Below are 55434 nucleotides of genomic sequence, written 5' to 3'. Positions count from 1 at the left end.
GCAAGCGTGAAGCCCCGGTCAGTAGTCGCGCTCGCGCCTGTATACGTCAGGAAGGCATTATTACCCAAAACGAGGTTCGCGGACGCTGCGCTTGACGCGCCCAGGCTGCTCGCGCCCCCGCCATTTGCGATACAGTCGAAACTCAACGATCCGAAGATGGTCGTGGCGCCGGTGTAATCGCTGGTGCAACCGCGCAACGCCTGCGTCAGGCTGCCTGCCCCGCGCGTGAACCCGCCCGTTCCGGTGATCCGGCCCGTGAAGACGGCACTCAGGCCCGCCGTGGTCAGCGTCCTGCCGCCGAGATCCACCACGCCGCCGCCGAGCAGGCCGCCCACGGTGATGTCGTAGCCGCCAAGCTCCAGCCTGGTGCCGGTGTCGACCGTCATCATGTTCGCGTTGCCGAAGGCCTGCGCCGAACCCGCGCGCAGTGTGCCGCCGCTCACGCGCGTGCCGCCGGTGTATGTATTGGCGCCCGTCAGCACCAGCGTGCCGTCGCCCTCCTTGGTCAGGCCGCCGGCGCCGATCACGGTGCCGCCGACGGTGAGCGTGGTCGCCGCGGCGGAGACATCCACCAGGCCGCCGCCCGTGTTGAGCGTGAAGCCGCGGTCGATGCTGACCGTTCCGCCGGTATAGCGCAGCCGCCCGCCGCCACCCAGGACGAGATTGGCCGAATCCGACGACGCAGCGCCTATGCCGCTGGCGACCCCGCCATTGGCCAGCGTGTTCACCGAAAGCGTCCCGCCATTGACCGTGGTGACGCCGGTATAGTCGTTCGCGGCGTTGGCCAGCGTCAGCGTGCCGTCGCCGGTCTTGGTGAAGCCCGAGCCGTCGGGGCTGGTCACCAGGCCCGAGAAGGTGACGTCGGTCGTTGCCAGCGCGACTTCGATGGTGCGCGACGGCCCGCCATTGACCAGCGTGAAGCCGCGGTCGGTAGAGGCCGTCGCGCCGACATAGCGCAGCGTCCCGCTTTCGAGCACCAGGTTGGAGGAATCGACGCCGGCCTGGCCGATGGCGCTGGCCGTGCCGGCATTGGCGACCGAATTGATCGCCAGCGTGCCGCCGCTCAGCGTTGTCGCGCCGGTATAGGTGTTGGCGCCGCTGAGCAGCGCATAGCCGGTGCCGGCCTTGGTGAAGCCGGTCGCGCCGCCATTGTCGACGATCGTCGATTCGATGGTGAAGGTGCCGCCGCCGTTGTGCTGCAGGCCGAGCACGCCGCTGGCGGCGCCGGTCAGTTGTCCGCCGGTGATGCCCTGGTTGGCGGTGCCGACGCTGCTCGCCACGATGATGGTGCCGTCGACGCCGAGCGTCTGGCCGGCTGCGACATTTACCGTCGCGCCGGCGGCCGCCGTGTATTTCAGGCCGCCGAGATGCCGGCTGCCGTTGACGGTGCCGAAGAATGCCGTGTCGGGCAACCCTCCGGTATCGCTGACGATGTCTCCGGTCAGCCAGTTCGCGGCATTGTCCTTCTCGGCATAATCGCCGGCATCCAGGGCCACGATCTTGCCCGCGTCCACCTTGGCGTAGTCGGTGCCATTGACCGTCGCCCAGCCGCCAAGGGCCGCGCTCGTGGTGGTGATGGTGGTGCCTGCATCCATGCCGAAATCGACGATGCCGCCGGTGCGGGTGACGCCGCCCAGGTTGAGCGTCAGGCTGCCGCCGGCCCCCGACAGGGCGTTGATCTTGTTGCTGCCGGCAATGACGTTCAGGCCGTTGACCGTCTGGGTGTTGGCTTCGCCGCCCGCGCCGCTGACGTTCAGCACGCCGCCCGCCAGGTTCAGCGTCGAGGTGGCCGACAGGATATTGTCCCCCGGCGCGGCGGCATTGGCGAAATCGAGCGAAATCGCGCCGCCATTGATGGTGGTGTTGCCCGTAAACGTGCTGGCGCCCGTCAGGGTCAGGCTGCCCGCGCCCTGTTTCAACAGGTCGCCGTTGCCGGTGATGGCGCCGCCGAAGGTGGAACTGGTCGTCCCCTTCACCGTCAGTTCCGCGCCGCCCAGCGCAATGCTGCCGCCGGTTCCGGCAAGCGAGATGAAGGTCTTGTCGAAGCCGCCGAGATCGAGCGTGCCGCCATTCACGGTCGCGGTCTTCGCAGTTCCGAAAGCCTCCGCGTGGCCGGCCTTGAGCGTGCCGCTGTCCACGACGATGTTGCCGGTAAATGTGTTCGCCCCGCTCACCACCCAGGTGCCGGCGCCATCGGAACGCAGTGTTCCCGCTCCGGAAACAACGCCTGACAGCGCGTTTGTGCCGGCAAAGCTGCCGCCAAGCGTCAGCCTGTCGGCGACTGCCGCAACGGAGATATTGCCACTGAGTGACAGGGCGCCGGTGCCGTCATTGGCGAGGATCGATTGGCCGCCAGCTCCGAAGTTGCGATTGCTGCTGTCGCCAGTACCCGTATAGACCAGCGTTCCGTTGCCGAGGTTGATATTGGTGCCCCGACCCAGGGTGCTGGAAACACCGATATCCTTCAGTGCGTTCGCCCGGACTGTCACGTTCTGGATCGCAACGCCGCCACCGAAGGTGTTGTCCCCGGTCACGGTGATGGTACGGCCCGCGCTGCCACCAAACACCACGCCGACGCCGGCGACGTTGCTGCTGATCGTGCCGGTAAGCTCGATATCGGCAGTGGCTGCGTTGAAGGTCATATTTCGGACTGAGATACTGGAATTCGTATGAGCGCTGACGATATTGCCGGTCAGCGTCAAGGTCCCGGTGCCCTGGTTGGCGATGGTGGAGGCCCCGTACTGCCACGAGGCAAGCCGCCAGTTTCGGTTGGAACTGCCGCCGCTGCCGGTATAGACGGCAGTGGCACCAGCGCTGCTGCCAACCCCCAGCGAGATCGTGCCGCTGGCCGCATCGACGGGTGCGCCGAGCGCGCTTGCCGTGCCGATATCGCCGATGGTTGCAAAATAGATCGCGCCGCCACTAACGATACCAGTGGCACCTGTGTAGTCGTTGGTGTCGTCGTCGAGCCTGACGGTTCCGGTCACCGCCAGTCCGCCGGCGCCCGTAAAATGCGCCGCGCCCACGCCGGCGCCGCTGATCGCGGCCTGCCCGCCTGAAAGGGTGATCGTGCGGCCGGCCAGGCTTCCGCTGCTGCTCAGTCCTGCCCCTGCGGCCAGCTTCACACCATTGCCCGCCGCACCCAGGGCCGCATCACTGTTCACCCTCAGGGTTCCGGCCAGAATGTCGATGTCGCCGACGAACGTGTTGACGCCGTTCAACGTCAGCACCCCGGCAAGGGCCTTGGTCAGGCCGGACGAGCCTGCGATCACCGAATTTATGGTGACCCCGGTGTTGCTGCCAATCGTTGAAATCGTCGGCGTTACGCCGCCCAGGGTCAAGACGCCGCCGCTCAGCGTGTAGCCACCCACATTGAATATAAGGCCATTTACGGTGATCGGCGAACCCAGCGTCACCGTGCCGGCTGTTCCACCAAAGATCGCGGTATCGAGCGTGCCGTTGTTCCATGCCGAATAGGGACCGCTGACGCCGTCGTTGCTGGGGCTCCAGAAGGCGCCGCTCAGGTTCCAGGCACCCGCGCCGCCATACCCCATGGTCGTGCCGTTGGGATCCCAGTAGCGGTCGACCGCCGCTGTCGCCGTGCCGACCGCCAGGGCCGAGGCAATCGCGAGAGGGAGCGCGCGGGTCGAGATCAAGCTGACGATCTCGGCAACGTTCGGCGCGAAACTTGCGGCCTGGCCCTTCCACTTGGTCATGCGCCCGCCGCGCATCACGCGACGCCATGCAGAAACGTCACGCGATGTTGCCGACGATACGTTCGACCGCGGTGTTGTTGTTGGAGCGTGGGCCGTCGAGACGTCCTGCATGTACCTCAATTCCCTCTTAAAGTCCGTCCCGAGCGGCGACCGTCCTGGCCGCAATATCCCTGCGTGGCGGGTGTGCGCTCGTTGCCGATGTCGGATTCCCGCGGCAGGCGCGCAAAGCCCGAGAGGGACCCGCGGCGCCGGCCGGCCAGAAAAATCCTGCTTAAATCAACGATGGAGATGCGCTCTGTTGAGGCGATTCGCCTCCGCGACGCTTGCGTCCTGCATCCGAGGCACAGCGGCGAACCGATCTGTCAGCTCACCAGTGAAATAGATCAGCGTTGAACGCTGCGACCTGACCGCACCGAGCATGGAAACCCCCTCGCAATTACAACCATCCGGGTGGGATGCCGGTGCCCAGGGTATCTCGTTGGAATTCCGCAGGTTCCAACGGCGCATCGATACCCACGCGCATTCCGCCCAGTTGATTCACGAATGAAGATAGGCGCACAGATTGGGGCGCCTGTCTTTCAAGATACTCTGATCGATTTCAGGAAACTCCTCCATTCGCACGCCGCGTGCCCGGCTGCTTGCGGATTGATGCCGCCGCGCCGTGTTGCCCGGGTCAGGAGATGACGCATCATCGATGCCCGCCTCGAATCGCAACGCTGCAAAATGGGTGGACGAATGCGCGATTGGCATGAAGTTGGCGTAAACTGAAAATGCAACGAACTGCTACATGCAGCGGATTTTCACCAACTCGATTACGCCAATGATTTGAAGGGCTTGAGTGGTGATCCCGACAGGAATCGAACCTGTGACCTACAGATTAGGAATCTGCCGCTCTATCCTACTGAGCTACGGGACCACTCGGCAGCACACATAGCGGCTTCCGGCGGATTCGCCAACGGTTTTTGCCGGGCTTTGGTCTGAGAGGCCAAACCGCGCCCGATGCGACGAAATTCGAACGGGTCCAGGGCGGCGTTGCAGCCCTGGACGCGTTTCGGAGGCGTTATGCGGCGAGGGCGGTCTCGGCCAGGCGCACCCAGTAGCTGACGCCGTGCGGGATGACCTCGTCGTTGAAGTCATAGGCCGGGTGGTGAAGGTTGGCGCTGTCGCCATTGCCGATGAAGATGAAGGCGCCGGGGCGTGCTTCCAGCATGTAGGAAAAATCCTCGCCGCCCATCAGCGGCTGGATTTCCCGGTGCACTTTGGGCTCGCCGGCGACTGCCGCTGCGACATCGCCGGCAAAGACCGTCTCGTCGGGGTGGTTGAAGGTGACCGGATAGTTGGCATCGTAGTCGAGTTCGATGGCAGTGCCGGTGGCTTCGGCGACGCCGCGGCAGATGGCGTGCATGCGCGCCTCGGCGAGCTTCGCCACCTCCTTCTTCAGCGTGCGAACGGTACCGGCAAGCACCGCGTGCTCGGGAATGACATTGTAGGCCGAGCCGGCGTTGAACTTGGTCACCGAGACGACGATGGCCTCGGCCGGGTCGGTCGAGCGCGAAGCGATGGCCTGAAGGGCGGTTACCAACTGGCTGCCGGCGACAATCGGATCGATGGCGTGGTGCGGCATGGCGGCATGGCCGCCCTTGCCGGTGACGGTGATGGTGAATTCGGCGGTGGCGGCCATGATGGCGCCCGGGCGAATGGCGAACTGGCCGACGGGCAGGCTTGGCATGTTGTGCATACCAAACACCTTTTCGATGCCGAAGCGCTCCATCATGCCGTCCTTGACCATCTCGTTGCCGCCGCCGCCGCCTTCTTCGGCGGGCTGGAAGATGACGGCGACGTCGCCGGCGAAATTGCGCGTCTCGGCGAGATATTTGGCCGCACCCAGCAGCATGGCGGTGTGGCCGTCATGGCCGCAGGCGTGCATCTTGCCCGGAACGGTCGAGGCGTAGGGCTTGCCGGTGATCTCCTCGATCGGCAGCGCGTCCATGTCGGCGCGCAGGCCCACGACGCCACCCTTGCCGAGATTGCCCTTGATGATGCCGACCACGCCGGTCTTGCCGAGCCCGGTGACGATCTCGTCGCAGCCGAACTCTTTCAGCTTTCCGGTGACGAAGTCGGCGGTTTCGAAGACGTCGAAATTGAGCTCAGGCTTCTGGTGCAGGTGGCGGCGCCAGCCAGCAATTTCTTCCTGCATTTCGGCGGCTCGGTTCAGGATCGGCATGATTTGTCTCGACTTCCTGTTTGTTGGACCAGCGGTCCGGATTCGCAATTGTGATCGTGCAAGCTCTGCCATCTTGACGTCACATAGGCTATTTAGCAGCGGCGGCGACGTCGTGGCCATGGCTTTTGACCGGCCAGCGCGTTGCCATCCCGGTTTACGGAAATCTTATGGACGGCCGGTTATGATCGGCAAGAGGCTATTTCGGATTTGATGATGAAGATGCAGTTCGTCAAAAGCACGTTCCTTGGTCTTGCAGCCGCCACGATGATCGGCGTGGGCTCGGCCGCGGCCAATCCGGCGCTGCTTTTCGATATCAATTCCGGCGCGGTGATCGAGCACCAGGAGGCCTTCATGCGCTGGCATCCGGCGTCGCTGACCAAGCTGATGACGGCCTACACGACGTTTCGCGCCGTCCAGGCAGGCGAACTGGCGCTGAACTCGCCGATCAAGATCAGCAAGCGGGCGGCGGCCTTCCCGCCGGCCAAGATGGGTTACAAGCCCGGATCCGTGCTGACGCTCGACAATGCACTGAAGATCATCATGGTCAAGTCGGCCAACGACGTCGCCGCGGCGATCGGCGAGAATGTCGGCGGCTCGACCGAGGCGTTTGCCGAACGCATGAACGCCGAAGCCCGGCGTCTCGGCATGACCGGCAGCCACTGGGTCAACGCCAACGGCCTGCACGATCCCGAGCAGTACACGACGGCCCGCGATCTCGCGATCCTGGTGCGGGCAATCCGCCTCGAGTATCCGCAATACGAATCCTATTTCGACATCGAGGGCATCATTGCCGGCAAGGCCAAGCTCAAGAACTTCAATCCGCTGGTCGGCCGGTTTCCGGGCACCGACGGCATGAAGACCGGCTTCGTCTGCGAATCGGGCTTCAACCTGATCGCCTCCGCCAGCCGCGACGGGCGAACGCTTGCAGCGATCGTGCTTGGCGCGACCTCGCCCGACGACCGCGCCGAAGACGCCGCCAAGATGCTGCAGGGCGGCTTCGGCCGCAACGGAAGCTCGATGAGCGTGATGGGGCTCGTGCCCTACGGCGACAATCGCGACATCGTCACCAACATGCGCGAGGCGGTTTGCTCGCCGAAGGCCAAGCATGCCGCCTCGGACGGGCCGGCGCCAACGGAGGCCGGATCGGCGCCGGAAAAGGTCTCGATCATCCCGGAGATGACGCGCCCGCGGAGCTGGGTGACGGTCAGCCTCGGCGGCGCGACCGGCCCGGTGCCCAAGGCGCTGGCAGGGCGCGATCTTGTCGAACAAGCTGACGTGCCGCTGCCGACATGGCGGCCGGACATGCCCGCTCCGGCCGGAGCGGCACCGCTTGCGACGAAGGCGCGGTCGTGAACCCCGGCGCAGCATTTCCAATCCCGGTTTCGGTGCTGACCGGCTTTCTCGGCGCCGGCAAGACGACGCTGCTGAACGCGCTGCTGAAGGATCCGGCGCTGGCCGACACGGCCGTCATCATCAATGAGTTCGGCGACGTCGCCATCGACCATCTGTTGGTCGAAAAGGCGTCTGACGGGGTGATCGAGCTATCCGACGGCTGCCTGTGCTGCACGGTGCGCGGTGAACTGGTCGACACGCTGGCCGACCTGGTCGACCGCCTCCAGACCGGCCGCATCCAGCGGCTGGCTCGCGTTGTGATCGAGACGACAGGCCTGGCCGACCCGGTTCCGGTGCTGCAGTCGATCATGGGGCATCCGGCACTGCTGCACGCCTTCCGGCTCGACGGCGTCATCACGGTTGTAGACGCCGTCAATGGCGCGGCGACGCTCGACGGCCATGTCGAGGCGGTCAAGCAGGTCGCTGTCGCCGACCTTATCGTGCTGACCAAGTCCGATCTGGTTGACGATCCGGCCTGGGCCGAGGCGTTGCTGGAGCGGCTGCGCCGCATCAATCCGGGCGCCGAAATCCGCCCCGCGGGCGAGTGCGCCATGACGCAGCTCATCCAGTGCGGATTGTACGATCCCGCGACCAAGACCGCCGACGTGCGCCGCTGGCTCGGCGAGGCGGCCGAGAATGATCACCGCCATCACCATCATCATGGCGACGGGCATGACCATCACGACCACGCTCACGACCATGGTCACGGACATCATCACGACGCCCGCGTCGGCTCGTTCACGCTTGTTCATGACAGCGCCTTGCCGTTCACGACGATCGAGATGTTCCTCGACCTGCTGCTGTCGACGCAGGGCGACAAGATGTTGCGCATCAAGGGTATCGTCGAACTGGCCGAGGACCGGTCGCGGCCGCTGGTGATCCATGGGGTGCAGAAGCTGCTGCATCCTCCGGCGCGCCTGCCTGCCTGGCCCGATGCGGTACGCGGGACCCGGCTCGTGCTGATCGGCATCGACCTGCCGCGCGATTATGTCGAGCGCCTGTTCGCCGCCTTCGTCAACAAGCCGGCCATCGACACGCCCGACCGCGAGGCGATGGAGAACAATCCGCTGGCAATCGCCGGGCGGTAGGGGCGTCGCTGCGTCCTTCGAGGCTCGCCGGATGAGGACCCGCGGTGCATGGCCGGTACCATGATTTTGGACGTCGGCGCAGCCCCTTACCCTGCCTCTCGCCGCAAGAACGAGGAGAGGGGCGCAGGCGCACCGCTCTAACCCAATCTCATCCCAGGGCCTGCTCGATGTCTGACTCTTCTCAAGATGCCTGGACGCGGAAGCTGCGATCCTCACCCCGTTCTTGCGGGGAGAGGATGCCGGCAGGCAGGTGAGGGGCGGCGCTATGTTGCGTGCTTGTGGCGCGAACGTTCCGCAGTTGCCCGGCGCAAGCGGTCCTCATCCTGAGGTGCGAGCCCGCAACGCGAGGCAGAACCAGCGATTCAGTTGACGGGCGAGCCTCGAAGGACGCACCACTTCCCGAGATTTGAAAATCAGCTTCCGCGCTCGATCAGAAACCGATGACCGCCAGCGACGGCGGTGGTCTCGACCAGCCTGTGGCCGGCATCCTGGCAGAAGGCAGGAATGTCGATCACCGCAAGAGGGTCGGTGGTTTCAAGCCACAGCTGGCTGCCCGGGGCCAGATCGGCAAGGCGGCGCTTGGCCTTGAGCACGGGCAGGGGGCAGTTCAGCCCCCTGAGATCGTAGATATCAGTGGTTGCGCTCACCGCGATCAACTGCCGAACAGGTTGAGCAGTTTCTTCTTGAGCTTGGCGGTGGCGCCGTCGCCTTCGGTCGGGGCGACCTGCGCCGCCTGGGCGGGCGCCTCCTCGGCGACAACAGGGGTCGGTGACGGCACGCCGGCGGTGGCCACCGGCTGCTGGGCGGCGAGCTTGGCTGCCTTGGCAGCTTCAGCGGCAGCGATCTTGGCGGCCTTCGCTGCCTCGGCTGCTGCAAGCTTTTGCTCGGCGGCCTTCGTCTTGGCGGCTTGCTCTGCCTCAAGCGCCGCCATGCGGCGACCCTCGGCGGAATCGATGCGGCCCATCCTTGCTGTCGTCTGGACGACGGAGCCATCCGATGCCATGGCCGGCGGTTCCATGGTCACGCGCTCGCCGCGGGCGCGGCGCTTGGTCCAGTCGGACACCAGATTGGCTTCCTTGATGCCTGCGATGGTCGGCTTCGGGGCTTCGCCGCCTGCTGCGCCGGCAAAGGCGCTGTCATACTGGGTCTTATACGACTGGTAGGCCGTCTGCAGAGACTGCGGCTGCGTGTAGGCGGGGCAGGCGCCGGTCGGATTGAAGCTGGCACCGGCCTCGGGGATACGGTTGAAGACGTAGCGCTTCTCGCAGACGTCGACTTTCGGCGGCATCTTGGTGATCTCGAAGTGGTCGTAGCCTTCCTTCAGCATGGTCCAGAACTGATAGTTCGGGTCGCTCCGGTAACGCGCCATGTTGGCGGCGGTCATCCGGAATGGATAGGACTGCACCTGAAACTCGGTCTGGCCGCCCTTGAACGCGTCGCGGGCAAAGGCATAGATCTCCTCGATCTGCGCATCGGTCATCGAGAAGCAGCCAGATGACGAGCAGGCGCCGTGAACCATCAGGTTCGAGCCGGTGCGGCCGTTGGCGCGGTCATAGGTGTTGGGATAGCCGATGTTGAACGCCAGGTGGTAGCTGGAGTTCGGGTTCATCTGTCCCGGACGCACCGTGTAGAACCCCTCCGGCGACTGGCGGTCGCCCTCGGTGAATTTCGGGCCAAGCTTGCCGGACATCTTGCAGATGTCGTAGCTGGCGACGATGTCGTAGCGGCCGTTGGTCTTCTGTTTCCAGACTTCCAGCTTGCCCTCTTCCTTGAAGACGCGCGCCAGTACGGGCGAGCTCTTGTTCATGCCCTTGGCCTTCATCTCGGCCATGATCCTGGGCGAGAGCTGCCGGTTGGCATGCTGGGGCACGAAATCGTTCACGGAAGATTCCGAACAGCCGGCCACCGCAAGGGCAGCGAGGACAAATCCGGCACGTGCGATATTGGCGATCATTGGTCTAAAGTCGTCTCGTTTGCAGCGATGGCGCGTCCGCGCCCGTGGCTGGCCCGTCCTGATACTGCTTCGACCTTAGGGTCGTTAACCTTGAAAATTCCTTACCGCAAGTTCCAGGCCCGTCCCACGCGCGCAAAATTCACGGCAAGTTCATTGAACTTGGCGAGGCGGCAATTTTGTGGCGAAAAATGGGCTGCGGCCCGATCAGGCCGCAGTTTGCACAATCAGAGGCTGCGGCCGATGGCCAGATACTTTTCGCGGCGCTGCTCGCGGAAATCGATGCCGGAACCGGCGAATTCCTTGAATGTCTTGGCGATCAGGTCGCCGGTCGCCGAAATCACCGCCTCGGCGTTGCGATGCGCGCCGCCGAGCGGCTCGTCGATGATCTGGTCGATGATCTTGAGGTTGAGAAGGTCCTGCGCAGTGATCTTCATGTTGGTCGCGGCGTCCTTAGAGCGCGTCGTGTCGCGCCAAAGGATCGACGCCGCGCCTTCAGGCGAAATCACCGAATAGATCGCATGCTCGAGCATGAACACGCGGTTGGCAGTGGCAATGGCGATAGCGCCGCCCGAGCCGCCCTCGCCGATCACGACTGCGATCGACGGCACCTTGAGGCCGAGGCATGCAGAGGTGGAGCGAGCGATTGCTTCGGCCTGGCCGCGCTCTTCGGCGCCGACGCCGGGATATGCGCCGGCGGTATCGACCAGCATCACGACCGGAATCTGGAAGCGGTCGGCCATCTCCATCAGGCGAACCGCCTTGCGGTAGCCTTCGGGACGGACCGAGCCGAAATTGTGCTTGAGGCGGCTCTTGGTGTCGGAGCCCTTTTCCTGGCCAAGCACCAGCACCGGTTCGCCGCGGAATCGTGCGAAGCCGCTGACCATGGCATTGTCTTCGCCGAAGTTGCGGTCGCCAGCCAGAAGCGTGAAATCGCTGAACAGGCCGTTGATGTAGTCGAGGCAATGCGGACGATCGGGGTGGCGCGCCACCTGGACTTTCTGCCAGGGTGTCAGCGCCTTGTAGGCGTCGCGCAGGGCATCGCGCGAACGCTTTTCCAGCCGCTGGATCTCATCGCCGACATCGACCGCCTCGCCATTCTCGGCGAGCTTCTTGAGCTCGAGGATCTTGCCTTCGAGGTCGGCGACGGGCTTTTCGAAATCGAGGTAATTGTACATTGGCGAGCGGACTACCACGCTGAAAATTTGAGGCGCCGGGAGACCGACAAAAGCGGTGCCGCGCCAATGGAATGAGGCACTCACATAGCGATATGGGCCTTAATCGGCAAGCGGGTGATGCTCGTTGACCAGTTTGAGCAGCCGTTCTTCGAGCACATGGGTGTAGATTTGGGTGGTCGAAATGTCGGAATGGCCAAGCAATTGCTGTACGGCCCGCAGGTCAGCGCCGTTTTGAAGCAGGTGGCTGGCGAAGGCATGGCGCAGTACGTGCGGCGATATTTTCGCCGTGGCAATGCCGGCGCGAGCGGCGAGGCCCTTGAGGTCGCGGGCAAAGACCTGGCGTGGCAGATGTCCGCTTTCTGATGCTGCGGGAAACAGATACGGGCTCTCCGCCAGTTTCGGGTTGCGGTTGCGTTCCGCAAGCCAGCGGCGCATGGCATCCCTGGCCTTGGTTGACAGCGGCACCATGCGGTCCTTGTCGCCCTTGCCGCGGACCACAAAGAAGCGTTCGTCGCGCATTGCCACGGTCAGCGGCAGGCTGACCAGTTCGGACACGCGCAGGCCGGTGGCGTAGAGCACCTCGACAAGCGCATGCATCCTTGCAGCGGAAAGGATGTCCCCGCTGTCGGGAGCCGCCGCCTCGACCGCAGCACGGTCGAGCAGCCGGCCGGTCTCGGCTTCACTCATCGTCTTGGGCAGCGGCCGGTCTTTTTTCGGGCTGTCGAGCGTTCCCGTCGGATCGTCGCCGCGCAAACCCTCGGCATAGAGGAAGCGGAAGAACTGCCTGATGGCCGACAGCTTGCGCGCCTGCGAGGTCGCGGCGAAGCCACGGCCGGCGATGTCGTCGAGATAGCTGCGGATGCCCTCGGCATCGGCGGTGGCCAACCGGCCGCCGAGATGTTCGGAAGCGTCTTCGAGGTCGCGGCGGTAGCTTGACAGGGTGTTGTCGGCGGCGCCGCGCTCGGCGCTCATCATTTCAAGGAACGCTTCGATGCGCGCGCCGCTGTTCATTTTTTCGGCGCGAGTTTTTCAGGCGGAATGCGGACGGTGATTTCGGCCTTCTTCGGCTCCACGAACATCACCAGCGCAAACATGGCGCCGTAGGCGATGCCCGCCAGGACCGCGAGCGTGACAAGGAACCGGAATAGCGTCGGCATCGATGTGTTCGCCCGTCTGCCCTGGATCGCGGTGTCGTTGAGTCGTGTGCCCTTATGGGACGCCGTTTGCGCCATTTCAAGGGCACAAGGGGGCGATGCGCTTGACGCAACCGGGCTTTTCATGTCGATACGCCGACGAAAGGGAAGCCATGACACCCGACGCCCAAAATCAATCGCCTGAAGCCTCGGTCGCCGCGTTGCTCGAGCGGCTTGGCTCGCGTTCGGTCGTCTTTGTCGGCCTGATGGGGGCGGGCAAGACAGCGATCGGCCGCAAGGTCGCGCAGGCGCTGGGGCTGGGCTTCATCGACAGCGATCACGAGATCGAGGCGGTGTCGCGGATGACGATACCGGAACTGTTCGAACGCTACGGCGAAACGGAATTCCGTGCGCTGGAACAGCGCGTCATCGGACGGGTTCTGGAAAACGGCCCGCAGGTGCTGTCGACAGGCGGCGGCGCCTTCATGAACGCGCAGACCCGCGCGGCGATCGGCAGTCACGGCGTGTCGGTCTGGCTCAAGGCCGAGCTCGACCTGCTGATGGAGCGCGTCTCCAAGAAGCAGAACCGGCCGCTGTTGCAGAATGCCGATCCGCGGGCGGTGCTGGCCAGGCTGATGGACGAACGCTACCCGGTCTATGCGCTGGCCGACATCACTGTGCCGACGCGCGACGACCGTAAGGAAGCGATCGCCAGCGAGGTCATAGAAGCGCTTTGCGAGCACCTCGGCTCGCCGTGCAGGCCCTGCAGCATACACGTCTCGGAGGATCACGAATGAGCGAAAGCGATGTCGTCACTGTCGAAGTCGGGCTTGGCGACCGTGCCTACGACATTCTGATCGGTCCGGGCCTGATCGCGCGGGGCGGCGAGCTCATCAAGCAGCGCCTGCCCAAGGCGCGCACCGCCATCGTCACCGACGAAAACGTCGCTGCCGCGCATCTCCAGCCGCTGGTCGAAAGCCTCACCGCCGCCGGGGCGGCGCCAGCGGTGGTCACCCTGCCGGCCGGCGAAAAGACGAAAAGCTTCGAGCATCTGCAGGCCGTCGTTGATGACATCATCGCTGCCCGGCTCGAGCGGGGCGATGCGGTCGTAGCCCTCGGTGGCGGGGTCATCGGCGACCTCACCGGATTTGCCGCTGGCATCGTGCGGCGAGGCATGAATTTCGTGCAGATGCCGACCTCGCTTTTGGCGCAGGTCGATTCTTCGGTCGGCGGCAAGACCGGGATCAACAGCCCGCGCGGCAAGAACCTTATCGGTGTCTTCCACCAGCCCAAGCTGGTGCTGGCCGACACGTCGGCGCTGGACACGCTGCCGCTGCGCGAATTCCGCGCCGGTTATGCCGAGGTCGCCAAGTACGGCCTGATCGACCGTCCTGACTTCTTCGCCTGGCTGGAGAAGAACTGGCGGGAGGTCTTCTCCGGCGGTTCGGCGCGCATCGAAGCGATCGCCCAGTCCTGCCGCGCCAAGGCGGAAGTGGTCGCCCGCGACGAATTCGAGACCGGGGATCGGGCGCTGCTCAATCTCGGCCATACCTTTGGACACGCTCTGGAAGCAGCGACCGCCTATGACAGCAAGCGCCTGGTGCACGGCGAAGGCGTCGCCATCGGCATGGCCCTGGCGCATCGCTTCTCGGCCCGGCTCAACCTGGCCAGCCCCGACGATGCGGCACGCGTCGAGGCGCACCTGCGCGATGTTGGCCTGCCCTGGCGCATGGCGGACATCCCCGGCAGCCTGCCCGACGCGGAAGCGCTGTTCGACTATATCGCCCAGGACAAGAAGGTGTCGCGCGGCGCGCTGACCTTCATCCTGACGCGCGGCATTGGCCAGTCCCTCATCGCCAGGGACGTGCCGGCCTCGGAAGTGCTCTCGTTCCTCAAGGAAAACCACGGCGGATGAGCGAAGCTGGCTGGATCGTCGCGGGCATTCTTGCGGGGCTGATCCTGGCCTTCCTGGTATTCCGCGACCGCATTCTGGCCGCGCTCGGCTACGAGTTGTTTGCGCTGACGCCGCAGCGTTCCGGCCACGACGAGTTGCGCGGGGCCGTCGACGAGCTTCACCGCGACGGCCAGGTGGTCAAGCAGGACCGCGACCAGGTCGGTGGCCTGCTCGACCTGCATGAGCTTGAAGTTTCCGACGTCATGGTCCACCGCACCAATATGCGTTCGGTCAATGCTGACATGGCATCCGAGGCGCTGGTCCGCGAGATCCTGCAGAGCCCCTATACGCGCATGCCGCTGTGGCGCGGCTCCATCGACAACATCGTCGGCGTGGTCCACGCAAAGGATCTGTTGCGCGCGCTGAATGACGTCGAGGGCGATTATTCAAAGGTCGATGTGCCGAAAGTGGCGTCCAAGCCGTGGTTCGTGCCCGATACGACCACGCTTCAGGAACAGCTCAACGCCTTCCTGCGGCGCAAGCAGCATTTCGCCGTCGTTGTCGACGAATATGGCGAGGTCGAAGGCCTGGTGACCCTCGAAGACATCATCGAGGAGATTGTCGGCGAGATTGCCGACGAGCACGATATCGACGTCCAGGGCGTCAAGCAGGAGGCCGATGGCTCGGTGGTCGTCGACGGCACGGTGCCGATCCGCGATCTCAACCGGGCGCTCGACTGGCACCTGCCCGACGACGAGGCGACGACGATTGCCGGGCTGGTGATTCACGAGACCCAGTCGATTCCCGAGGAAAAGCAGGCGTTCACCTTCCACGGCAAGCGCTTCATCGTCATGAAGCGCGACAAGAACCGCCTGGCGCGGATCAGAATCAGGCCGGCTGTGGTGGAGCCGCAGCCGACACAGCGCTGACGATGGTCATCGCCGGCAGATGATACTCAGCACTCGCTCCGCGAATCGTTGAGCATCCGCACGGCGCGAAGATGACCTGGTGGCTACCAGCGCGTCGCTTCGCCGGGCGCGGCAGGCTCGATGGCCAGCGCGTGCAGCCCTGCCTTGAGCTCGGCCGAGAGCGCTTCGTTGACCGCGCGGTGGCGGTCGATGCGGCTCATCCCGGCAAAAGCCGGAGCCACGATGCGGATACGGAAGTGCGTCTCGCCAGAGCCGTCGAAGACTGCCTCGTGGCCGCCGTCGACGTGGTGATGGCCGGCGTGAAGGTGGCTTTCGTTGAGCACGACAAGGCGTTCCGGCGAAAATGCCTGGTTCAGCTTCGTTTCGATCGTCGCCTGTATGGACATCGGGTCTGCCTTTCACCACATGTGTCTTCGTCGCCACCAATCGCTGCCGTCAGCTTAATTGGGCCGCAAATCAGGCGTTAGGGCGATCATCCTGGAAATGTCAATTCTTGTTTCGCCGCAGCAAGAGGCGGTAAATAACATCACATGAAGCCGAACTCGAAATTATTCGACAAGATTCGCGTGCGCCCGGACCCGGAAGCCGAATTGAAGTCGCGCGCGCCGACCTGCCAGTGGGACGGCTGCAAGGAGCCCGGTACGCATCGCGCGCCGGTCGGCCGCATGGCGGAGGGGCAGTATTTCAAATTCTGCTTCGATCATGTCCGCGAGTACAACAAGGGCTTCAATTATTTCTCCGGCCTCGCCGACGGCGATATCGCGCGTTTCCAGAAGGAGGCGCTGACCGGGCACCGGCCGACCTGGACCATCGGCTCCAACGCTTCGGCACGCTCGGCGCCCGATTTCGCCCAGCAGCGCTCCGGCCGCGCCGGCTACACCAATCGCATGCGCGACCCGCACGGTATGTTCGGCACCCAGGGTGCGCCGCGCCAGCGCAAGGCAAAGCCGCTGGAAGCCAAGGCGCTGGAGACGCTCGGCCTCGACACCAAAGCCACGGGCGCCGACATCAAGGCGCGCTACAAGGAACTGGTCAAACGCCATCATCCCGACGCCAATGGAGGCGACCGGGGTTCCGAAGACCGTTTCCGGGATGTGCTCCAGGCCTATCGCGTGCTCAAGCAGGCGGGATTGTGTTGAGCCAGCCGCGGGCGCGGCCTTTTTCCAACTTTCCTCTGACCGGAAAAGGCTTTAAGACCGCCCCCGAAGAATTTTCGATTGCCGGCGTAGCTGAGGCTTCGCGCGTGGAGACGCTATGAACAAGGTCGATCGCGACATCACCAACCTGCCAGACACCACGGTGTCGGTGAAAGACACCTTCGGTTTCGATTCGAAGATGGTTGTGCCGGCCTATTCGGCGGCAAGCGAACACGTGCCCGACGTCGATCCGGACTACCTGTTCGACAAGGCCACCACGATGGCCATCCTCGCCGGCTTCGCCTACAACCGCCGCGTCATGGTTTCGGGCTATCACGGCACCGGCAAGTCGACCCACATCGAGCAGGTCGCGGCCCGCCTCAACTGGCCGATGGTCCGCGTCAACCTCGACAGCCATGTCAGCCGTATCGACCTCGTCGGCAAGGACGCCATCGTCGTCAAGGAAGGCATGCAGGTCACCGAGTTCCGCGACGGCATCCTGCCCTGGGCCTACCAGCACAATGTCGCGCTGTGCTTCGACGAATACGATGCCGGCCGTCCCGACGTGATGTTCGTGATCCAGCGCGTGCTTGAGGCCTCGGGCCGCCTGACCCTGCTCGACCAGAGCCGGGTCATTCGTCCGCACCCGGCCTTCCGCCTGTTTGCCACCGCCAACACGGTCGGCCTCGGCGACACCACCGGCCTCTATCACGGCACCCAGCAGATCAACCAGGCGCAGATGGACCGCTGGTCGATCGTGACCACGCTGAACTACCTGCCGCACGACAACGAAGTGGCGATCGTCATTGCCAAGGCCAAGCACTACCGCGACGCCAAGGGCAAGGAGATCGTCAACAAGATGGTCCGTGTCGCCGACATGACGCGCTCGGCCTTCATCAACGGCGACCTGTCGACGGTCATGAGCCCGCGCACGGTCATCACCTGGGCCGAGAACGCCGAGATATTCAACGATGTCGGCATGGCCTTCCGCCTGACCTTCCTGAACAAGTGCGACGAGCTGGAGCGCTCGGTCGTGGCCGAGTTCTATCAGCGCGCCTTCGGCGAGGATTTGCCGGAATCCGCGGCCAACGTCGTGCTGGGATAAGAACGGGCTCAGATGGCAGGCCCGGGCGACAACACGCGCAACAAATCCAAGACGGGCTCGGAAGCCGACGGCTTCAAGCGCGCCGTAACGGTGTGCATGCGCGCCATCTCGGGCGACAACGAGTTCGAGATCGCCTTCGCCAAGGAGCGTCCCGCACTTTCCGGCAACCGCGCCCGGCTGCCGGAACTGCCGAAGAAGGCCACTGCCAACGACATCGCGGTGACGCGCGGCCTTGGCGATTCGATGGCGCTCAAGCGCGCCTGCCATGACAGCCGCATCCACGCCCGCCTCGCGCCCGAGGGCAAGCAGGCGCGCGCCGTCTACGACGCCGTCGAGCAAGCCCGTGTCGAATCGATCGGCAGCCGCGCCATGGCGGGCGTCGCCGAAAACATCTCGTCGATGCTCGAGGACAAGTACACCAAGGCCAATCTCGCCGAAGTGACCGAGCAGTCCGAAGCGCCGCTCGAGGAAGCGCTGGCGCTGATCGTGCGCGAAAAGCTGACCGGCCGCCCCGTGCCCAGGAGCGGCCAGCGCATGGTCGAGCTCTGGCGCAAGTGGGTCGAAGACAAGGCCGGCGCCGACCTCGACCATCTGGCCGGCAATCTTGGCGACCAGCAGGCCTTCGCCCGCGTCGTGCGTGAGATGCTGGCCTCGCTCGAAATGGCCGAGGAACTGGGCGACGACCAGGAAACCGAGGAAAACGAGGACCAGGACGACGATCAGCCGGAAGGCGAGGAGCAGAGCGAAGACGGCGGCGAGGACGATTCCGGTGCCGACCAGTCGCGGTCCGATGAGGCCGAATCCTCCGCCGAGGAAGAGCCCTCGGGCGAAATGGAAGCGTCCGACGCCACCTCCGACGACATGTCCGATGACGACGATGTCGATTCGGAGACGCCAGGCGAGGCACGTCGGCAGGACAATCCATTCGCCAACCTGCCCAAGGAAATCGACTACAAGGTCTTCACGACCGCCTTCGACGAGACCGTGGGTGCCGAGGAGCTGTGCGACGAAGACGAGCTCGACCGTCTGCGCGCCTTTCTCGACAAGCAGCTTGCCAACCTGCAGGGCGTGGTCGGACGCCTTGCAAACCGCCTGCAGCGCCGCCTGATGGCACAGCAGAACCGGTCCTGGGACTTCGACCTGGAAGAGGGTTACCTCGACCCGGCGCGCCTCGTGCGCGTCGTCATCGACCCGATGCAGCCATTGTCGTTCAAGCAGGAGCGCGACACCAAGTTCCGCGACACTGTCGTCACGCTGGTGCTCGACAATTCGGGCTCGATGCGCGGCCGTCCGATCACGGTTGCAGCCACCTGCGCCGACATCCTGGCGCGCACGCTGGAGCGCTGCGGCGTTTCGGTCGAGATCCTCGGCTTCACCACGCGCGCGTGGAAGGGCGGGCAGGCGCGCGAGAAGTGGCTGAAGGACGGCAAGCCGGCGAATCCCGGCCGCCTCAACGACCTCAGGCACATCATCTACAAGAGCGCCGACGCGCCGTGGCGGCGCTCGCGCCGCAACCTCGGCCTGATGATGCGCGAAGGCCTGCTCAAGGAAAACATCGACGGCGAAGCGCTGCTTTGGGCGCACCAGCGCCTGATCGCGCGACCCGAGCAGCGCAAGATCCTGATGATGATCTCGGACGGTGCGCCGGTCGACGATTCGACGCTGTCGGTGAACCCGGGCAACTATCTCGAGCGCCACCTGCGCGCCGTCATCGACCTGATCGAGACGCGCTCGCCGGTCGAGCTTCTGGCGATCGGCATCGGCCATGACGTGACGCGCTACTATCGCCGCGCCGTCACCATCGTCGACGCCGAGGAACTGGCCGGTGCGATGACCGAGCAGCTTGCCTCGCTGTTCGGCGAAGAGAGCACGCGCGACACCCGCCGCGGCGGCTTCCGGCGCGCCGGATGATCTTGTCGTTGGCCCGATTGCGGCAACTGGCGGTCGCTGCGATGGCAGCTCTGGCACTGTCGGCGTCGCTGACGGCGTCATCCATCGCCGAAAGCCCGGCGGTCGAGAGCATCGCGATTTCGGCGCGGCCGATCTCGAAATTCCAGATTGGCCTCGATGAAAAAATGTTCGGTCCGCTGGAATTCGTCGGCGGGCTCGAACTCACGTCGTCGTCGCGCAATCTCGGTGCGTTGTCGGCGTTCCGGTTCCTCAAGCCAGGCGGCGACTTCATCGGAGTTGCCGACACCGGATTCTGGTTTTTCGGCACGGTCGTCCGCGATGTGGCGCTGAAGCCGGTCGGAATCGAGAATTTCCGCATGGAGCAGATGGTCGACGCCTCGGGCAACACCATCGAAAAGAAATGGCTGGCCGACGCGGAAGGCCTCGCCGTCAAGGACGGCGTCGCCACCGTCGGCTTCGAGCGCGCGCATCGTGTCGCCCAGTTCCGCATCGAACCGCAGGGCATGAAGGCGGCGTTCCGCGACCTCGATTTCCTGGTGCCGCGCAACGAACTGCGCCAGAACCGCGGCTTCGAGACGGTCGCCTATTCGCCGATGAAGCGCAGCCTCGTTGTCGTATCCGAAAAAAGCCTCGATCCGGCCGGCAACATCTTCGCCGCGATGCTCGAAGGGCCGCAAAAGGGCATCTTCACCGTCAAGCGCGACGGCGAGTTCGACATCACTGATGGCGCTTTCTTGCCCGACGGCGATCTGTTGCTGCTCGAGCGCAGCTTCTCGATGGCTTCCGGCGTGAAGATGCGGCTGCGCCGCATCGCATCCGATAGCATTGCCAAGGGGCAAGTCGCTGACGGGCCTGTCTTGCTGGAAGCCAACATGGGCTACCAGATCGACAACATGGAAGGCATGGACGTGTGGTGGCGCGGCGACGGCGCGCTGATGGTGTCGCTGATCTCCGACGACAACCATTCGATCCTGCAGCGCAATCTCTACCTGGAATTCATCCTGCACGACGATTGACCGGCGATTTTCAGCTATGGTCGGGGCATCGCGATGCGGGAGCCGGCACATGTCGTCCGATGTCACCGACCTGATCGACCGCTATTGCGCGGTCTGGAACGAACCCGATCCCGTCCGGCGCAAGTCGTTGCTCGATGCTGTCTGGGCCGACGGCGCGAGATACACCGATCCCCGCGCCGACACGCACGGCAGCGACGAACTGTTGGCGCATATCGCAAGGATACGGGCGAGCCGCCCCGGGGCGAGCATCGCGCGGACAACTGAAGTCGACCTTCACCATGGCATGGCGCGCTTCGGCTGGCGCGTCGTCGAGGCCGATGGAACGCCGCTGCCCGAAGGGGTCGATTTCGTAGTGCTTGCGCCTGACAATGCGCGTATCGAACGCATCATCGGCTTCTTCGGACCGATGATGCCGGTCTGATGCGGTGGGCGAATACTCTTCCGGCTCGGCGGGGAGGCAGCGAAGTCTTTCGTCCCGGTTCGCACCAACGAAAAAAGCGAGGGGTCCCCCAACCCCTCGCTGCCCGAGCTTGTGACTTCAAGGGCGTTTGCCCTTGAGTGGATGTCGATCAGGCGGCCAGGTGGGCGGCGCCTGCCTGTGCGTAGTTGCGGCCGAAGCGGTTGGCGAGGAAGGCGTCGAGCGCGATGTCTTCCTGGCGAACGAAGCCCTTCTGCGGCAAGGCGCCGGAGGCCAGCATGTCGAGCACCGCGCAGATGCCGGAGGCCGTGGTGATCTGGATGGCGCTGCGCACGAGCTTGCCCATGCTGCGGCTGTAGATCTTGTTGGCGTAGCTTTCCTGGAGCAGGCGTCCGCCCTTGCGGCCGCTGACCGTGACGAAGATCACCACCACGTCCTGCATGGTCGCCGGCAGTGAGTTCTCCATGATGTCCTTCAGCACTTCGCGGCGGTGGCGAAGGCCGAGGTCGTTGAGCAGCGCCTTCATGATCGCGGCGTGGCCGGGATAACGGATGGTGCGGTAGTTGAGCGTGCGCACCTGGCCCTTGTAGGTCTCGCACAGCGTGCCGAGGCCACCCGACGTGTTGAACGCCTCGTAGGTGATGCCGTCGAGCGAGAATTCCTCGCGCTCCTCAAGCGGCGGCACTTCGATCAGTTCGCCTTCGACGATGGCCTCGCAGGGCTCGCAATACTCGTTGATGACGCCGTCGGTGCTCCAGGTCAGGTTGTAGTTGAGCGCATTCGACGGATACTGGGGCAGGGCGCCGACGCGCATGCGCACGCTCTCCAGCGAATCGAAGCGCTTGGCGAGATCGTTGGCGACGATCGAGATGAAGCCAGGAGCAAGGCCGCACTGCGGGATGAAAGTGCTGTTGGCGGTTGCCGCCAGCTCCCTGACGATGCGGGTCGAGGCGACATCCTCGGTCAGGTCGAGATAGTGCACGCCGGCCTTGGCGGCAGCCTGGGCGATTTTCGTGGTCAGGTGGAATGGCGCTGCCGAAAGCACGGCGAACTTGCCGGCCAGCACGGCGTCGAGCGCGCCGGCTTCCGATATCTCGACCTTAAGCGTTTCGACGGCGTTGCCGGTTTCGAGCGAATCGAGGGCCGCCTGCGAGCGATCGACCACGGTTACCTTGTAGTCGCCCGTTTCGGAAAGCATGTCGGCGATGGTCGAGCCGATCTTGCCTGCGCCTACGACAACGATCTGTTTCATGGTCATGTCCCCTTCGACTGGAATTTCGCGCGGATTCTATGGCCACGCCTCGTCGAAAGGCAGTATCGATATTGCCGAAAAGCCGATATGTTTTGAGCGAAACGACGAATGGTATCGACGAAATGACGACTGACCCGGACCGGGCCCTGCTTGCCTTGCTACGCGAGAACGCGCGCGCCTCCACCGCCGAGCTGGCACGCAAGCTCGGCGTGTCCCGGACGACCGTGCAGAGCCGCATAGAACGGCTGGAACAGCGCGGGGTGATCTCGGGCTACAGCGTCAGGCTGTCGCCTGACTACGAGAAGAACCTGGTCAGGGCGCATATCCTGGTCACTGCGCTGCCCAAGGTGTCGGCTGCTGTCGAGGCGGTGCTGAAGCGAATTCCGGAGGTTCGCACGCTGCATTCGGTCAGCGGCAACTTCGACATGATCGTGGTGGTGGAAGCGCCATCGGTGCGCGATCTCGATGCGCTGATCGACAGGATAGGTGCGCTCGATGGTGTCGAGCGCACCTTGTCGTCGATCATCCTGTCGACGCGGATAGAACGCTAGGCGAGGCTAGTTCGCGGCCATGGCCGGCTGAGACCAGCGCGCGGCGATCAGCCGGTAGGGGATAAGCGCAAAGACGGCGATCAGCAGCTTCAAGATCAGGTCGCCCAGCGCCCAGGAAACCCAGCGCGGGGCTTCGGTGGCGATGATGCCGAACAGCGGCGCCGGTTCGATCGCGAAGGCGTCTTCGGGGCCGAGAAAGGCGAAGGCCGCGGCGAAGGCAACGCCGAAGAAGATCGCCGTGTCGAACACCGAGCCGACCAGCGTGCCGAAGATCGGGGCGCGCCACCAGCTCTGCCGGCGCAGCCAGTTGAACACGGTGACGTCGAGCAGTTGCGCGGTCAGGAAGGCGGCGCCGGAGGCCACCGCGATTCGGGCCAGGCGATCCGCCGCAGTGTCGAACGGAATGAGGCCGTAGCGGAACAGGACCGGCGGAATGACGATCGAGCAGACCACCGCGGTCATGAAGCCGACGAAGACGATCCGCCGCGCCAGCTTCGGCCCGTAGCGGCGATTGGCGAGGTCGGTGACCAGGAAGGAGAAGGGATAGGTGAAGGCGCCCCAGGTCAGGATATCGGCAAGCGCCAGAGATCCGATTTGCCCCTGCATGGGGAACTGGACAAGGATATTGGACGCAACGACGACAATCGCCATTGCTGCCACAAAAGGCAGGTATCGTGAACCGGAGTTCATTTTTTTATCCTGGGTTATGGAACCAGCATTGCGGGTCAAGCCCGGGCATTTGGTCGGAGCCTCTTCAGCCTTGCGACTTCAAGAGGCTCCAGGCGGTCGTCCCCCGCCCATAAATCGCTGATTAAGCAGCTGCCTGTTCGGCGCTCTTCTTGGCGATCTGCTTCTTGAGCAGACGAGCGCGCTGCGACAGTTCTTCAGCGTCGGCCTTGGCCAGGAACGCGTCGAGACCACCGCGGTGCTCCACCGAGCGCAGTGCGTTTGCAGAAATGCGCAGGCGCACGTTCTGGTTCAGCACTTCGGAGATCAGCGTGACGTTGACCAGGTTCGGCAGGAACCGACGACGGGTCTTGTTGTTGGCGTGGCTCACATTGTTGCCGGTCATGACGGCTTTGCCGGTGAGTTCGCAAGCGCGGGACATGTTACTTACCTTCAGTTCTAGCGGACCAAGCGGCTGTGACGCACCGAAAACGGCGCGCGGTCTCAGTCAGGCGGCCTCATGGAAAAAGTTGGCGTTCCATAGTTGTATTTCGCCAGGGCGTCAAGCGCCTCAGTGGTTTGAGGGCGTTGTCCCCAGCTCCACAGAATGGCCGAATTCAATTCTATAACCGAGCGCAAGGGACGCGAACAGCCGCAAATTGGGCGGCTGACATGGGGTATTCACACGAATGCTGCATCCAGTGCCCTATTTTCTGGCTCTTGCTCTTGCCGTCCTGCCAGTTCAGGCAACGGCCGCCGGAAAGAATTTCAGCGCTGAATATTCGCTTTCCTTCCTTGGCATTCCCATCGCCAGGGCGAATTTCGACAGTACCTATGAGGGCGACTCATATGCAGTCACCGGCAAGGTCTCCAGTGCTGGACTTGCCGCCTTCTTCGACGACACACATGGCGCCATCTCTTCGCGCGGCAGCTTCGGCGAGGGCGGTACGCGACCCGACGCGTTCCGCACCGATTATGTCTCCGGGAAGAAGGCCTCGCTTGTCGACATCAGGTTCTCCGGTGGTCGCGTCACCCGGACGCAGGTGGCGCCGCCGCCGCGCAAGCGCGGGGAGACATGGATTCCGCTGGGGCCTGACGATCTGCGTGGCGTCGCCGATCCGATCGCCGCCACCATCATCCGCGCGCCCAGTCTCGACAAGGTCTGCGGCCGCACGGTGAAGATGTATGACGGTGAACTGCGCGCCGATCTGAAGCTGACCGAGGTTTCCAGGCGGGAGATGTCAATCAAGGGGTTCATGGGCCAGACGGTAACCTGCCGCATGGGCTTTCAGCCGGTTTCCGGCTACCGCTCCGACAAGAAGGCGCTGACTTTCCTGCGCGACCGAAGCCGCATCATGGTGACGTTTGCGCCCGTCGGCGAAACCGGGGTATATGCGCCTATCCACGCCACCGTAAGCACGGAGATCGGCACGATCACTGTCAGGGCCAGGCGATTTGGGGCGACCGATTAGACCGGGAGGGGTGAGTGGGGCGCGCGACTTTGATCGGGTTTTCGGCTGTTGCCATGTGGGCTCTGCTGGCACTGCTCACCGATGCATCGGGCGCTGTGCCGCCGTTCCTGCTGTCGGCGATCACCTTCGCCATAGGCACCTGCGTCGGTCTCGTCGCGCGCTTGTTCATGGCCAAGTCCGACAAGCCGGCAAAGATCCCGGCACAGGTCTGGGTCATCGGCATCGCAGGCCTGTTCGGCTATCACTTCTTCTACTTTACGGCGCTACGCAACGCGCCGGCAGTCGAGGCCAGCCTGATCGCCTATCTCTGGCCGCTGTTCATCGTGCTGGGCTCGGCGCTGATGCCTGGCGAGCGCCTGCGCTGGAACCACATCGCCGGCGCGCTGCTGGGCCTCGCCGGCACCTTCCTGATCGTCACCAAGGGCGGCGGGCTGGCCTTCGACGCGCGATACAGCTTCGGCTACGCGATGGCGTTTGCCTGCGCCTTCCTGTGGTCGGGCTACTCGCTTTTGTCGCGCCGCTTTCCGTCGGTTCCAACGACCATCGTCACCTGGTTCTGCCTGGCGACGTCGGTGCTGTCCCTCATTTGTCATCTGGCGCTTGAGGAGACGGTCCTGCCGGCCAATGCCGGCCAGTGGCTCGCCGTGCTCGGCCTCGGCCTGATGCCGGTGGGTGCTGCGTTCTATGCCTGGGATATCGGGGTAAAGCGCGGCAACATCCAGGTTCTGGGAGCGGCGAGCTATGCGGCGCCGCTGCTGTCGACACTGGTGCTGATCGCCGCGGGCTTCGCCGAGCCGAGCCTGCGCATCCTCGCCGCTTGCGTGCTCATCACAGGTGGCGCGGTGCTGGCGGCCAAGTCGCTGATTTTCGGCGAGCGTGGTGCCCCTGCCGGCAATAGCGCCAACGCTTAGAGCATTTTCGCTTTTCTTCGAATCGCGAAAACGCTCTATCTCCTTGTTTTGACGCAATTCCGAACGGAAAACCGCGTCACACTTTTCCTGGAATTGCTCTAGTTTCCCGGCGGTTCCCAGCCTGGTTCGGCCAGCTCGAACTGTGCGAAATCGAAGCCGGGCGAAACCGTGCAGCTTACCAGCGTCCAGTCCCCCAGGCTGCGCGCTGTCTGCCACCAACCGGCGGGAACCACGATTTGCGGTTGCTCGCCGGCGGCCAGGTCGATGCCCAGCACTTGCGAATTGGTGCCGCGCGCCGGTTCATGCAGCCGCAGCTCAATCGGCGCGCCGGCATGGAAAAGCCAGACCTCCGCTGCGTCCTTCACGCGGTGCCACGCCGAGACGTCGCCATGCTCGAGCAGGAAGTAGATCGCGGTCTGGTTGCCGCGGGCGCCGTAGGGTCCAGCAGCAGCATTGTCGCGAAAGGTTTCAGCATACCAGCCGCCCTCCGGGTGACGATGCATGCCGAGCATCGCGATGATTTCAGCCGCTATCATGTCTCAGAAATTGTCCTTGCGCTTGCGGATTTCGGTGAAGACTTCGACGTCTGACGCATTCTCCATGCCGAGATGCTTGCGGATCGCCGGATCGGCCCAGCGCAGGAACGGATTGGTTGCAAGCTCCTCGCCGATGGTTGTGGGCAGTGTCGGCTTATTGTCGGCGCGCAGCTTTTCGATCCTGTCGGTGCGGGCGCGCAGGGCCGCGTTGTCAGGATCGACTGTCAGGGCGAAGCGGGCATTGGACAGCGTGTATTCGTGGCCACAGTAGACGACCGTTTCGCCGGGCAAGGCAGCGAGCTTCTTCAGCGATTCGAACATGACAGGCGCCGGCCGCTCGAACAGTCGGCCGCAGCCAAGCGCAAACAGGGTGTCGGCGGTGAAGGCCAACTTCGATTCCGGCAGGTGGTAGCAGACATGGCCGGCGGTGTGGCCGGGTGTCTCGATGACCTCGATGGTTTCGTTGCCGAACGGGATCACCGAACCTTCCTCGACCGTGTCGTCGATGCCGGGGATTCTGTCTCGCTCGGCCTCGGGGCCGACGATGCGTAGCTTGTAGCGGCTCTTCAGGGCCAGATTGGCTTCGATATGGTCGCCATGATGATGGGTGGTCAGGATCATGGACGGGGTCCAGCCGCTGCGTTCTATGGCCTCGACGATAGGGCCTTCCTCGGGAGCGTCGATGATTGCCGTTTCGCCGGTGGCCCGATCGTGCAGAAGGGCGCCGAAATTGTCGGTGCGGCACATGAAAAGCTTGGTCTCGACAGCCATCGCAAAGTCTCCGTTCCGCTGGGACGATAGGGCGAGGCGCTGTTCATGTCACCTCAAATGCCGCCAGGCGGCGCGTGGTCGTTGAAGTCGTCGTCGCGCGCGGCTACCGTCCCGAAATGAACTCCGACATTGTTGACCTTCGATCCTTCTATTCGACGCCGCTGGGCCGGCTGGCCGAGCACTCGATCGCCATGGCGCTGTCGGCTGTCTGGGACAACCTGCCCAACGAACGGCTGGTCGGTCTCGGCTACACCTTGCCCTGGCTCGACCGCTTCGGCGCTGACGCCGAGCGCGTCTTCGCTTTCATGCCGGCGACGCAAGGGGCCGTCGTGTGGCCAGGCAACGGGCCGTCGTCGACGGCCCTCGTGTTCGACGAGGAATTGCCGCTGCTCGATTCGTCCATCGACCGGATGCTGCTGGTTCATGCGCTTGAGCATGCCGAAAGCCCGCGCGAGACGCTAAAGGAAATCTGGCGCGTGTTGTCGCCGGCGGGCCGGGTGGTGATCGTGGTGCCAAACCGGCGCGGCGTGTGGGCGCGTTTCGAGCACACGCCCTTCGGCACCGGGCGGCCGTTCTCCTCCGGCCAGCTCAACGAGCTGTTGCGCGAGGCCAACTTCACCGTCTCGTCATGGTCGGATGCGCTGCATTTCCCGCCATCGCGGCGGAAATGGATGATGCGTTTCGACCATTTGTTCGAGCGCTTCGGACGGCGGTTCTGGCCGATCTTTTCCGGCGTCATCGTGGTCGAGGCGCAAAAGCGCGTCTATCAGGGGGTGCCGGTGGCCCAGCGCGCCTCGCGCCGCGTCTTCGTGCCGGTGCTCTCGCCCTCGGGCGCGTCACGCGGCTTTCCAGCCTTGCGCCGCAATGACGAAGGCAAACCGGTCGGCTGACAGGCGCAAGCTGATCCTCGAGGTGAGCTGCAGCACGGACGACAGCATCATCGTGAATGTGCAGGCGTCGGCGCCGGCGGATTGCATGGCCGGGGAACGCGACAGGCAACGCCATTCCGATCCCTATTTTCCAGGCCTCGACAGGTAGCGGGCTCCGCGCGCGTTGCGGTGCAGCCAATTGCGGAATAACGTCCGCCAAAACAACAGAACGCCGCGCATGAGACTTTCTTCCAGCCAGGGGTGATTGTCATGCAGGAAGATTCCATCGGGCGGCTGCTGCAGCAGGCCGCCGCGCGCGCCATTAGGTACCGCGACGAACTGCCTTCGAGGCCGCAACGGCCTGTCCACGACTATGCCGGGTCACTTGCGGCGTTCGACGAGCCTTTGCCGGAGCGCGGCTTTTCAGGCGAGCGGGTCATCGACGAGTTGGCCGAGCGGGCGGAGCCGGGGCTCAACGCCACCACAGGTTCGGGTTTTTTCGGTTGGGTCATCGGCGGCTCGCACCCGGTCGGGGTGGCCGCCGACTGGATGACCAGCGCCTGGGGCCAGAACGCCGGCAACCACCACGCCATGCCGGCAGCGGCCGCAGCCGAGGCAGTCGCCGCGCGCTGGCTGCTCGAATTGCTCGATTTGCCGCGCGAAAGCTCGGTCGGTCTCGTCACCGGGGCCACCGTCGCCAACTTCGTCTGTCTGGCTGCGGCGCGCGGCGAGGTGTTGCGGCGCGCAGGCTGGGATGTCGAGGCGAAGGGCTTGTTCGGAGCGCCGGAAATAACGGTCCTCATTGGCGACGACGCCCACACGACGGTGTTTTCGGCGCTGCAATTCCTTGGGCTCGGGCATGACCGGGTGGTCCGCGTCGCGACCGACAGCCAGGGCCAGATGCTTCCCGACGATTTCAGGCGGCACGTCAGGGTAGTCTCGGGGCCGGCCATCGTTGTGCTGCAGGCCGGGCAGATCAACACCGGCGGTTTCGACAGCTTCGGCGAGCTCGTGCCGATGGCCCGCCGGGCAGGGGCGTGGATTCATGTCGACGGCGCGTTCGGGGCCTGGGCGCGGGCCTGCCCCGGGCTGCGGCACCTCGCGGAGGGGATGGACCTGTGCGATTCCTGGGCGACGGACGGCCACAAATGGCTGCAGACACCCTATGACTGCGGCTATGCGATCGTCCGCGACCCGGAGGCTCATCGCCGAGCCATGACGATAGCGGCCAGCTATCTGCCACCGGCGATGGAGGGCGAGCGCGACCCCAGCCATTTCGTACCCGAGCTGTCCAGGCGGGCGCGAGGCTTCGCCACCTGGGCTATCATTCGGCATCTTGGCCGCGACGGGATCGCCGCCATGGTGGAGCGGCACTGCGAGGTCGCGCGCCGGATGGCCGAAAAGCTGCGCGGGGAAAATGCCATAGCCGTCGTCAACGACGTCGTTCTGAACCAGGTGATCGTGCGCTTCGGCGCCGACGAGCAACCGGAACGGGGGGATACGCTGACCCGCGCGACAATCGCGCGTATCCAGCGCGACGGGGCGCTGTTTGCGGGCGGCGCGAAATGGCGCGGCCGCGAGGTGATGCGGCTGTCGGTCATTTCCTGGCTGCTCGACGAGGCCGCCGGGGAGGCCGCGGCCGACGCGATCGTTGCCGCATGGCACGCCGTCCGCAACAGCGAGGGATAACCCTGCGGAACCTGGACAGCAATGCACCGCATTGTTCGTGCGGTCTACAAAATGCCTGACAACGACCCTAAATGCGCGGTGGACCCAAGCGGCGCGCCGGGCAGGGCGTGGATGGATGAAGCATTTGAACACGCGCCCGACATGGCCTGAAGCAGGCACGGGCGCCAACGACAGGACACTCCCCTGACCGACGTCATACACGCCAAGCGCGCCCGGCAGAGCTCCAGGGGCAAACGCGCCATGCTCATCGTCAATCCGCGTGCCCGCCGCGGCGGGACGTCGATTGCCGACGCGTGGAAGGTGCTGGAAAATGCCGGTCTCATCATCGAGGAAATGGCAACCAGCAAGGACGAGAACGCCTCGGAGCTCATCTCGCGCTATGCCGACCATTTCGACATGGCGATCGTCGGGGGTGGCGACGGAACACTGAACAACGCCGCGGCCGGGCTCGCCTACACCGGGCTGCCGCTCGGCGTTCTGCCGCTCGGGACGGCCAACGACTTCGCCCGCACGATGGGCATTCCGGCCGATCCGGTGAAGGCGGCCGAGATCATCGCCCAGGGCCGTGAAGCGGCCGTCGACCTCGGCGAGGTCAACGGCCATCTGTTCTTCAACGTCGCCAGCATCGGCTTCAGCGCCGAGCTTGCCGGCGAACTTACAGAACACGCCAAGAAGCGCTGGGGCACGTTGGGTTATGGCATCGTTGCGGCGCGGCTCTTGATGCGCTCGCGGCTGTTCACCGCTTATGTCGACCATGACGACACGACCGAGAAGATTCGGACGATGCAGGTGTCGGTCGGCAACGGCCGCCACTATGGCGGCGGCATGACGGTCGAGGAAACGGCAACCGCCGACGATGGCTGGCTCGATCTGTACAGCCTCGAGGTAGATCACTGGTGGCGGCTGCTCAGGCTGCTGCCCAGCCTGCGCAAGGGCACACATGGCCAGTGGGACGACGTTCGCGCCTTCAAGACGACGGAAGTGACGATCCGCACCAAGACCCCTCGGCCGGTCAATACGGACGGCGAACTGGTGACCTGGACGCCGGCGCATTTCCGCATCCGGCCGAAATCGGTGCGCGTGTTCGTTCCCAGGGGTTAGCCAGGAATCCACAAAGTCGCGCATGGCGGCCTGTTCGGCTGTCGCCAATGAGTGGCACTATGGCCCGACAAACGTGCGAATCGAATACTGCGCGAGGTGGTGCAATGCCAGGCCAGTCGTTCAATCAGGCCAATCGCGAACCGCTCGCGCCAGAATATGACGGCGGTGGATTTCCCGGACACCTCAAGATGGCGCGCGAGGCGCTGGCCCTATCGCCGGTCCGCAAGCCGCTGATCTGGCTATGCCTGACGATCTTTGCGGTGATCGTCGCCACGGCGTTCGGGCAGCTGGTTCTCAATCGCTGGAACGTGCCGTTCTATGACGCGCTCCAGAAGCGCGACCTGCCGGCCTTTCTTCATCAACTGGTCGTCTTCGCCGGTATCGCCAGCGGTCTGCTGGTGCTGAATGTCGGCCAGCAATGGCTGAACCAGATGATCCGTCTCAAGCTGCGCGAGGGCCTGACACGTGACCTGATCGCCGAATGGCTGGGCCCGGGCCGCGCCTTCCGCCTCGCCAATGCCGGAACGGTCGGCGTCAATCCCGATCAACGGATGCAGCAGGATGCCGGCCATCTCGCCGACCTGACGACCGATCTCGGCGTTGGCCTGCTGCAGGCGTCGATCCTGCTGGTATCGTTCGTCGGTGTCTTGTGGAGCCTGTCGTCCGGCTTCGTGTTCCATATCGGCGAGCGCTCGTTCAGCATCCCCGGCTACATGGTCTGGGCGGCATTCCTCTACGCCGGGACGGGATCGCTTCTCAGCTGGCTGGTCGGCCGGCCGCTGATCGCCCAGAACAGCGAGCGCTATTCGCGCGAGGCCGAACTCCGGTTCTCGATGGTGCGTGTCAACCAGAACATCGATGCGATTGCGCTGGTGCACGGCGAGGCCGATGAGCGGCGACACCTCGAAGCCGACCTCAAGGGCGTGTTGGACGCGCTGCGGCGCATCTTTGCGACGCAGATCAGACTTGGCTGGGTGACCGACGGCTATGGCTGGATCACGGTCGTTGCGCCGATCCTCGTCGCGGCGCCGGTCTATTTTGCCGGCGATCTCAGTTTCGGCGGCCTGATGATGGCGGTAGGCGCCTTCAATCAGGTCCACGCTTCCTTGCGCTGGTTCATCAACAATGTCGGTGCCATTGCCGACTGGCGCGCCACGCTGATGCGCGTCGGAACCATCAGAAGCGTGCTGGTGGCCGCCGATGGGCTGCACGACGAGCAGGAGCGCATCGACTTTGCCGAAAGCCGCGATGGCAGCCTGGCGTTCGACGATCTCCAGCTGGTCTCGCCGAGCGGCTGCATCAGGCTTTCGGAGCCGCATCTCAGGATCAAGCCGGGCGAGCGCCTGCAGGTCACCGGCGAGGCGGGCGCCGGCAAGACGCTGCTGTTCCGCGCGCTTGCCGGGCTGTGGCCATGGGGCAAGGGCCGTATCGAACTGCCCAAGGACAAACAGATCGCCTTCCTGCCGCGCGTTTCCTACCTGCCGCCCGGGACGCTGCGTGAGGTGCTGGCCTACCCATCCAGCGGGGCCGTGCTTGACGACAAGGATCTTACCGATGCGCTCGCCGCCGTCGGGCTTGAGCGGCTTGCCACCTCGCTCGACCGTGTTGCGCCGTGGAACGACGAACTCACCAGCGACGAGCTGAGGCTCGTCGCCTTCGCGCGGTTGCACTTGCACAGGCCCGACTGGGTGATCGTCGACGAAGGTTTCGAGACGCTCGACGCCGCTGCGCATCAGCGGGTCAAGGACATGTTCGAGGGCGAGCTCGCCAGCACTGGCGTCATCTATTTCGGCCCGCACCGCCACAATGGCGGCCTGTTCGGCAGGACCGTCCACCTTGCCAAGGACAAGCGAGGACCGGTGCTCAAGCCGGTTCGCGTCAAGGACATGGCCAAGGCCAGAGCTCCTGCTTGATCGACATGCGGCAGGCCCGCCGTAGCGTGCCTGCCGCATGTGCGCTCAGATGGCGGATGCCTGCGTCTGCCGGCACGGCTTGGCCGACGACTTGCCGGCGCCGAACAGCGCGAAGCTGAGCGCCGCCAGAACCCAGACGCCGATGCCGCCATAGAGAATGACCCAGCGGAAGCCGTTGACCAGGGCGGCATGGACCGCGCCGGCCGGTACCGCGAACGCGCCTTGCGTTGCTTCGACCGCCCCGCCGGCAGCGATACGCTCGGCTAGTGCCCGCAACTCGCCGGTATCAGCACCCGCGGGCAAAGCGTCCCGCAGACCGGCAAGAATGCCCTCGACAAGCACGAAGCCCATGACCGCGATATTGACGGCAAGTGCGATCAGCCTGGCGCTGGCGTCGATGCCGGAGGCCATGCCAGCGCGGCTGGCCGGCACCGAGCCCGTGGTCATGTTGGTGGCGGGCGTCGTCGTCAGGCCGAGCCCGATGCCGGCGATCAACGCGCCGGGCAGCACGGCCAGGCCGCTTGCCTGCCCCATGCCGCTGCCAAGCCACATGGCGATGAAGCCGAGGCCGATGGTGAACAGGCCGAGCGGGATGACGGTGCGGGCGCTGGTGCGCAGCAGGAGATACTGGGCGACAGGTGGCATGACCAGGAAGGGCACGGTATAGGCGAGCACGGCCAGTCCGGTCTCTGTGCTGTCATAGCCGAGGCCGATGGTGAAATAGATCGGCAGATAGACCATGAACGGCCAAAAGCTGAAGTTCATGCCGATGCAACCGACGATGGCGCCGGAGAAGTCGCGGATCCGGAACACCGAGAAGTCGAACATCGGATGCGAATGCCGCCGCTCGACAGCGACGAAGGCGACCAGGCCGAGCAGCGTTGCTGCGGCGATAGCCAGGGCCGTCGGGCTGAGGAAGCCGAGGTCGGCGCCTTGCGTGATGTAGTAGGTCAGCCCGAAGACAGCAGCGCTCAGGATGACAATGCCGGGCAGGTCCAGCCTCGTTGCCTGCGGATCGCGCGATTCGTTCACGCTGCCGAACGTGAGAACCAGGCACAGCAGGGCCAGCGGCGCGTGGACGAGGAACACCCACTGCCACGTCGCCACGGCGACGATCACGCCGCCGATGATGGGGCCGAAGCCAAGGCCGATGCCCGATATGACGCCCCAGATGGCGAATGCGCTGCTGCGCGCTTTCGGATCCTGGAACTGATGCGAAAGAATGGCGATCGAGCAGATGAACATGGCGCCGCCGGCCATGCCCTGCAGGAAGCGGCTGACGATCAGCACCGACGTGTTGGGGGCGAGGCCGCATATCAGCGACGTCACGCCGAAAGCCGCGACCGTGACGGCGAAGACAAGCCGGCGGCCATAGCGGTCGGCCAGCGTTCCCGTCGCCATCAGCACCGTCGTGCAGGCGATGGTATAGGCGTTCATGATCCACTGCATGTCCTTGAAGTCGGCATGGAGCACGTGTTCGAGCGTCGGCAGGATCACCGGCACACTCGATATCTCAAGGCCGAACATTAGCGCCGACAGGCATATCGCCCCCAGCGCCAGACTATCTCTCATCGTCAGCTTCATTGCGTGTCTCCGGCTGGCGGCGTCGGGGGAGGAGGTCCGGCGCCACTCGTTCTTTGGAAACATCCGAGATATGCCAAGCTTGAACATGCATAAATGCTATGCAAACCTATATCAGTGATAACAATTCAGGATGATCGAGATGCTGTGGCTCGACGCCGAGGCCGTCCGCAATTTCGTCATGGTGGCGGATCTGCAGAGTTTCACGCGGGCGGCCGACGCCATGGGCTCGACCCAGGCGGCGGTCAGCGTCAAGCTCAAGCGGCTGGAGGAGCGTGTCGGCCGCAAGCTGATCGAGCGCACGCCGCGCCGCGTCAGGCTGTCGGCCGACGGCGCGCTGTTCATCGAATCGGCGCGAAGCTTCCTCGCCGCGCATGACAAGGCGGTTGCCGGCCTGTCGTGCTCGGCGCGGCGCTTCACGCTCGGCATAGCCGGCCATGTCGCCGGACCGGAGGTGACGACGCTGCTCGCCCGCCTCAGTCAGCACGATCCGGCGCTGACCATCGAGGTCCAGGTCGACAATTCAACGCTGCTGCTCGATGCCTTCGACCGCGGAGAGCTCGACGCGGCAATCGTCAGGCGCGAGGACGACCGCCGCGACGGCGAGGTGCTGGGACCGGAGCATTTCGGCTGGTACGCGACGTCCGAATTCGATCATCGCCAGGGCGAGCCGATCCGGCTGGCGACGCTGTCGCGGCTCTGCGGCGTGCGCGATCTGGCCACGCGCACCCTCGACGATGCTGGCATTCCCTGGGTCGAGGTGTTCGTCGGGGGCGGCTCGTCGCTGGTCATGGCTGCCGTCTCGGCCGGGCTCGCCACGGCGGTGTTCCCCAGCCGTCTCGCGCCTGCCGGAACTGTCGAGGTCAGCCGCAAGTTTGGCCTGCCCGATGTTCCCGCGACCGAGATCGTGCTGCACTCGTCGCTCACCGACCGTCGCTCGCGCGAGGCCCTGCGCATCCTCGCCTGCGCCTTCCACGAGCACCGGGCCAAGGCGGGGTAGGCGTGCCTTGTCCTGAGAGGTCGCAGGCACTATCATAAAGTGATAGTTGGAATTGGAGGCGTCCATGCCATCGAGCTACACGCTGGGAGCCCATTTCGAAGGGCTGGTGCGGGACCTCGTCGACAGCGGCCGCTATGCGTCCGCCAGCGAAGTCCTGCGCGACGGGTTGCGGCTTCTCGAAGAGCGTGAAGATCGCCGGCAGGCAAAGCTCGAAGCCTTGCGCGATGCCGTCCGCGAAGGCATTGAAAGCGGGGAGCCCGAAGCCTTCGACTTCCAATCCTTCATGAGTGAGCTTCATGAGGGCTCGAACAAGCGTGGCGCGTAGGCTTCGCCTCACCCCCAAGGCCCGGTCTGATCTCAGGGAGATCTGGACTTATGTCGCCCAAGACAACGCGGCGGCCGCCGAGCGCGTGCTCGAGCGGATCAATGAAGTCTTCCGCATGCTTGTCGACCAACCGGAAGCCGGCCGAAGGCGTGACGAACTTACAGATGGGTTGCGCAGTTTCGCGACCCGGACGCATGTCGTCTTTTACGAGGTGCGGGAGAATTCGGTGGATGTGATCCGCGTTCTCGACGGGCATCGAGACATCGGCGAAGGCATGTTCGACGAGTAAGTTTGAGCCGGTGTCCGGGGATATTCAAAGGCCGCACCCGGTTCTGGGCGCGGCCATGATTGGATTTGTCAGCGGCCCTTGCCGATGTTTTCCAGATCGTACTCCGTGGTCTGGTAGACCCGGTTGATCCAGTTGCCGAACAGCAGGTGGGCGTGAGAACGCCAGCGGTTGAGCGGACGGCGCTGCGGATCGTCGTCGGGGTAATAGCCGTGCGGCACCGCAATCGTCACGCGGGCAGCCACGTCGCGATCATACTCTTCCTTCAGCGAGGTCGAGTCGTATTCGATGTGGTTGAACATGTAGAGCCGGTTGCCGGCCTCTTCGGACAGCAGGCTGGGGCCGGTTTCTTCCGATTCCATCAACAGCTCCAGACCGGACCCCTCGGGGATGTCCTGGGCGCGAACCTCGGTCCAGCGCGACACCGGAATGGCGAAGTCGTCGGAGAAGCCGGCGAGATAGGGCGAGGCGGGGGCGTTGTTGTTGTGCCGGAACACGCCGAACGCCTTGTGCTCGAGCGTGTGCTTGGGAACCCGGTGGAAATGCCATGCAGCGGCCATCGCTCCCCAGCATATGAAGAACGGCGAATGCACGTTGGTCGTGGTCCAGTCCATGATCTGCTTGAGCTCGTCCCAATAGGTCACGTCCTCGAAAGGCAGCAACTCGACCGGCGCTCCGGTGATGATGAAGCCGTCGAACTTGCGGTCCTTCACCTCTTCCCAGGTCTGGTAGAAGGAGATCAGATGGTCTTCCGAGGTGTTCTTGGCCTTGTGGGTACCGATGCGCACCAGGGTCAGTTCGACCTGCAGCGGGCTGGCGCCGATCAGGCGGGCGATCTGCGTCTCCGTCCGCACCTTGTTGGGCATCAGGTTGAGCAGGCCGATCTGCAAAGGACGGATGTCCTGACGCAGGGCGGTCTGCTCGTCCATGATGGACACCCCCTCTTTCAGAAGCACTTCACGGGCGGGAAGCTGATCGGGGATCTTGATCGGCACTGTGCGAACTCCATAAACAACAAAAACCGGCATTGCTGTCGCAAAGCCGGTTTACGGATCGCAAACGGCCCTTTAGCGACTTGTTTAACGTGGCTGCAAGCCGACCGGCCAAATCACCACGGGTTCATGGCCTGCTATTACGCCCGGCGGCCGATTGCGTCAACCGCAAGCCATTTGTCCTGCCAGAAAGGCGGTTTTCCTCGACATTGCGCGCCCTGGGCGGTATTTCCGCTGCGGCCTCCGACCGGAGGCGCCAATCCAGGATATTTCGACATGACCAAGGCACCCGAGCAGATTCGCCCCGAACCACGCGCCGGCATCATGGACATCGCAGCCTATGTCCCCGGCAAGAGCACCGCTGCTGCAGGTGTCGCCAAGGTCCATAAGCTCTCGTCGAACGAAAATCCTCTCGGCGCTTCGCCGCATGCGATCGAGGCCGTTAAAAGACTTGCCGAAAAGATGGAGTATTATCCCGACGGGTCGGCTGCGCGATTGCGACAGGCAATCGCCGCGACCCACGGTCTCAATCCGGCAAACATCATGTGCTCCAACGGCTCCGACGAGATCCTCGGGCTGCTGGCCCAGAGCTACCTGTCGCCGGGCGACGAGGCGGTGTTCACCGAGCACGGCTTCATGGTCTACAGGATCTACATCCAGGCTGCCGGCGCGACCCCGGTCGTGGCGCGCGAAGCCGACGAAAAGGCCGACGTCGACGCGATCATCGCGGCGGTGACGCCGAAGACCAGGATCGTCTTCCTCGCCAACCCGAACAATCCGACCGGCACTTACCTGCCATTCGAGGAGGTCCGTCGCCTGCACGCGGCGCTGCCGAAGAACGTGTTGCTGGTGCTCGACGCGGCCTATGCCGAATATGTCCGCCGCAACGACTACGAGGCGGGCGTAGAGCTGGTCGCGGCCAACGAGAACGTGGTGATGACGCGCACGTTCTCGAAGATCCACGGACTTGGCGGCATCCGCATCGGCTGGGTCTATGCGCCCATGCACGTCATCGAGGTGCTGGAGCGCATGCGCGGTCCGTTCAACGTCAATGCGGCGGCGATCGAGGCTGGGGTCGCTGCCATGGAAGACCGTGCCCATGTCGATCGTACCGTGGCGCACAATGCCGAGTGGGCCGAATGGCTGTCCAAGGAATTCAACGCGCTGGGCCTGCGGGTCACCCCGAGCGTCGGCAACTTCCTGCTGGTGCACTTCCCCGAAGACGCCAAGCACTCGGCGGCTGCCGCCGATGATTATCTGGGCGCGCGAGGTTATATCCTGCGCGGGGTCACCGGCTACGGTTTCCCCAATGCGCTGCGCATGACCGTCGGCACCGAAGAGGCCAATCGCGGCGTTGTCGCCGCACTCACCGAATTCCTGAGAAGTTGACCAATGTCCCAACCTATCTTTGAAAAGATCGCCCTTCTGGGCATCGGCCTGATCGGCTCGTCGCTGGCCCGCGTCATCCGGCGCGAAGGCCTTGCCCGTCACATCGCCATCTCCACCCGCAGCGCGGCCACGCTCGCCCGCGCCGAAGAACTCGGCCTCGGCGACAGTTACTCCACCGATGCGCGGGAAGCGGTGAAGGACGCCGACCTGATCATCGTGTCGGTGCCGGTCGGCTCGTCCGGCGCGGTCGCTGAAGAGATCGCGCCGGCGCTCAAGCCGGGCGCGATCCTCACCGACGTCGGCTCGACCAAGGCGTCGGTGATCGCGCAGATGCAGCCCTTCATGCCGGAAGGCGTGCATTTCATCCCCGGCCACCCGCTCGCCGGCACAGAAAAGTCCGGCCCTGACGCCGGCTTCGCCGAGCTGTTTGAAAACCGCTGGTGTATCTTTACGCCGTTGCCGGACACCGATCCGGCGGCGCTGGAGAAACTGTCTGAGTTCTGGCGCCGCTGCGGCTCCAACATCGACACCATGGACCCCGAGCATCACGACATGACGCTCGCCATCGTCTCGCACCTGCCGCACATCATCGCCTACAACATCGTCGGTACCGCCGACGATCTCGAGGCGGTGACCAAGTCGGAGGTCATCAAGTATTCGGCCTCGGGTTTTCGCGACTTCACCCGTCTTGCCGCGTCCGATCCGACGATGTGGCGCGACGTCTGCCTGCACAACAAGGACGCGATCCTCGAAATGCTGGCGCGCTTCTCGGAGGACCTGGCCTCGCTGCAGCGGGCGATCCGCTGGGGCGATGGCGACAAGCTGTTCGAGATGTTCACCCGCACCCGCGCGATCCGTCGCTCGATCATCGACGCCGGCCAGGAAGTCGACGTGCCGAACTTCGGCCGCGAGGCAATCGAACATCCGGTGAAGCCCGCGGAATAGGGAACTTAGGGAATGGCGAATAGTGAGTAGTTCTGGTTTCAGTCTACGGACGTGAAATCGGCACTACTCACTACCTACTCATTCTCACTGCACCGCCGGCACCACGCCGAGCGGAATGAAGCCGAGCGTGGCGCGGCCTTTGACGATGCGCAGGGGCAGGCTGGGTGCGTTGCCGAGAATGGCGAGGCCCGAAAAGGCCGTCTCGATCTGCGGGCGCTGTTCAGGGATGGCTTCAGCCAGAATGCGCGACAATTCGCGCGGGTTCTGGATCGTCACCCGCAAGGTTGCGTCAAGCAGGCCGTCGGCATCGATCGACCATGGGCCGCTGAGCGCGGCGCCGGTGGTGCCGCCACTGGTCAGCGTCAGCGAGCGAATGGTGCCCGATTGGCCACGCAGGCTCTTTTCGCCACCACGCACGAGGCCCACGCCGTTGTTGAGCGAGGCGTCGGCGCTGCCGTCGAGCGGCGGCAGCTTGCGGCCGTCAAGAAGCTGCTGGTCAAGCACAAGGCCGCTGACGGTGCCAGCAACGTCGATGTCCTCGCCATTCGGACGCAAATGGGTCTGCACGTTCTCTGCAGTGAACAGAGGGCGCGGCGCGCTGTCGCTGTATTCGGCCTCGCCGGCCAGCTTGCGGATTTCGACCGACAGGCGCTCCGGCAACGGGTTGGCGATGCGCGCGCTCGCGTGCAGAAGCTCCCAGTCGAACTGCAACTGCGGCAGATTCTGCGCGGTTATCCTGAGTGGGCCGTCGAGTTCGAGCACGGCGCGCATCGGCTGGTAGACCTGCGCGGCGGTGCGGAAGGCACCGGCGCTGGCCGAGATGCGCAAGGCAGTGTTTTCGTATTCGACGCGGTCGCAGAACAGCCCGATGCGGAACGGAAAGCCCTTGATCTCCGGCTTGACGCAATCGAGCGACACGCCGTCGCGGTTCAGCTCGGCGATGTGCTGCCGCACCTCGCGGTCGGCGCGGCCGGCGAGCCAGAACCAGCCGATGCTGTAGCCGCCAAACAGCACGACGATGAACAGCGCGAGCCACAGAAAGCGTCGGCTGGATTTCGATTTCTGCTGCTGGCTTGACGACATGCTTGGGCTCTCGTTAACGCGGGGTGTTCACTGCGAACCACCAAGGCTTGGCGATATGGGCGATTTTTGGGTTTTTGGCTATGGCTCTCTGATGTGGCGCCCAGGGTTTGCCCATCTCGAAACACGTCGCGCCCGGCTGATGGGCTTTCGCCGGTCGCTGTGCGTTCGCTCTTTCGTGCATCGCGGCACCGAGCAGCGCCCGGGGCTGGTGCTTGGTCTCGATCGCGGCGGCTCATGCGTTGGCCTGGCTTTTCGCGTGCCGGGCGAGCTTCGCGACGAGGTCATCGGCTATCTGCGCGAGCGCGAGCTCGTCACGAGCGTCTATCTCGAACGCACGCTCCGCATCCGGCTTGACGACGGTGAGGCCACCGACGCGGTGTGCTACATCGCCGACCGCAAGCACCGGCAATACGCCGGCAATCTCGACGCCTCCCATGCCGCCGGCATCGTCGTCGGGGCTGTTGGCCAGTCGGGCCGCAACGAGGACTACGTGATGAGCACCGTGGAACACCTGAAGGCGCTCGGCATCCGCGACCACTGGCTGGAGGAGGTCGCGCGCCTGATCGGGCACTAGTTGTCAGCAGAGAAAATGCCTGCCCGCTTTTCGGCGGCGACAGACGCCAGGCCGCGCTATGAATTGGCGATGCTTTTCCAGCGCCCCAATGACGACGTCCTCTACGATGCCCTGATCGCCCGCGATGCGAGCTATGACGGCTTCGCCTATGTCGGCGTGCGCACGACCGGCATCTTCTGCAAGCTCACCTGTGCCGCTCGCAAGCCGAAGCGCGAGAACGTGCAGTTCTACGACACCACCGCCGAGTGCCTGCATGCCGGCTTCCGGCCGTGCCAGCGCTGCCGGCCGATGATGGGGGCCGGTGCGCCCGAGCCATTGGTAGCTGAACTGCTCGACGCGCTCGACCGCGACCCCGAGCGGCGCTGGCTCGAAACCGACATCGTGGCCATGGGCTTCGACGCCTCGACCGTGCGCCGCGCCTTCAAGCGCCGCTTCGGCATGTGCTTCCTGGAGATGGCGCGGCTGCGCCGGTTGGGGCAGGCGGCGGAGCGGCTGACGGCCGGCGACAGTGTCATCGAGGCACAGGTCGAGGCCGGCTTCGGCTCCGGCAGCGGCTTTCGCGCGACGGTCACGCGTCTGCTGGGCGAGGCTCCGGTGAAATTGCGCGGCAAAACCATGCTCAAGGCGGACTGGATCGAGACGCCCATCGGGCCGATGATCGCCATCGCCGACGCGCATGCCCTGCACATCCTCGAGTTTCTGGAACGAAAGGCGCTGGCGACCGAAGTGCGCAAGCTGCGGACCGCGACCGGTTCGGCGATCGCCTTCGGGCGCTCGGCGCCAATCGACCAGATCGAAGCGGAACTCGGCGCCTATTTCGCTGGGCGTTCAGCCGATTTCGCCACGCGGATCGCACCGCAAGGCACGGCCTTCGAGCGACAGGTATGGGACGGCTTACGCCGCATTCAGGCGGGTTCCTCGGCAACCTATTCGGGCCTTGCCGCCGAAATCGGCAATCCGGCGGCCGTTCGCGCAGTCGGCCGCGCCAATGGCGCCAACCCGATCGCCATCGTCATCCCCTGCCATCGCGTGGTGGGCGCCAGCGGCGACCTGACCGGATATGGCGGCGGGCTGTGGCGCAAGCGCTGGCTGCTCGAACACGAGCGGCGTACGGCCTAGCCGACGTTCACGCCCAGGTCCTTGAGCCGCTTGATCGCGGTAGGCGGCAGCGCGGGCGGATTTTGCGACGTGGCGACTTCGATCAGGTATTGATCGCAGGCGGCTTCGGTCTCGGCGATCAGGCGCTTCATGAACTCTTCCTTGTCGAGGCCAGCCGGGATCGGCGGCAGGAAGCGGGCCTTGATGGTTCCCGGAAAGCGCAGGAACTTGCGGCGCGGCCAGTACAGGCCAGCGACGTGCGCGACCGGCACCACTGGCATGTTCAGCGCCGAATAGAGTTCGGCTATGCCCCATTTGTAGGCCGGCTCCGCGCCCGGAGCGCGACGGGTACCTTCGGGATAAATGATCAACTGGCGGTCGTTCTGCATTTCGCGACGGGTCGCCACGACCACTGCCTTGAGCGCCACGGAGCGCTTGCCGCGATTGACCGGGATCATCTTCATCTTGGCGATGTACCAGCCAAACACCGGGATCCACATCAGCTCGCGCTTGAGGATGTAGAGCGGGTCGCGGAGGTAGGGGAAGAAGGCGATGGCGTCCCAGAAGGACTGGTGCTTGGGAGCGAGGATGAACGAGCCTTCGGGCAGGTTCTCCACGCCTGATATCTCGCTCCTGGTGCCGGCGATCTTTTCCTGCAGCCACAGGCTCGAGCGTGCCCAGAATTTGGGGACGAACCAGGCGCGACGGCGCGGCGACAGGAAGTAGTAGGGCGTCCACACGATCATCTGGACGACCAGGCTGACATAGAAGACGAAGTTGAATGCCAGCGAACGTATGTAAAGCATGTTGAGAAGCGCCTGAGGACGAATGTCGCCGTTGGTTACACCAAGCGCGCGAAAAAGGAAAACACCGGTTCGACGGGCAGGCGGGGCGTTGCGTGCGGCTATTCGCTGGCCTGGGCCTGCACCAGCTGAACGCCTTCGCCGGATGGCTTCACCGGCAGGATGCCGCGGGCCAGGGCCAGGAGGTATTTGTTGTACTCGGTAAACAGCACCCTGAGCGCCTCGGGCTTGGTCAGCCAGTTGCCCTTGTCGAGCTTGGACAGGACGACGGGATAGGGCTCCAGGCTGGCGTGGCGCAGCAGCCGGCCCATTTCGAGCAGGCTGCGCGGCATGTGGTAGTTGTTGGTCACCAGGATGACGCGCTCATAGTCATGGCTTTCGACCCATTTGGCGCTCTCTTCGGCGTTGCCGATGGTGTCGAGGGCGGCGCGGTCGATGTCGACCCGGTTGAACAGCGCCTTGTCGCTGCCGGTGGCGAGCTGCAGCTGCCGCCTGGTTGCCGAGGGATGCACGCCGCTGATCAGCAGGCGGTCTCCCTTGCCTGCCTTGAGCAGGTTCATCGCCGCGTCGATGCGCGACTGTCCACCGGTCAGGACGATGATCGCATCGGCCTTGGCCGGGTTGGCTGGCGTGGTGAGATTGCTGACATGGCTGGCAAACAGCGCAAAGCCGCCGGCAAACACCAGCAACGCCGTGAAAAGGACGAACAATGTGCGACGCAAAAAAGTCACTCTCCGGCGCGACAGGCGCCCGGAAGGCTGGAAAATCTTTCCTGAAACCGTCCCCGAAGCGGCGAGTGCGTTCTGTCCCATCACATAGCCATGGTTAAGCAGCAAATGCGGCTTTTGCAGAGCCCCATTATGCACATTAGGTAACGCGCAGTCATCTTCCGTGAGAAGTGCATGGCTACATGCCCTCCGTGTTGGGGGTATCGATCTCGCCGAGATAGGTAACCACGGTGAAATGCGACGTCGCCGCCGTCAGCGCGCCGATCACGGCGACGATGACCGCCACGCCGAGATAGCCGTTGGCGCCGATGGCGAAATTGCCGAACAGGGCAGTGGCCTGATCGGCCTGCGGCGTCGCCAGATTGCGCGACGACCACCAGGAAAAGACGATGAACACGATCACCGCTGCAACGCCGCCGGCGGCCGCGCCCTTCATGCCGGTGAGCAGGAAGTGGCGGCGGAATTCGCGAGCAATGAAACGTGCCTCGGCGCCGACGAAATGCAGCACCTCGATGATGTGCCCGTTGCCCGCCATGGCGCCGCGCGTGGCAAACACCACCGACAGCACTGTCGCGGCCAGCATCAGCACCAGAACGCCGGTGCCGATGGTCACGGTGGTGTGCGCCATCGCCACGAGCCGGTCGACCCAGGTGCGATGATCGTCCAGCGTCGCAGTCGCCACTTTCGGCGTAATCGCCTGACGCATCGCCTCGAAGTCCGGTGGGGCGTTTTCGTCGATGGTGACGATGACCAGCCGGGGAACCGGCAATTCATCGATGTTCAGACCGGCGCCGAGCCAGGGCTCGAGCAGGCGCGATGTCGCTTCGCGGTCGACGATGTTGGTGCCGGTCACGCCGGGGAATTCGCTGGCGATCCGCGCGGCGGTGTCGAGCGCCGCCTCCATGTCCAATCCGTCGACCGGCTTGATCTGGATTGTTGCCTCGCGCGAGATCTGGTTTTCCCACACCGAAGCCGTGTCGCGCACCAGGGTGACCGCGCCAAGCGTCAGGCATGACAGGAATGTCATGATGGCGATGACCAGTACCAGGGCGCGTCCGGCAATGTTTTGCGAAGGCACGATCGGCGCGGTCTTGCGCTGGACGCGGACAGGCTGTTGCTGCAGCGGGGCGTCCTCGAATTCGTCTTCGAATTCTTCGTCGTGTTCGCGGAGGTCGGCCTGGGCCTCAGTCATAGATTTCGAGCCTTCCGCCGGTGAGGATCATGCGCCGGGCGTCGACCTGGTCCATCAGGGCGAGGTCGTGCGTTGCGATGACGACGGCGGTGCCAAGCCGGTTGAGCTCGATGAACAGCCTCAGCAGGCGGCGGGCCAGCGGAGGGTCGACATTGCCGGTCGGCTCGTCGGCGAGCAGGATTTCCGGCTGCTCGATCAAGGCGCGGGCGATCGCAGCGCGTTGCTTTTCACCGCCCGAGAGCACGGGAGGCAGGACATGCATGCGCTCTCCGAGCCCGACCCATTTGAGCAGTTCTGTGACGTCGGTGCGGTAGCTCGCCTCCTCGCGGCCGCGAACGCGCAGCGGCAACGCGACGTTTTCGTAGGTCGTCATGTGGTCGAGCAGGCGAAAATCCTGGAACACCACGCCGATGCGGCGGCGCATGAGCGGCAATTCGTGGCGGGTGATGCGCGAGCGGTCCTTGCCGAAGACGCTGATCAGGCCGCGGGTCGGCTTGAGCGACAGGAAGAGCAGGCGCAAAAGGGTGGTCTTGCCGGCGCCCGATGGCCCGCTCAGGAACTGGAACGAGCGTTCGGGAACGTGGAAGGAGACATCGCGCAGGATCTCCGGTCCCATACCGTATCTGAGGCCGACATTTTCAAAGCGGATCACGTGCTGCAGACCTTGGGTTGATCCCGTGGATGGTTCGGGACCCTTGCCGCCCGTTTCTACGAAACGACCATGGGTCCGCATGGTTAATGGACAGTTAAGCTTTGGACCGACTGAGGCTGCGAACGCACTCCCGGTGGCAAAGCATTAACCAATTCCGTTTACCCCCTCTTGGGAAATTGTCTAAGGGGTCCGATGGCTGACGCGCGGAAAGCACGCCCGGTTTCCGGCGAAATCATGACCGGCGAGGCCCGCGACACATCCGCCCAGAGCCTTTTGTGCGGCGAGCACGACATTGTCGACGCCGAATTCGAGGTCGTAGCCGACGCGTCGCCGGGATTCGAATCAGCCGGACAAGGGCCTGCCTTCGACCATTCGGCGCACACGCCGGGCGGCATGGAGATGCTGCGGCCGGCCCGGGCACTCCGCGCCGGGAGCTTCGCGCGTGGCGGGCCGATTTTCTGGCTTGCGGGCATCTCATTGGCAGCTATGGCTTTTTGGGTTTCGGGCGGACACGCAGTGGTACGCGCCGCAGCCTTGCCGTTCGCCAGGCAGGCCACGGCGCTGCGTCTCGCCGAAGTCAGCTCGCGGGTCGACGGGGCAGGGCGCAAGGGTCTCCTTGTCGTCGAAGGAGCCGCGATCAACGACGGCGCCATTGCGGCCGTTCTGCCGCCGATCGATATTATTGTTTCCGCAAATGACGGCAAAATCCTGCGCTACAGGCTGGGGACAGCGGCAAGCCAGGTGGCGCCCGGCGCAAGATGGGACTTTTCCAGCCGGCTCGACCTGCCTATGAACGGGATAAAGGCCGTCACGGTCGCCTTCTCTGAATAGGATGACGTCATGCCAGTTGTGCGCGACAAGGAAATCGAAGTGTTGTTCTCCGCGTCGGCCATCGCCCGGCGCAACCTGGAACTCGCCAAGGAAATCGCCGAACACGACTACACCGACCTGCTGGTGATCTCGGTGCTCAAGGGCTCGTTCATATTCGCGGCCGACCTGATCCGCGCCATGCACGACGTCGGCCTGTCGCCGGAAGTCGAGTTCATCTTCATTTCCAGCTACGGCACCGGCACCACCAGCGGCGAGGTTCGCGTGCTGCGCGACATCGACAACGAGGTCGCCGGTCGTGACGTGCTGTTGATCGACGACATCCTCGAATCGGGCAAGACGCTGAAGTTCACCCGCGAGCTGATGATGTCGCGCGGCGCCAAGAGCTGCTCGATCGCGGTGCTTCTCGACAAGCGCATGCGGCGCAAGACCGACCTCGATGCCGATTATGTCGGTTTCGACTGCCCCGACTATTTCGTCGTCGGCTACGGCATGGACGTGGCGCATGCGTTCCGCGAACTGCCCTTCGTCGGCGTCGTCAAAGGCGAGGCCTGAATATTTGCCGCCTCGGCCCCGGCTTTCAGAAATCGTCAACCACTCGCGGCAAATATCGCCGCCATGGCAAAGCTTCTGATCGTTGAGGACGATGAGTCCGTCCGCACTCTCTCCGCCCGCGCGCTCGAGCGCGCCGGCCATACAGTCGATGTCGCCTGCGACGGCGCGGAAGGGCTCGAAACCATCCGCGCGGCGCAAGGCGTCTACGATCTCGTCGTCTCCGACATCCGCATGCCGGAGATGGACGGCATTGAGATGGCCCAGGCTGCGGCGCGTGCCTATCCGGGCCTGCCGATCCTTCTGATGACTGGCTATGCCGATCAGCGCGAGCGCGCCGAAGAGCTCGACGCGATCATCATCGACGTGATGCAGAAGCCGTTCACGCTTGCCGACATTCGCGACCGGGTATCGCTCGCCCTGGTGCGGGCGTCTCAGTCTGCCCCGGCACTGGCCGGCGTCGCCTGACGCTGCTGGGTGCCGGCATTCAGGGCGAACAGGCCGGCGCCGACGATCAGCGCCGCGCCGATCAGCGTGCCGCTGTCCGGAACCTCGGCAAAGAACAGGAAGCCCCACAGCGGCGCCCACAGCAGCCCTGTGTACTCGAAGGTCGCCGCCCTGTTGGCTGGCGCCAGCCGATAGGCCTGCCCGAGCAGCACCATGCCGACGGCGGCAATCACGCCGCAGGCGCCCATCATCAGGAAGTCGCGCAGGCTCGGCCATAGCCACGGCCGCATCAGGAAATCGAGGCTGGCGTGCCCGGTTTCATGAAACCCCGTTGCCGAGAAGACCGCGGCAATCAGCATCGCGCCGAAGAGATAGGCGGCGTTCTGGTAGAAGGCCATCGTCGTCGCGCTTTCGACAACGCCGATCTTGCGCGCCATGAGTTGCGAGAAACCGTAGAGAAACGCCGAGGCCAGCGACAGAAGTGCTGCCCATTCGAAAATGCCGCCGCCCGGATTGACCATGACGATGACACCCAGCAGACCGGCCGAGCCGGCAGCAAGGCTTTGCCACGGCACGCGCTCGCCGAGATAGGGGCCGGCCATCGCCATGATGAGCAGCGGCGCCATGAAGAACAACGCTGCGGCGTCGGCAATCGGCAGCGCCGGTATGGCCAGGTAGTAGGCGCAGTAGGACACGAACAGGATCGCCGAACGCGACGCGAGGAAGCGCCAGTTCGGCGAGGCCAGCGCCTTCAGGCCGACATCGCGGTGGACGATGAACAGCAGGATGGGCAGCGCCACCATGGCGCGAATCATCAAGGCCTCGCTGACCGGGTATGTGCCGGCGACGGCCTTGATCAGGGCATCCTGCAGCGAAAACACCAGCACGCCGAGGCAGAGGCACAGGATGCCGAGGAGAGTTCTGTTCTGCATGGTCGCGCTGTGCCTGATCGCCGGGTTATGTCGGTCACTCTCTAGCGCCGAAGCCGGCCAGTGGAGAGCGCTTGGCGGCCTTCTCCCATTGGTCCAGCGCGGCAAAGAAAAAACCCGCCGTGAAAACCGCGGCGGGTGAAAGTGAGGACGGTAAGTACCAGTCCGTAGCCGCATCTCTACGACCACCTTCCAATGGGTAGCCGGACTATTGATCTGCGTTTGACACGATGCAAGCGAATTGGAATGATGGCAGTCATTAGAAAATCTGATGGCTGGTGAACCGTGGCATCGAATGTTCGTCTCGACAGCGACCTGCTGCGCACCTTTCTGGCCGTCGCGGAGAGCGGCAATTTCACGCGCGCGGCGGAGGCCATCGGGCGAACGCAATCGGCCATCAGCATGCAGATCAAGCGGCTGGAAGAGATGGTCGGCGAGACGCTTTTCGAGCGTGGCGCGCGCGGCGTGACCCTGACGCGGAGAGGGGGTGACTTGCTGGGCAGCGCCCGCCGAATCGTTGCCCTGCTCGACGAAACGGCATCTTCCATGCGAGCGGTTCCGCTTGGAGGGCCGGTCCGGATCGGGCTTCCCGAGGAGTATGGCCAGCCGGTGCTGTCGCGGGCACTGGGTGCCTTCGCCAAGCGGCATTCGCAAGTCGAGGTCACGGTCCGGTTCGGCTATTCCGCCCCGCAACTGGCTGCTCTTGCTGCCGGAGAGCTTGATTTGGCAGTTGTTTTTGAATGGCAGACGCCATCGGGCGCCGAACTTCTGATGCACGATCCGACGGTCTGGGTGACGTCGATCCAGCATCTGCTGCACGAGCAGCGGCCGCTGCCGATCGCGGTCTACGGGCGCGAGGGCTGGTGCCGGGAATATGTGCTTGGTTCACTCGAGCGGCGCGGCATCGACTACCGCTTTGCCTATACCAGCGACACCACCAACGGGCTTGTGCTCGCCGTCACCGCCGGTCTTGCGGTCGCTCCGATCTCACGCAGCAACATCCCGCCCGACTGCCGCGAATTGACCGAGGCAGACGGGTTCGGCCAGATCGACATGACGAGGGTCGTGCTGCATCGAAATCCGCGCGCGACAAGCGAGGCCGTCGACGTCATGGCCGACGCGATAAGAGATGCCTTCCATCAGCACCGCTGATTGCTGGACCAATTGATTCTTCCTGCCATTGATCCTGACAAGATGCTGTCAGCATGAAGATGCTAGGGTGCGGACTGAAAATGAGGAGGACGCCATGATCACCTTTTATCACGCTCCGTGGTCGCGCTCGTCGACCATCCTTTGGCTTCTCGAGGAGCTTGGCGCGCCCTACAAGATCGAGAAGGTCGACATCCGCGCACCTGGCGGGGTGCCGGAAGACTACAGGCGGATCCAGCCGAACAAGAAGGTGCCGGCGATCGTTCACGACGGCGTGGTCGTCACCGAACGGGCCGCGATCTGCACGTATCTCGGCGACGCGTTTTTCGAGGCTGGGCTCGCGCCGGCAATCGGCGACAAGATGCGCGCGCCGTACCTGACCTGGCTTGTCTATGCCGACGGCGTGTTTGACCCGGTGCTGGCGGCCAAGGCGCATGGCCACGAGTTCATGGGCGGCGGCTACTCCTACGGATCGTTCGCCGAGATGATCGCCAACCTCGAGCGCACGCTGGCGTCGCGGCCGTATATTGCCGGCGACCGCTTCACCGCTGCCGACACGCAGATTGGCGGCGGCATCAACTATGCCAAGAACGTTCTGCGCATCCTTCCCGATAAGCCGGTGTTCAACGAATATTTCGAGCGGCTTACCGCGCGGCCGGCGTTCCAGCGCGCCAGCCAGAAGGATTTCCAACTCGCACAGGAGGCGGGCATGGTGGGTGCATCTTAGGCACCCGCCACGCCGTGGCAGCGGAAGGCCCGCCGTGGCGGCGGGATGAGTTGTCGCTGGACCGAACCTACTGAGGCTGTAGCAGGCGCTCGAGATACTGGCGTTCCAGTTCCGGGCTCAGCGCATTGCCGAGGCGCTTGCGGATCGCTTCCAGGATCTGGCGCGCGCGCTGAACATCGATTTCGTCGGGCACCTTCACCGAATCGCCGAAATCCGGCGAGGTCGTTGCGCGGGGGCGGCCGAGCGGGTCGCGGTCGGCATTCTGCTGGCGTCCGCCGTCCTGGCTGCCACCTTCGTCGCCTTGCATCGCCTGCATCTGCTGCATCATGTCCTGCGCGCCCTGGCGCAGGGCTTCCAGGGCGCGGCCCTGATGGCCAACGGCACGGTCGCCTTCGCCCTTGCCGAGCGAACCTTCAGCCTGCTCCATCGACTTGTCCGCCTCGCCGAAACCCTCTCCAGGCTTGATGCCGAGGCCCTCGAGGCCCTTCATCAGCGCTTCGAGATCCTTTTGGAGCTGCCCTTGGCCTTGCTGCAGCTGCTTGAGGGCGTCGGCGAACTCTTCCGGCGTCATCGGTTTGCCCTGCTGGCCCTGACCCTGCTGCTGGTCCTGCTGGCCGGGGTCGCGGTTGTCGCCGAACGGATCGCTCGGCTGCTGGCCGCGCTGCATCTGATCCATGCGGAACGTCTCGTTCATCATCTCTTGCTGGCGGCGCATGATCTCGCCGAGCTTGTCCATCTGCTGGCGCATCTCGGAATTCTGCTGACTCTGCTGGCCTCGCTGGCGCCGCCCGGCCTGCAGGTTGTTCATCATGTTCTGGAGTTGCGACAGCAACTCCTTGGCCTGGTCGCGATTGCCCGACTTGGCCAGGTTCTCGATCTGGTCGAGCATGCGCTGCAGGTCGCTCTCGCGCAGTTCCTGTGCCGGCTGCTGGTTCTGCGCGGTCTGGTTTTGCTGGTTGCGTTCGGCGAATTCACGCAGGAAGTCGTTCATCGCCTGGCGCAATTCGGCCATCAGCTTGTCGATCTCTTCGTCGCTGGCATTTCTGTCCAGCGCGTCCTGCAATGCCTGCTGGGCCTGCCGCAGGCGCTTTTCTGCGGCCGACAGGTCGCCGTCCTCGATCCCGAGCGCCACCTGCCAGAGATAGGACACGACCTCGCGGAGCTGATCGTCCGTACCGGCGAGCTTGAGCCGGGTACGGGCGCTCATCAGGGCCAGGTAGTGAGACGGATTCTGGATCGTGTCTTCCGGCCTGAGCGTGACCGCGTCCATCAGGTCGAGCACGCGGCGCTTGGCATTGGCGTCGAGGCCGATCAGCCGGCGCTGCTCGATGACGGCTCGGGCCAGCGGATTGGTGAACGGACGCTCGGGCAGGATGAACGTCTTGGTTTCGCTCCTGGCTTCCTGGCCGGCGTCGTCCACGGACTGAAGCGTCAGCTTCACCGGCGCTCCGGCCCAGACGTGTTCAGTCAGATCGCGCGTCGCCCTGGTCGGCTTCTTGGCGGCGCCCCGGCGGGGCAAGGCCAGCGGCATTTCCGGTGCGCCGAAGAGCGGCCGCGCCTGCGGCGCCTGTGGCTCGGACAGAGCGAACTCAGACTTCGCCGAAGCCGCGCCGTAGTCGTCTTCGATGGCGTAGTTGAGTTCCAGCGTGCCGTTGACGGCGCGTTTCGGCTCGCCGACGAAACGGATCGTCGGCGGATTGTCGGGCGTCATCATGAAGGCCCAGCTGTCGAGTTCATCGTCGCCTGACCTGAGCGTGATCTGGCCTTCGGCGGCAAGCTTGCTGGTGAACTGCCGGACGGATGCCGCCGGGCCGGCTGTCGCGGGCTTCGCCGGATCGGCTGCCGGTCCGGTTGGCGGGATGTCCCTGACATTGCCCGTGGCGTCGGTGAAGGCGAGCGTTTCAGCGCCATTGCCCCCGGTGACGCGGAGCGACAGTTCGCTGCCTTCGGGCACGACGACCGCTGCCTTGTCCTTTTTGGCGTCGGCGGTGAGGAAGATTGGCGCCTTGCCGGTATAGGTCGGCGGTGTCACCCAGGCGTCGATACGCGGGGGAACGACGTCACGCGCGGCATGGGCGCGAAAGGCGTCGCCGGCGCGGCCGCCCATCGGGCCGAAGGAAAACGCAAAGGCGCAGACAAACAGCAACGCTGCCGCTGCGCGCAGCGCCCATGGATCGCGCTCCGGCACGCGTGTTCGCGGCAGATCGCCGCCAAGGCCGCCAAGTCGCTCGGCCATGCGCTTCTGATGCTCGCGCCACAAGGCGTCGCCGAAGCTGTCCGGCTTGCCGGAAGGGCGATCCGTCTGAACCTGAACCGGATTGTGCGTAAGCTGGTTGGCGCGCTCGACGCGGCTGTCGATCTCGGGCCATGTCGGCATACGGAAAAAGCGCAATGGGTAAAGCGAGGCCAGACCGGCGAGGGCGAAAGCGACTGTCAGCGCCAACCGAAGCATATCGGGCAGCACGCGGAACAGGCCAAGCCAGGAGAGGCTGAGAAACAGGCTCGTCACGACGAGCAACGGCAGGACGAGGGGCCAGAAGCGCTCGACAATCATCGTGGCCGCCACGGCAAGCCGTGTCCTGCCGAGGCTGGCCTGGAGGCTGCGGTGAAGCGCTGATCTGTCCGGTTCCGTCATCGGCCCTTCCGCTCGGGCGGCGTCGGTGCCGCCGCCTGCCTATCGCAGAATACCATCAATCACGGCGAAGGCGAGGCGACCAACGCAATCGTGAAAGTGCCGCCCCCAGGTTTACGTTCGCTGATTGTCGATCGATTTGGCGCGGTTGGTTGGTGGTGCGTCCTTCGACAAGCTCAGGATGAGGACCGTTGGTGCTGACGGCGCGCACGTTGAAAGAGTCGATTTTGAACGGTTCGACGAGATGCCGCTAGCGGTCCTCATCCTGAGCTTGTCGAAGGACGCATGACCGACCCACTGCCCTCAATCGGTCCGACGCTCCTACGCCAGCCAGTCCGGCACGGAATCGAGGCCGATCAGTTCGTCGTAGGTCTGGCGCTTGCGCACGACGTGGAATCGGTCGCCGTCGACGAGCACTTCGGGGATCAACGGTCGCGTGTTGTAGGTGCCGGCCTGCACTGCGCCGTAGGCGCCGGCGGTGCTGACCGCGATCAGGTCGCCCGACTTGAGCTTGGGCAAATCGCGGTCGAGGCCGAGATAGTCGCCGGTCTCGCAAACCGGACCGACGATGTCCACCATCATGCGCGGCGCGGTGGCCGCCGGTTGCACCACCGGGCGGATGTCGTGGAAGGCGTCGTAGAGTGTAGGCCTGATCAGGTCGTTCATCGCCGCGTCGACGATGAGGAAGTTCCTGGCGTCGCCTTCCTTCACGTAGATGACTTCGGACACCAGTATGCCGGCATTGCCGACGATCAGCCGGCCCGGCTCGAACATCACCTTGAGACCGAGCTTGCTCACATGCTTGTGCACGATCGCGGCATAGGCGTCGGGCAGCGGCGGCGGCGAATTGTCGGTCTTGTAGGGAATGCCGAGACCGCCGCCGAGGTCGACATGCTCGATGGCATGACCATCGGCCTTCAGCGTCGCCACAAGCTCGACCAACAGCGCAAAGGCGTCGTCGAACGGCTGCAGTTCGGTGATCTGGCTGCCGATATGCATGTCAATGCCGGCGACCTTGAGGCCGGGCAGGCTTGCCGCGCGGGCATAGACGTCGCGCGCGCGCTGATGCGGAATGCCGAACTTGTTCTCGGCCAGTCCGGTTGAGATCTTCTTGTGGGTCTTGGCGTCGACGTCCGGGTTGATGCGCAGCGACACCGGGGCGATCTTGCCGTTGGCCACCGCGCGCGCCGAGAGCAGCTCAAGCTCCGGCTCAGATTCGACGTTGAAGCACAGGATGCCGGCCTGCAGCGCAAAGTCCATTTCGCGCGCCGTCTTGCCAACACCTGAAAAGACGACTTTCCTGGCCGGGATGCCGGCTGCAAGCGCGCGCCGCATCTCGCCTTCGGAGACAACGTCGGCACCCGCGCCGAGCCTGGCCAGCGTTCTAAGTACGGCCTGGTTGGAGTTCGCCTTCATGGCGTAGCAGACCAGAGCGTCGAGGTCGGCGAAGGCTTTGGAAAAAACCTCGAAATGGCGTGTCAGGGTCGCCGTGGAATAGCAGTAGAATGGCGTGCCGACGGCCTGGGCAATGTCGGTCAGCGCCACGTCTTCGGCATGCAGAACGCCGTCACGATAGTCGAAATGGTTCACGGCAATTCCGTTTGAGCTGTTGGCCCCCTCATCCGGCCCTTCGGGCCACCTTCTCCCCGTTGGGAAGAAGAGGCGAGCCGCAGCGGTCGCGCATCTCCTCTCCCCTTGGGGAGAGGGTGGCCGAGCGAAGCGGAGGCCGGGTGAGGGGGCATATTACCAGATGGCTAAAGCAGCGGGTCAAGGATGAAAGGCTTGTCCGCGACCGGTTTCTGCGGCGTTGCAGTTGCTGGCTGGCCGGCCTTCTGCGCGTCCTTCTGGGCCTGCACGGCCGCGTCATAGGGGGTATCGAGGTCACCCTTGCGGCCGCAGGCCGAAACCATGCCGACCGCCGCCATCAGCCCAAGCGTTGCCAAAATCCTGCCAGCGGTCATCGATCCACCCGTCCGCGAAAATATCCCGCCGCTTGTAGCGGAGATTCTCGGGCTTTGCACCCCGGATAGATCAAGCTTTCGCGAGACGTTTCTTCCAGTAGCGGATCTGCTTCTTGACCTCGGCTGGAGCCGTGCCGCCGAATGACGTGCGGCTCTTGACCGAGTTCTGCACTGACAGAACCGAGAAGATGTCCTCGGTAATTCCCGGATTGATCGACTGCAGGTCTTCGAGCGCAAGTTTTTCCAGCCCGACCTTCTTGCTTTCGGCCAAAGCCACTGCGCGCCCGGTGACATGATGGGCCTCGCGGAACGGCATGCCGAGGGTACGCACCAGCCAGTCGGCCAGGTCGGTCGCGGTCGAGTAGCCCGAGCCGGCAGCCTTCTTCATCGCCTGGTCGTTGATGGTCATGTCGCCGACCATGCCGGTCATCGCGGCAAGCATCAGGTCGAGCGTCTCGGCAGCGTCGAACACCGCTTCCTTGTCTTCCTGCATGTCCTTGGAATAGGTCAGCGGCAGGCCCTTCATGACAGTCAAAAGGCCGACCAGATGGCCGTTGACGCGGCCGGTCTTGGCGCGCACCAGCTCGGCGGCGTCGGGGTTCTTCTTCTGCGGCATGATCGATGAGCCGGTGGAGAAACTGTCCGACAGGCGCACGAAGCCGAACTGCGGCGTCGACCAGATGACGATCTCCTCCGCGAGGCGCGACAGGTGCGTGGCGCAGATCGCCGCCACCGACAG

53 protein-coding genes, 1 tRNA gene, 1 pseudogene and 1 riboswitch (2 of these 56 only partly in view) are annotated in these 55434 nt (G+C 64.4%); of the genes and pseudogenes, 29 read left to right on the top strand and 26 right to left on the bottom strand.

The annotated features are described in order from the left end of the window. From PCJ21_RS09885 to PCJ21_RS09875, 3 genes and pseudogenes are all read right to left on the bottom strand, one after another. Positions 1-3746 (bottom strand): annotated as a pseudogene (locus PCJ21_RS09885) (autotransporter-associated beta strand repeat-containing protein) (its annotated part extends 7816 nt beyond the left edge of the window); the annotation flags it as partial. Between the two features lie 809 nt (positions 3747-4555). Next, positions 4556-4632 (bottom strand) — tRNA-Arg (locus PCJ21_RS09880). Between the two features lie 144 nt (positions 4633-4776). Then, positions 4777-5940 (bottom strand): M20 aminoacylase family protein, encoded by a 1164-nt coding sequence (locus PCJ21_RS09875; RefSeq protein WP_269931226.1) that lies wholly within the window; start codon positions 5938-5940, stop codon positions 4777-4779. 210 nt (positions 5941-6150) lie between these two features. On the opposite strand from PCJ21_RS09875, the gene PCJ21_RS09870 reads away from it, so the two are divergent. Both PCJ21_RS09870 and PCJ21_RS09865 read left to right on the top strand, forming a co-directional pair. Further along, positions 6151-7293: a D-alanyl-D-alanine carboxypeptidase family protein gene (locus PCJ21_RS09870; RefSeq protein ID WP_442865996.1), complete on the top strand. Its 1143-nt coding sequence runs from the start codon at positions 6151-6153 to the stop codon at positions 7291-7293. Further along, positions 7290-8420 (top strand): CobW family GTP-binding protein, encoded by a 1131-nt coding sequence (locus PCJ21_RS09865; RefSeq protein ID WP_269931224.1) that lies wholly within the window; start codon positions 7290-7292, stop codon positions 8418-8420. The genes PCJ21_RS09870 and PCJ21_RS09865 overlap by 4 nt, the downstream gene beginning before the upstream one ends. Positions 8421-8833: 413 nt before the next feature. Here PCJ21_RS09865 and PCJ21_RS09860 read toward each other — a convergent pair whose 3' ends face one another. From PCJ21_RS09860 to PCJ21_RS09840, 5 genes are all read right to left on the bottom strand, one after another. Then, on the bottom strand, positions 8834-9067 hold the full coding sequence (locus PCJ21_RS09860) for a sulfurtransferase TusA family protein (RefSeq protein ID WP_269931223.1): 234 nt from the start codon (positions 9065-9067) through the stop codon (positions 8834-8836). Positions 9068-9072: 5 nt separating this feature from the next. Continuing rightward, positions 9073-10374: a L,D-transpeptidase family protein gene (locus PCJ21_RS09855; protein WP_269931222.1), complete on the bottom strand. Its 1302-nt coding sequence runs from the start codon at positions 10372-10374 to the stop codon at positions 9073-9075. A gap of 224 nt (positions 10375-10598) precedes the next feature. After that, the gene (locus PCJ21_RS09850; protein WP_269931221.1) at positions 10599-11549 is read right to left on the bottom strand and encodes an acetyl-CoA carboxylase carboxyltransferase subunit alpha; all 951 of its coding nucleotides are present in this window, start codon (positions 11547-11549) and stop codon (positions 10599-10601) included. A 99-nt stretch (positions 11550-11648) separates the two neighbouring features. Then, positions 11649-12560, bottom strand: a complete 912-nt coding sequence (locus PCJ21_RS09845) for a site-specific tyrosine recombinase XerD (RefSeq protein ID WP_269931220.1) — start codon at positions 12558-12560, stop codon at positions 11649-11651. Continuing rightward, positions 12557-12706, bottom strand: a complete 150-nt coding sequence (locus PCJ21_RS09840) for a histidine kinase (RefSeq protein ID WP_115730645.1) — start codon at positions 12704-12706, stop codon at positions 12557-12559. Before PCJ21_RS09840 ends, PCJ21_RS09845 begins: the two co-directional genes overlap by 4 nt. Positions 12707-12855: 149 nt before the next feature. On the opposite strand from PCJ21_RS09840, the gene PCJ21_RS09835 reads away from it, so the two are divergent. From PCJ21_RS09835 to PCJ21_RS09825, 3 genes are read left to right on the top strand one after another with little or no spacing between them, the layout of a single operon-like run. Next, positions 12856-13479, top strand: coding sequence for a shikimate kinase (locus PCJ21_RS09835; RefSeq protein WP_269931219.1), 624 nt, complete (start codon positions 12856-12858; stop codon positions 13477-13479). Further along, entirely contained in the window at positions 13476-14597 is a 1122-nt protein-coding gene (aroB, locus tag PCJ21_RS09830) for a 3-dehydroquinate synthase (RefSeq protein WP_269931218.1), read from the top strand. The genes PCJ21_RS09835 and aroB overlap by 4 nt, the downstream gene beginning before the upstream one ends. Then, positions 14594-15505 (top strand): HlyC/CorC family transporter, encoded by a 912-nt coding sequence (locus PCJ21_RS09825; RefSeq protein WP_269931217.1) that lies wholly within the window; start codon positions 14594-14596, stop codon positions 15503-15505. The genes aroB and PCJ21_RS09825 overlap by 4 nt, the downstream gene beginning before the upstream one ends. 83 nt (positions 15506-15588) lie before the next feature. On the opposite strand, the gene PCJ21_RS09820 is transcribed toward PCJ21_RS09825, so the two are convergent. Beyond that, on the bottom strand, positions 15589-15891 hold the full coding sequence (locus PCJ21_RS09820) for a BolA family protein (RefSeq protein ID WP_269931216.1): 303 nt from the start codon (positions 15889-15891) through the stop codon (positions 15589-15591). Between the two features lie 144 nt (positions 15892-16035). Between PCJ21_RS09820 and PCJ21_RS09815 the strand changes: the two genes are divergently transcribed. From PCJ21_RS09815 to PCJ21_RS09795, 5 genes are all read left to right on the top strand, one after another. Next, positions 16036-16644, top strand: a complete 609-nt coding sequence (locus PCJ21_RS09815) for a J domain-containing protein (RefSeq protein WP_269931215.1) — start codon at positions 16036-16038, stop codon at positions 16642-16644. 115 nt (positions 16645-16759) lie between these two features. Next, positions 16760-17746, top strand: coding sequence for a cobaltochelatase subunit CobS (cobS, locus tag PCJ21_RS09810; RefSeq protein ID WP_269931214.1), 987 nt, complete (start codon positions 16760-16762; stop codon positions 17744-17746). Positions 17747-17758: 12 nt separating this feature from the next. After that, a complete protein-coding gene (gene cobT / locus PCJ21_RS09805; RefSeq protein ID WP_269931213.1) occupies positions 17759-19657 on the top strand; it encodes a cobaltochelatase subunit CobT in 1899 nt (632 codons plus the stop codon). Continuing rightward, positions 19654-20673, top strand: a complete 1020-nt coding sequence (locus PCJ21_RS09800; protein ID WP_442865995.1) for an esterase-like activity of phytase family protein — start codon at positions 19654-19656, stop codon at positions 20671-20673. Before cobT ends, PCJ21_RS09800 begins: the two co-directional genes overlap by 4 nt. A 49-nt stretch (positions 20674-20722) precedes the next feature. Continuing rightward, complete coding sequence (locus PCJ21_RS09795) at positions 20723-21094, top strand: nuclear transport factor 2 family protein (protein WP_269931211.1); 372 nt, start codon at positions 20723-20725, stop codon at positions 21092-21094. A 148-nt stretch (positions 21095-21242) separates the two neighbouring features. Here the strand turns inward: PCJ21_RS09795 and PCJ21_RS09790 are convergent, their stop codons facing one another. Continuing rightward, on the bottom strand, positions 21243-22343 hold the full coding sequence (locus PCJ21_RS09790) for a saccharopine dehydrogenase family protein (RefSeq protein ID WP_269931210.1): 1101 nt from the start codon (positions 22341-22343) through the stop codon (positions 21243-21245). 122 nt (positions 22344-22465) lie between these two features. Between PCJ21_RS09790 and PCJ21_RS09785 the strand changes: the two genes are divergently transcribed. Next, complete coding sequence (locus PCJ21_RS09785) at positions 22466-22894, top strand: Lrp/AsnC family transcriptional regulator (protein WP_269931209.1); 429 nt, start codon at positions 22466-22468, stop codon at positions 22892-22894. Between the two features lie 6 nt (positions 22895-22900). Here PCJ21_RS09785 and PCJ21_RS09780 read toward each other — a convergent pair whose 3' ends face one another. Continuing rightward, on the bottom strand, positions 22901-23584 hold the full coding sequence (locus PCJ21_RS09780) for a queuosine precursor transporter (protein WP_269931208.1): 684 nt from the start codon (positions 23582-23584) through the stop codon (positions 22901-22903). 121 nt (positions 23585-23705) lie between these two features. Then, a complete protein-coding gene (gene rpmB, locus PCJ21_RS09775) occupies positions 23706-24002 on the bottom strand; it encodes a 50S ribosomal protein L28 (protein WP_269931207.1) in 297 nt (98 codons plus the stop codon). Positions 24003-24249: 247 nt separating this feature from the next. Here rpmB and PCJ21_RS09770 point away from each other — a divergent pair, with 247 nt between their 5' ends. Both PCJ21_RS09770 and yddG read left to right on the top strand, forming a co-directional pair. Further along, a complete protein-coding gene (locus PCJ21_RS09770) occupies positions 24250-25032 on the top strand; it encodes a DUF3108 domain-containing protein (protein ID WP_269931206.1) in 783 nt (260 codons plus the stop codon). Between the two features lie 14 nt (positions 25033-25046). Next, complete coding sequence (gene yddG, locus PCJ21_RS09765; protein ID WP_269931205.1) at positions 25047-25943, top strand: aromatic amino acid exporter YddG; 897 nt, start codon at positions 25047-25049, stop codon at positions 25941-25943. A 98-nt stretch (positions 25944-26041) separates the two neighbouring features. Here the strand turns inward: yddG and PCJ21_RS09760 are convergent, their stop codons facing one another. Together PCJ21_RS09760 and gloB are read right to left on the bottom strand one after the other, a co-directional pair. Further along, positions 26042-26455 (bottom strand): cupin domain-containing protein, encoded by a 414-nt coding sequence (locus PCJ21_RS09760; RefSeq protein ID WP_442865994.1) that lies wholly within the window; start codon positions 26453-26455, stop codon positions 26042-26044. 27 nt (positions 26456-26482) lie between these two features. After that, a complete protein-coding gene (gene gloB / locus PCJ21_RS09755; protein WP_269931203.1) occupies positions 26483-27250 on the bottom strand; it encodes a hydroxyacylglutathione hydrolase in 768 nt (255 codons plus the stop codon). A gap of 116 nt (positions 27251-27366) precedes the next feature. Between gloB and PCJ21_RS09750 the strand changes: the two genes are divergently transcribed. From PCJ21_RS09750 to PCJ21_RS09735, 4 genes are all read left to right on the top strand, one after another. Then, on the top strand, positions 27367-28140 hold the full coding sequence (locus PCJ21_RS09750; protein WP_269931511.1) for a class I SAM-dependent methyltransferase: 774 nt from the start codon (positions 27367-27369) through the stop codon (positions 28138-28140). Between the two features lie 249 nt (positions 28141-28389). Further along, positions 28390-29808, top strand: coding sequence for a pyridoxal phosphate-dependent decarboxylase family protein (locus PCJ21_RS09745; RefSeq protein WP_269931202.1), 1419 nt, complete (start codon positions 28390-28392; stop codon positions 29806-29808). Between the two features lie 240 nt (positions 29809-30048). Beyond that, positions 30049-30909, top strand: coding sequence for a lipid kinase (locus PCJ21_RS09740; RefSeq protein ID WP_442865993.1), 861 nt, complete (start codon positions 30049-30051; stop codon positions 30907-30909). A 104-nt stretch (positions 30910-31013) separates the two neighbouring features. After that, positions 31014-32822 carry an ABC transporter ATP-binding protein/permease gene (locus PCJ21_RS09735; RefSeq protein WP_269931201.1) on the top strand — a complete coding sequence of 603 codons (1809 nt, stop codon included), beginning with the start codon at positions 31014-31016 and terminating at the stop codon, positions 32820-32822. Positions 32823-32867: 45 nt separating this feature from the next. Here PCJ21_RS09735 and PCJ21_RS09730 read toward each other — a convergent pair whose 3' ends face one another. Beyond that, complete coding sequence (locus PCJ21_RS09730; RefSeq protein ID WP_269931200.1) at positions 32868-34406, bottom strand: MFS transporter; 1539 nt, start codon at positions 34404-34406, stop codon at positions 32868-32870. A 139-nt stretch (positions 34407-34545) separates the two neighbouring features. On the opposite strand from PCJ21_RS09730, the gene PCJ21_RS09725 reads away from it, so the two are divergent. From PCJ21_RS09725 to PCJ21_RS09715, 3 genes are all read left to right on the top strand, one after another. Then, on the top strand, positions 34546-35403 hold the full coding sequence (locus PCJ21_RS09725) for a LysR family transcriptional regulator (RefSeq protein ID WP_269931199.1): 858 nt from the start codon (positions 34546-34548) through the stop codon (positions 35401-35403). Between the two features lie 64 nt (positions 35404-35467). Continuing rightward, positions 35468-35728 (top strand): type II toxin-antitoxin system ParD family antitoxin, encoded by a 261-nt coding sequence (locus PCJ21_RS09720; protein WP_269931198.1) that lies wholly within the window; start codon positions 35468-35470, stop codon positions 35726-35728. Then, positions 35718-36017 (top strand): type II toxin-antitoxin system RelE/ParE family toxin, encoded by a 300-nt coding sequence (locus PCJ21_RS09715; RefSeq protein WP_269931197.1) that lies wholly within the window; start codon positions 35718-35720, stop codon positions 36015-36017. Before PCJ21_RS09720 ends, PCJ21_RS09715 begins: the two co-directional genes overlap by 11 nt. 68 nt (positions 36018-36085) lie before the next feature. On the opposite strand, the gene metA is transcribed toward PCJ21_RS09715, so the two are convergent. Continuing rightward, a complete protein-coding gene (gene metA, locus PCJ21_RS09710) occupies positions 36086-37009 on the bottom strand; it encodes a homoserine O-acetyltransferase MetA (protein WP_269931196.1) in 924 nt (307 codons plus the stop codon). A 52-nt stretch (positions 37010-37061) separates the two neighbouring features. Further along, positions 37062-37139, bottom strand: a riboswitch (SAM riboswitch). Positions 37140-37282: 143 nt separating this feature from the next. On the opposite strand from metA, the gene hisC reads away from it, so the two are divergent. Together hisC and PCJ21_RS09700 are read left to right on the top strand one after the other, a co-directional pair. Further along, on the top strand, positions 37283-38395 hold the full coding sequence (gene hisC, locus PCJ21_RS09705; RefSeq protein ID WP_269931195.1) for a histidinol-phosphate transaminase: 1113 nt from the start codon (positions 37283-37285) through the stop codon (positions 38393-38395). Positions 38396-38398: 3 nt separating this feature from the next. Then, positions 38399-39340, top strand: coding sequence for a prephenate/arogenate dehydrogenase family protein (locus tag PCJ21_RS09700; RefSeq protein WP_269931194.1), 942 nt, complete (start codon positions 38399-38401; stop codon positions 39338-39340). Between the two features lie 84 nt (positions 39341-39424). Here PCJ21_RS09700 and PCJ21_RS09695 read toward each other — a convergent pair whose 3' ends face one another. Beyond that, positions 39425-40423, bottom strand: a complete 999-nt coding sequence (locus PCJ21_RS09695; protein ID WP_269931193.1) for a DUF2125 domain-containing protein — start codon at positions 40421-40423, stop codon at positions 39425-39427. A 55-nt stretch (positions 40424-40478) separates the two neighbouring features. Here PCJ21_RS09695 and PCJ21_RS09690 point away from each other — a divergent pair, with 55 nt between their 5' ends. Together PCJ21_RS09690 and PCJ21_RS09685 are read left to right on the top strand one after the other, a co-directional pair. Next, positions 40479-40997 carry a gamma-glutamylcyclotransferase gene (locus PCJ21_RS09690; RefSeq protein ID WP_269931192.1) on the top strand — a complete coding sequence of 173 codons (519 nt, stop codon included), beginning with the start codon at positions 40479-40481 and terminating at the stop codon, positions 40995-40997. Positions 40998-41066: 69 nt separating this feature from the next. Beyond that, on the top strand, positions 41067-42116 hold the full coding sequence (locus PCJ21_RS09685; protein ID WP_269931509.1) for a bifunctional transcriptional activator/DNA repair enzyme AdaA: 1050 nt from the start codon (positions 41067-41069) through the stop codon (positions 42114-42116). Here PCJ21_RS09685 and PCJ21_RS09680 read toward each other — a convergent pair. From PCJ21_RS09680 to ftsE, 4 genes are all read right to left on the bottom strand, one after another. Further along, positions 42113-42901, bottom strand: a complete 789-nt coding sequence (locus tag PCJ21_RS09680; RefSeq protein ID WP_269931191.1) for a lysophospholipid acyltransferase family protein — start codon at positions 42899-42901, stop codon at positions 42113-42115. The genes PCJ21_RS09685 and PCJ21_RS09680 overlap by 4 nt on opposite strands. A 98-nt stretch (positions 42902-42999) precedes the next feature. After that, a complete protein-coding gene (locus tag PCJ21_RS09675) occupies positions 43000-43710 on the bottom strand; it encodes a YdcF family protein (RefSeq protein ID WP_442865992.1) in 711 nt (236 codons plus the stop codon). Between the two features lie 94 nt (positions 43711-43804). Next, positions 43805-44818: a cell division protein FtsX gene (locus tag PCJ21_RS09670; protein WP_269931189.1), complete on the bottom strand. Its 1014-nt coding sequence runs from the start codon at positions 44816-44818 to the stop codon at positions 43805-43807. Then, a complete protein-coding gene (gene ftsE, locus PCJ21_RS09665; RefSeq protein WP_269931188.1) occupies positions 44811-45470 on the bottom strand; it encodes a cell division ATP-binding protein FtsE in 660 nt (219 codons plus the stop codon). The genes PCJ21_RS09670 and ftsE overlap by 8 nt, the downstream gene beginning before the upstream one ends. A 234-nt stretch (positions 45471-45704) precedes the next feature. On the opposite strand from ftsE, the gene PCJ21_RS09660 reads away from it, so the two are divergent. From PCJ21_RS09660 to PCJ21_RS09650, 3 genes are all read left to right on the top strand, one after another. Next, positions 45705-46301: a hypothetical protein gene (locus tag PCJ21_RS09660; RefSeq protein WP_269931187.1), complete on the top strand. Its 597-nt coding sequence runs from the start codon at positions 45705-45707 to the stop codon at positions 46299-46301. A 9-nt stretch (positions 46302-46310) separates the two neighbouring features. Then, entirely contained in the window at positions 46311-46853 is a 543-nt protein-coding gene (hpt, locus tag PCJ21_RS09655) for a hypoxanthine phosphoribosyltransferase (RefSeq protein ID WP_269931186.1), read from the top strand. 63 nt (positions 46854-46916) lie between these two features. Then, positions 46917-47318: a response regulator gene (locus PCJ21_RS09650; RefSeq protein WP_269931185.1), complete on the top strand. Its 402-nt coding sequence runs from the start codon at positions 46917-46919 to the stop codon at positions 47316-47318. Here PCJ21_RS09650 and PCJ21_RS09645 read toward each other — a convergent pair. Further along, complete coding sequence (locus tag PCJ21_RS09645) at positions 47285-48229, bottom strand: DMT family transporter (protein ID WP_269931184.1); 945 nt, start codon at positions 48227-48229, stop codon at positions 47285-47287. The two genes, PCJ21_RS09650 and PCJ21_RS09645, sit on opposite strands and share 34 nt — an antisense overlap. Positions 48230-48511: 282 nt before the next feature. Here PCJ21_RS09645 and PCJ21_RS09640 point away from each other — a divergent pair, with 282 nt between their 5' ends. Beyond that, on the top strand, positions 48512-49378 hold the full coding sequence (locus tag PCJ21_RS09640; RefSeq protein WP_269931183.1) for a LysR family transcriptional regulator: 867 nt from the start codon (positions 48512-48514) through the stop codon (positions 49376-49378). Between the two features lie 94 nt (positions 49379-49472). Then, positions 49473-50102, top strand: coding sequence for a glutathione S-transferase family protein (locus PCJ21_RS09635; protein WP_269931182.1), 630 nt, complete (start codon positions 49473-49475; stop codon positions 50100-50102). A gap of 67 nt (positions 50103-50169) precedes the next feature. Here PCJ21_RS09635 and PCJ21_RS09630 read toward each other — a convergent pair whose 3' ends face one another. From PCJ21_RS09630 to argH, 4 genes are all read right to left on the bottom strand, one after another. Further along, positions 50170-52737, bottom strand: coding sequence for a TIGR02302 family protein (locus tag PCJ21_RS09630; protein WP_269931181.1), 2568 nt, complete (start codon positions 52735-52737; stop codon positions 50170-50172). Positions 52738-53055: 318 nt separating this feature from the next. Continuing rightward, complete coding sequence (lysA, locus tag PCJ21_RS09625; protein ID WP_269931180.1) at positions 53056-54324, bottom strand: diaminopimelate decarboxylase; 1269 nt, start codon at positions 54322-54324, stop codon at positions 53056-53058. A 164-nt stretch (positions 54325-54488) separates the two neighbouring features. After that, positions 54489-54695, bottom strand: coding sequence for an LPS translocon maturation chaperone LptM (gene lptM / locus PCJ21_RS09620; RefSeq protein ID WP_269931179.1), 207 nt, complete (start codon positions 54693-54695; stop codon positions 54489-54491). A gap of 70 nt (positions 54696-54765) precedes the next feature. After that, on the bottom strand, positions 54766-55434 hold the 3' portion of the coding sequence (gene argH / locus PCJ21_RS09615) for an argininosuccinate lyase (protein ID WP_269931178.1). It continues 732 nt past the right edge of the window; 669 of the gene's 1401 nt are visible here — the last part of the coding sequence; the start codon falls outside the window, past its right edge; its stop codon occupies positions 54766-54768.

This window comes from Aminobacter sp. HY435, from assembly GCF_027568395.1.
Lineage (GTDB): Bacteria > Pseudomonadota > Alphaproteobacteria > Rhizobiales > Rhizobiaceae > Aminobacter.
This window is presented reverse-complemented; position numbering and strand designations above follow the sequence as displayed.

Bases quoted from the DNA above. Each gene is read 5' to 3' on its own strand.
- PCJ21_RS09825 (WP_269931217.1), top strand. From the start codon at position 14,594: ATGAGCGAAGCTGGCTGGATCGTCGCGGGCATTCTTGCGGGGCTGATC.
- PCJ21_RS09675 (WP_442865992.1), bottom strand. From the start codon at position 43,710: ATGGGACAGAACGCACTCGCCGCTTCGGGGACGGTTTCAGGAAAGATT.
- PCJ21_RS09650 (WP_269931185.1), top strand. From the start codon at position 46,917: ATGGCAAAGCTTCTGATCGTTGAGGACGATGAGTCCGTCCGCACTCTC.
- lptM (WP_269931179.1), bottom strand. From the start codon at position 54,695: ATGACCGCTGGCAGGATTTTGGCAACGCTTGGGCTGATGGCGGCGGTC.
- PCJ21_RS09870 (WP_442865996.1), top strand. From the start codon at position 6,151: ATGATGAAGATGCAGTTCGTCAAAAGCACGTTCCTTGGTCTTGCAGCC.
- PCJ21_RS09660 (WP_269931187.1), top strand. From the start codon at position 45,705: ATGACCGGCGAGGCCCGCGACACATCCGCCCAGAGCCTTTTGTGCGGC.
- PCJ21_RS09855 (WP_269931222.1), bottom strand. From the start codon at position 10,374: ATGATCGCCAATATCGCACGTGCCGGATTTGTCCTCGCTGCCCTTGCG.
- PCJ21_RS09670 (WP_269931189.1), bottom strand. From the start codon at position 44,818: ATGACTGAGGCCCAGGCCGACCTCCGCGAACACGACGAAGAATTCGAA.
- PCJ21_RS09680 (WP_269931191.1), bottom strand. From the start codon at position 42,901: ATGCTTTACATACGTTCGCTGGCATTCAACTTCGTCTTCTATGTCAGC.
- cobT (WP_269931213.1), top strand. From the start codon at position 17,759: ATGGCAGGCCCGGGCGACAACACGCGCAACAAATCCAAGACGGGCTCG.
- rpmB (WP_269931207.1), bottom strand. From the start codon at position 24,002: ATGTCCCGCGCTTGCGAACTCACCGGCAAAGCCGTCATGACCGGCAAC.
- PCJ21_RS09635 (WP_269931182.1), top strand. From the start codon at position 49,473: ATGATCACCTTTTATCACGCTCCGTGGTCGCGCTCGTCGACCATCCTT.
- PCJ21_RS09695 (WP_269931193.1), bottom strand. From the start codon at position 40,423: ATGTCGTCAAGCCAGCAGCAGAAATCGAAATCCAGCCGACGCTTTCTG.
- PCJ21_RS09720 (WP_269931198.1), top strand. From the start codon at position 35,468: ATGCCATCGAGCTACACGCTGGGAGCCCATTTCGAAGGGCTGGTGCGG.
- PCJ21_RS09700 (WP_269931194.1), top strand. From the start codon at position 38,399: ATGTCCCAACCTATCTTTGAAAAGATCGCCCTTCTGGGCATCGGCCTG.
- PCJ21_RS09780 (WP_269931208.1), bottom strand. From the start codon at position 23,584: ATGAACTCCGGTTCACGATACCTGCCTTTTGTGGCAGCAATGGCGATT.
- PCJ21_RS09845 (WP_269931220.1), bottom strand. From the start codon at position 12,560: ATGAACAGCGGCGCGCGCATCGAAGCGTTCCTTGAAATGATGAGCGCC.
- PCJ21_RS09820 (WP_269931216.1), bottom strand. From the start codon at position 15,891: ATGTCCATACAGGCGACGATCGAAACGAAGCTGAACCAGGCATTTTCG.
- PCJ21_RS09730 (WP_269931200.1), bottom strand. From the start codon at position 34,406: ATGAAGCTGACGATGAGAGATAGTCTGGCGCTGGGGGCGATATGCCTG.
- PCJ21_RS09790 (WP_269931210.1), bottom strand. From the start codon at position 22,343: ATGAAACAGATCGTTGTCGTAGGCGCAGGCAAGATCGGCTCGACCATC.
- PCJ21_RS09800 (WP_442865995.1), top strand. From the start codon at position 19,654: ATGATCTTGTCGTTGGCCCGATTGCGGCAACTGGCGGTCGCTGCGATG.
- cobS (WP_269931214.1), top strand. From the start codon at position 16,760: ATGAACAAGGTCGATCGCGACATCACCAACCTGCCAGACACCACGGTG.
- PCJ21_RS09785 (WP_269931209.1), top strand. From the start codon at position 22,466: ATGACGACTGACCCGGACCGGGCCCTGCTTGCCTTGCTACGCGAGAAC.
- aroB (WP_269931218.1), top strand. From the start codon at position 13,476: ATGAGCGAAAGCGATGTCGTCACTGTCGAAGTCGGGCTTGGCGACCGT.
- hpt (WP_269931186.1), top strand. From the start codon at position 46,311: ATGCCAGTTGTGCGCGACAAGGAAATCGAAGTGTTGTTCTCCGCGTCG.
- PCJ21_RS09645 (WP_269931184.1), bottom strand. From the start codon at position 48,229: ATGCAGAACAGAACTCTCCTCGGCATCCTGTGCCTCTGCCTCGGCGTG.
- PCJ21_RS09690 (WP_269931192.1), top strand. From the start codon at position 40,479: ATGGGCGATTTTTGGGTTTTTGGCTATGGCTCTCTGATGTGGCGCCCA.
- PCJ21_RS09685 (WP_269931509.1), top strand. From the start codon at position 41,067: ATGCTTTTCCAGCGCCCCAATGACGACGTCCTCTACGATGCCCTGATC.
- PCJ21_RS09740 (WP_442865993.1), top strand. From the start codon at position 30,049: ATGCTCATCGTCAATCCGCGTGCCCGCCGCGGCGGGACGTCGATTGCC.
- PCJ21_RS09750 (WP_269931511.1), top strand. From the start codon at position 27,367: ATGAACTCCGACATTGTTGACCTTCGATCCTTCTATTCGACGCCGCTG.
- PCJ21_RS09745 (WP_269931202.1), top strand. From the start codon at position 28,390: ATGCAGGAAGATTCCATCGGGCGGCTGCTGCAGCAGGCCGCCGCGCGC.
- PCJ21_RS09725 (WP_269931199.1), top strand. From the start codon at position 34,546: ATGCTGTGGCTCGACGCCGAGGCCGTCCGCAATTTCGTCATGGTGGCG.
- gloB (WP_269931203.1), bottom strand. From the start codon at position 27,250: ATGGCTGTCGAGACCAAGCTTTTCATGTGCCGCACCGACAATTTCGGC.
- PCJ21_RS09735 (WP_269931201.1), top strand. From the start codon at position 31,014: ATGCCAGGCCAGTCGTTCAATCAGGCCAATCGCGAACCGCTCGCGCCA.
- PCJ21_RS09850 (WP_269931221.1), bottom strand. From the start codon at position 11,549: ATGTACAATTACCTCGATTTCGAAAAGCCCGTCGCCGACCTCGAAGGC.
- PCJ21_RS09795 (WP_269931211.1), top strand. From the start codon at position 20,723: ATGTCGTCCGATGTCACCGACCTGATCGACCGCTATTGCGCGGTCTGG.
- hisC (WP_269931195.1), top strand. From the start codon at position 37,283: ATGACCAAGGCACCCGAGCAGATTCGCCCCGAACCACGCGCCGGCATC.
- PCJ21_RS09760 (WP_442865994.1), bottom strand. From the start codon at position 26,455: ATGCTCGGCATGCATCGTCACCCGGAGGGCGGCTGGTATGCTGAAACC.
- PCJ21_RS09840 (WP_115730645.1), bottom strand. From the start codon at position 12,706: ATGCCGACGCTATTCCGGTTCCTTGTCACGCTCGCGGTCCTGGCGGGC.
- PCJ21_RS09630 (WP_269931181.1), bottom strand. From the start codon at position 52,737: ATGACGGAACCGGACAGATCAGCGCTTCACCGCAGCCTCCAGGCCAGC.
- PCJ21_RS09815 (WP_269931215.1), top strand. From the start codon at position 16,036: ATGAAGCCGAACTCGAAATTATTCGACAAGATTCGCGTGCGCCCGGAC.
- PCJ21_RS09835 (WP_269931219.1), top strand. From the start codon at position 12,856: ATGACACCCGACGCCCAAAATCAATCGCCTGAAGCCTCGGTCGCCGCG.
- PCJ21_RS09770 (WP_269931206.1), top strand. From the start codon at position 24,250: ATGCTGCATCCAGTGCCCTATTTTCTGGCTCTTGCTCTTGCCGTCCTG.
- PCJ21_RS09875 (WP_269931226.1), bottom strand. From the start codon at position 5,940: ATGCCGATCCTGAACCGAGCCGCCGAAATGCAGGAAGAAATTGCTGGC.